At 34.2% G+C, this 50,798-nt stretch carries 46 protein-coding genes, 1 pseudogene and 1 riboswitch; of the genes and pseudogenes, 10 read left to right on the top strand and 37 right to left on the bottom strand.

Annotation, left to right across the window (positions count from 1 at the left end):
• Positions 1-146: 146 nt before the first annotated feature.
• Positions 147-1,382 (bottom strand): ABC transporter permease, encoded by a 1,236-nt coding sequence (locus ACIQ0M_RS08190; RefSeq protein ID WP_396151362.1) that lies wholly within the window; start codon positions 1,380-1,382, stop codon positions 147-149.
• A gap of 83 nt (positions 1,383-1,465) precedes the next feature.
• Between ACIQ0M_RS08190 and ACIQ0M_RS08185 the strand changes: the two genes are divergently transcribed.
• Entirely contained in the window at positions 1,466-2,734 is a 1,269-nt protein-coding gene (locus ACIQ0M_RS08185) for an exo-beta-N-acetylmuramidase NamZ domain-containing protein (protein WP_396151361.1), read from the top strand.
• Here ACIQ0M_RS08185 and ACIQ0M_RS08180 read toward each other — a convergent pair.
• Together ACIQ0M_RS08180 and ACIQ0M_RS08175 are read right to left on the bottom strand one after the other, a co-directional pair.
• A complete protein-coding gene (locus ACIQ0M_RS08180; RefSeq protein ID WP_396151360.1) occupies positions 2,731-3,120 on the bottom strand; it encodes a PH domain-containing protein in 390 nt (129 codons plus the stop codon). The genes ACIQ0M_RS08185 and ACIQ0M_RS08180 overlap by 4 nt on opposite strands.
• Position 3,121: 1 nt before the next feature.
• A complete protein-coding gene (locus ACIQ0M_RS08175) occupies positions 3,122-3,619 on the bottom strand; it encodes a YkgJ family cysteine cluster protein (RefSeq protein ID WP_396151359.1) in 498 nt (165 codons plus the stop codon).
• A gap of 71 nt (positions 3,620-3,690) precedes the next feature.
• Between ACIQ0M_RS08175 and ACIQ0M_RS08170 the strand changes: the two genes are divergently transcribed.
• Positions 3,691-4,392 carry a class I SAM-dependent methyltransferase gene (locus tag ACIQ0M_RS08170; RefSeq protein ID WP_396151358.1) on the top strand — a complete coding sequence of 234 codons (702 nt, stop codon included), beginning with the start codon at positions 3,691-3,693 and terminating at the stop codon, positions 4,390-4,392.
• A gap of 59 nt (positions 4,393-4,451) precedes the next feature.
• On the opposite strand, the gene ACIQ0M_RS08165 is transcribed toward ACIQ0M_RS08170, so the two are convergent.
• Both ACIQ0M_RS08165 and ACIQ0M_RS08160 read right to left on the bottom strand, forming a co-directional pair.
• Complete coding sequence (locus ACIQ0M_RS08165) at positions 4,452-4,850, bottom strand: DUF2059 domain-containing protein (RefSeq protein ID WP_396151357.1); 399 nt, start codon at positions 4,848-4,850, stop codon at positions 4,452-4,454.
• Positions 4,851-4,881: 31 nt separating this feature from the next.
• Entirely contained in the window at positions 4,882-5,514 is a 633-nt protein-coding gene (locus tag ACIQ0M_RS08160) for a 7-carboxy-7-deazaguanine synthase QueE (protein WP_396151356.1), read from the bottom strand.
• A 121-nt stretch (positions 5,515-5,635) separates the two neighbouring features.
• Between ACIQ0M_RS08160 and ACIQ0M_RS08155 the strand changes: the two genes are divergently transcribed.
• The 3 genes and pseudogenes from ACIQ0M_RS08155 (at position 5,636) to ACIQ0M_RS08145 (ending at position 7,981) form a co-directional block, all read left to right on the top strand.
• A complete protein-coding gene (locus tag ACIQ0M_RS08155; RefSeq protein ID WP_396151355.1) occupies positions 5,636-7,177 on the top strand; it encodes a helicase HerA-like domain-containing protein in 1,542 nt (513 codons plus the stop codon).
• Between the two features lie 57 nt (positions 7,178-7,234).
• A pseudogene (locus ACIQ0M_RS08150) lies at positions 7,235-7,603 on the top strand (DMT family protein).
• A gap of 12 nt (positions 7,604-7,615) precedes the next feature.
• Positions 7,616-7,981 carry a cupin domain-containing protein gene (locus ACIQ0M_RS08145; protein ID WP_396151354.1) on the top strand — a complete coding sequence of 122 codons (366 nt, stop codon included), beginning with the start codon at positions 7,616-7,618 and terminating at the stop codon, positions 7,979-7,981.
• Between the two features lies 1 nt (position 7,982).
• Here ACIQ0M_RS08145 and ACIQ0M_RS08140 read toward each other — a convergent pair whose 3' ends face one another.
• Positions 7,983-9,326, bottom strand: coding sequence for an FAD-dependent oxidoreductase (locus ACIQ0M_RS08140; protein WP_396151353.1), 1,344 nt, complete (start codon positions 9,324-9,326; stop codon positions 7,983-7,985).
• Between the two features lie 146 nt (positions 9,327-9,472).
• On the opposite strand from ACIQ0M_RS08140, the gene ACIQ0M_RS08135 reads away from it, so the two are divergent.
• The 4 genes from ACIQ0M_RS08135 (at position 9,473) to ACIQ0M_RS08120 (ending at position 13,177) form a co-directional block, all read left to right on the top strand.
• Positions 9,473-10,108 (top strand): flavin reductase family protein, encoded by a 636-nt coding sequence (locus ACIQ0M_RS08135; protein WP_396151352.1) that lies wholly within the window; start codon positions 9,473-9,475, stop codon positions 10,106-10,108.
• Between the two features lies 1 nt (position 10,109).
• Positions 10,110-10,259, top strand: a complete 150-nt coding sequence (locus tag ACIQ0M_RS08130; protein ID WP_396151351.1) for a DUF2256 domain-containing protein — start codon at positions 10,110-10,112, stop codon at positions 10,257-10,259.
• Between the two features lie 84 nt (positions 10,260-10,343).
• Positions 10,344-11,648 carry a DASH family cryptochrome gene (locus ACIQ0M_RS08125; protein WP_396151350.1) on the top strand — a complete coding sequence of 435 codons (1,305 nt, stop codon included), beginning with the start codon at positions 10,344-10,346 and terminating at the stop codon, positions 11,646-11,648.
• Complete coding sequence (locus tag ACIQ0M_RS08120) at positions 11,645-13,177, top strand: cryptochrome/photolyase family protein (protein ID WP_396151349.1); 1,533 nt, start codon at positions 11,645-11,647, stop codon at positions 13,175-13,177. Before ACIQ0M_RS08125 ends, ACIQ0M_RS08120 begins: the two co-directional genes overlap by 4 nt.
• Before the next feature lie 119 nt (positions 13,178-13,296).
• On the opposite strand, the gene ACIQ0M_RS08115 is transcribed toward ACIQ0M_RS08120, so the two are convergent.
• The 21 genes from ACIQ0M_RS08115 to ACIQ0M_RS08015 form a co-directional block, all read right to left on the bottom strand.
• On the bottom strand, positions 13,297-13,557 hold the full coding sequence (locus ACIQ0M_RS08115; RefSeq protein WP_396151348.1) for a hypothetical protein: 261 nt from the start codon (positions 13,555-13,557) through the stop codon (positions 13,297-13,299).
• 87 nt (positions 13,558-13,644) lie between these two features.
• Positions 13,645-16,035, bottom strand: a complete 2,391-nt coding sequence (locus tag ACIQ0M_RS08110; RefSeq protein ID WP_396151347.1) for a penicillin acylase family protein — start codon at positions 16,033-16,035, stop codon at positions 13,645-13,647.
• Between the two features lie 106 nt (positions 16,036-16,141).
• Entirely contained in the window at positions 16,142-17,230 is a 1,089-nt protein-coding gene (locus ACIQ0M_RS08105) for an agmatinase family protein (protein WP_396151346.1), read from the bottom strand.
• A gap of 41 nt (positions 17,231-17,271) precedes the next feature.
• Positions 17,272-18,549, bottom strand: a complete 1,278-nt coding sequence (gene kynU / locus ACIQ0M_RS08100) for a kynureninase (protein WP_396151345.1) — start codon at positions 18,547-18,549, stop codon at positions 17,272-17,274.
• A gap of 239 nt (positions 18,550-18,788) precedes the next feature.
• Entirely contained in the window at positions 18,789-19,838 is a 1,050-nt protein-coding gene (gene queA, locus ACIQ0M_RS08095) for a tRNA preQ1(34) S-adenosylmethionine ribosyltransferase-isomerase QueA (RefSeq protein WP_396151344.1), read from the bottom strand.
• Positions 19,839-20,015: 177 nt separating this feature from the next.
• Positions 20,016-21,287, bottom strand: a complete 1,272-nt coding sequence (locus tag ACIQ0M_RS08090; RefSeq protein WP_396151343.1) for a 3-phosphoshikimate 1-carboxyvinyltransferase — start codon at positions 21,285-21,287, stop codon at positions 20,016-20,018.
• Positions 21,287-21,613 (bottom strand): DMT family transporter, encoded by a 327-nt coding sequence (locus ACIQ0M_RS08085; protein WP_396151342.1) that lies wholly within the window; start codon positions 21,611-21,613, stop codon positions 21,287-21,289. The genes ACIQ0M_RS08090 and ACIQ0M_RS08085 overlap by 1 nt, the downstream gene beginning before the upstream one ends.
• A complete protein-coding gene (locus ACIQ0M_RS08080; RefSeq protein WP_396151341.1) occupies positions 21,610-21,795 on the bottom strand; it encodes a hypothetical protein in 186 nt (61 codons plus the stop codon). Before ACIQ0M_RS08080 ends, ACIQ0M_RS08085 begins: the two co-directional genes overlap by 4 nt.
• Position 21,796: 1 nt before the next feature.
• Positions 21,797-22,123 carry a nucleotide pyrophosphohydrolase gene (locus ACIQ0M_RS08075; protein ID WP_396151340.1) on the bottom strand — a complete coding sequence of 109 codons (327 nt, stop codon included), beginning with the start codon at positions 22,121-22,123 and terminating at the stop codon, positions 21,797-21,799.
• Positions 22,124-23,194, bottom strand: a complete 1,071-nt coding sequence (locus ACIQ0M_RS08070; protein ID WP_396151339.1) for a Fic family protein — start codon at positions 23,192-23,194, stop codon at positions 22,124-22,126.
• Positions 23,195-23,448: 254 nt separating this feature from the next.
• Complete coding sequence (locus ACIQ0M_RS08065; RefSeq protein ID WP_396151338.1) at positions 23,449-25,881, bottom strand: hypothetical protein; 2,433 nt, start codon at positions 25,879-25,881, stop codon at positions 23,449-23,451.
• 37 nt (positions 25,882-25,918) lie between these two features.
• Positions 25,919-26,371, bottom strand: a complete 453-nt coding sequence (dtd, locus tag ACIQ0M_RS08060) for a D-aminoacyl-tRNA deacylase (protein WP_396151337.1) — start codon at positions 26,369-26,371, stop codon at positions 25,919-25,921.
• A complete protein-coding gene (locus tag ACIQ0M_RS08055; protein WP_396151336.1) occupies positions 26,368-27,048 on the bottom strand; it encodes a DUF4276 family protein in 681 nt (226 codons plus the stop codon). The genes dtd and ACIQ0M_RS08055 overlap by 4 nt, the downstream gene beginning before the upstream one ends.
• Positions 27,041-28,453, bottom strand: coding sequence for an AAA family ATPase (locus ACIQ0M_RS08050; protein WP_396151335.1), 1,413 nt, complete (start codon positions 28,451-28,453; stop codon positions 27,041-27,043). The genes ACIQ0M_RS08055 and ACIQ0M_RS08050 overlap by 8 nt, the downstream gene beginning before the upstream one ends.
• 35 nt (positions 28,454-28,488) lie before the next feature.
• Positions 28,489-29,457 carry a ribosome small subunit-dependent GTPase A gene (gene rsgA / locus ACIQ0M_RS08045; protein ID WP_396151334.1) on the bottom strand — a complete coding sequence of 323 codons (969 nt, stop codon included), beginning with the start codon at positions 29,455-29,457 and terminating at the stop codon, positions 28,489-28,491.
• A 144-nt stretch (positions 29,458-29,601) separates the two neighbouring features.
• A complete protein-coding gene (locus ACIQ0M_RS08040; RefSeq protein WP_396151333.1) occupies positions 29,602-31,134 on the bottom strand; it encodes a DUF6770 family protein in 1,533 nt (510 codons plus the stop codon).
• An 11-nt stretch (positions 31,135-31,145) separates the two neighbouring features.
• Positions 31,146-32,489, bottom strand: coding sequence for a M48 family metalloprotease (locus tag ACIQ0M_RS08035; protein WP_396151332.1), 1,344 nt, complete (start codon positions 32,487-32,489; stop codon positions 31,146-31,148).
• Positions 32,490-32,556: 67 nt separating this feature from the next.
• Positions 32,557-33,639, bottom strand: a complete 1,083-nt coding sequence (locus tag ACIQ0M_RS08030; protein ID WP_396151363.1) for a chorismate mutase — start codon at positions 33,637-33,639, stop codon at positions 32,557-32,559.
• Positions 33,640-33,701: 62 nt separating this feature from the next.
• Positions 33,702-34,541 carry a prephenate dehydrogenase gene (locus tag ACIQ0M_RS08025; RefSeq protein WP_396151331.1) on the bottom strand — a complete coding sequence of 280 codons (840 nt, stop codon included), beginning with the start codon at positions 34,539-34,541 and terminating at the stop codon, positions 33,702-33,704.
• 1 nt (position 34,542) lies between these two features.
• Positions 34,543-35,688: a pyridoxal phosphate-dependent aminotransferase gene (locus ACIQ0M_RS08020; RefSeq protein ID WP_396151330.1), complete on the bottom strand. Its 1,146-nt coding sequence runs from the start codon at positions 35,686-35,688 to the stop codon at positions 34,543-34,545.
• Positions 35,685-36,512: a prephenate dehydratase gene (locus ACIQ0M_RS08015; RefSeq protein ID WP_396151329.1), complete on the bottom strand. Its 828-nt coding sequence runs from the start codon at positions 36,510-36,512 to the stop codon at positions 35,685-35,687. The genes ACIQ0M_RS08020 and ACIQ0M_RS08015 overlap by 4 nt, the downstream gene beginning before the upstream one ends.
• Before the next feature lie 265 nt (positions 36,513-36,777).
• On the opposite strand from ACIQ0M_RS08015, the gene gldA reads away from it, so the two are divergent.
• Complete coding sequence (gene gldA, locus ACIQ0M_RS08010) at positions 36,778-37,677, top strand: gliding motility-associated ABC transporter ATP-binding subunit GldA (RefSeq protein ID WP_396151328.1); 900 nt, start codon at positions 36,778-36,780, stop codon at positions 37,675-37,677.
• On the opposite strand, the gene ACIQ0M_RS08005 is transcribed toward gldA, so the two are convergent.
• The 10 genes from ACIQ0M_RS08005 to ACIQ0M_RS07960 form a co-directional block, all read right to left on the bottom strand.
• Entirely contained in the window at positions 37,678-38,415 is a 738-nt protein-coding gene (locus ACIQ0M_RS08005; RefSeq protein ID WP_396151327.1) for a head GIN domain-containing protein, read from the bottom strand.
• 4 nt (positions 38,416-38,419) lie between these two features.
• Positions 38,420-39,505 carry an acyloxyacyl hydrolase gene (locus tag ACIQ0M_RS08000; RefSeq protein ID WP_396151326.1) on the bottom strand — a complete coding sequence of 362 codons (1,086 nt, stop codon included), beginning with the start codon at positions 39,503-39,505 and terminating at the stop codon, positions 38,420-38,422.
• 67 nt (positions 39,506-39,572) lie between these two features.
• Positions 39,573-40,529, bottom strand: coding sequence for a methylenetetrahydrofolate reductase [NAD(P)H] (gene metF / locus ACIQ0M_RS07995; RefSeq protein WP_396151325.1), 957 nt, complete (start codon positions 40,527-40,529; stop codon positions 39,573-39,575).
• Between the two features lie 58 nt (positions 40,530-40,587).
• Positions 40,588-43,266, bottom strand: a complete 2,679-nt coding sequence (gene metH, locus ACIQ0M_RS07990) for a methionine synthase (protein ID WP_396151324.1) — start codon at positions 43,264-43,266, stop codon at positions 40,588-40,590.
• Positions 43,266-44,255, bottom strand: a complete 990-nt coding sequence (locus ACIQ0M_RS07985) for a homocysteine S-methyltransferase family protein (protein ID WP_396151323.1) — start codon at positions 44,253-44,255, stop codon at positions 43,266-43,268. Before ACIQ0M_RS07985 ends, metH begins: the two co-directional genes overlap by 1 nt.
• A 317-nt stretch (positions 44,256-44,572) precedes the next feature.
• Positions 44,573-44,680, bottom strand: a riboswitch (SAM riboswitch).
• 139 nt (positions 44,681-44,819) lie between these two features.
• A complete protein-coding gene (locus ACIQ0M_RS07980) occupies positions 44,820-45,920 on the bottom strand; it encodes an aspartate kinase (RefSeq protein ID WP_396151322.1) in 1,101 nt (366 codons plus the stop codon).
• The gene (locus ACIQ0M_RS07975) at positions 45,907-46,899 is read right to left on the bottom strand and encodes an alpha/beta fold hydrolase (RefSeq protein WP_396151321.1); all 993 of its coding nucleotides are present in this window, start codon (positions 46,897-46,899) and stop codon (positions 45,907-45,909) included. Before ACIQ0M_RS07975 ends, ACIQ0M_RS07980 begins: the two co-directional genes overlap by 14 nt.
• Positions 46,900-47,002: 103 nt before the next feature.
• Complete coding sequence (locus tag ACIQ0M_RS07970; RefSeq protein ID WP_396151320.1) at positions 47,003-47,461, bottom strand: OsmC family protein; 459 nt, start codon at positions 47,459-47,461, stop codon at positions 47,003-47,005.
• A 2-nt stretch (positions 47,462-47,463) separates the two neighbouring features.
• Positions 47,464-48,756 carry an O-acetylhomoserine aminocarboxypropyltransferase/cysteine synthase family protein gene (locus ACIQ0M_RS07965; RefSeq protein ID WP_396151319.1) on the bottom strand — a complete coding sequence of 431 codons (1,293 nt, stop codon included), beginning with the start codon at positions 48,754-48,756 and terminating at the stop codon, positions 47,464-47,466.
• Between the two features lie 600 nt (positions 48,757-49,356).
• Positions 49,357-50,580 carry a T9SS type A sorting domain-containing protein gene (locus ACIQ0M_RS07960; RefSeq protein ID WP_396151318.1) on the bottom strand — a complete coding sequence of 408 codons (1,224 nt, stop codon included), beginning with the start codon at positions 50,578-50,580 and terminating at the stop codon, positions 49,357-49,359.
• Positions 50,581-50,798 lie beyond the last annotated feature (218 nt).

Raw genomic sequence — 50,798 nt, 5'->3', positions numbered from 1 at the left:
ATTGTAATGGAAAGCCTTGTGAAGGATTGGTGTATTTTTTCTTGGCAAAAAAAAGCGACCAAAGGAAGCTCTTTTTTTGACGTAGAAAAAAACAACAAGACAAACAAGCTTGCAATGGAAAGCGGGAAATAGCTTCTGGAAAGAAATTAATCGAAACGAATTGCTTTTACAGGGGATATTTTAGTAATAATATAGGATGGAATCAGCAAAACAAGAAGACTCACCAAAACTGTTCCTATGTTGAGTAAAATTATATAAAACCAATTGAAATAGACCGGAGCTTCGCTCACATAGTAATTCTCGGGGTTTAATTTTACGATTCCGAATTGTTGTTGGATAAGCATTAAAACAATTGCGATAGCATTTCCCCAAAGCAAGCCCCGTAGAATAATATGAAATGCATTGAATAGAAATATTTTTCTAACAGTCCAATTATTTGCTCCCAAAGCTTTGAGTATTCCAATCATTTGTGTGCGTTCCAGAATGAGAACTAAAAGTGCCACAACCATATTGATGGTAGCCACAGCAATCATAATAACTAAAATAACAATGATATTGAAATCGAATAGTTGTAGCCATTCGAAGATGAAATAGTATTTTTCGATGATGGTTTTACTATCAAGCATGTAGGACGTTTGTTCGTAAACTTCCTCTCCTTTTTGTTCAATTTTATTGAAATCATCGATAAAAATTTCGAAAGCACCTACTTCGTCCGGTTGCCATTTATTGATTCGTTGAACGTGTCGGATGTCTCCGATGATATACGTAGCATCGAATTCTTGAAATCCGGAGTTGTAAATCCCTGCTATCTTGAAAACACGCAAATTTGGCATTTCGTTACTGTCTTCTTTCATGAAGAAAGTATTAAACTTATCTCCAACTTTTAGAAAAAGACGGTTAGCCAAATAGTGAGAAATGAGCACTTCGGGGTTTAATTGTTCCTTTACGTTTGGAATATTTCCTTCGACGATGTATTCATTTATGTTATCCCATTTATAATCGCTGCCTACTCCTTTGAAAATGACTCCTTCGAAGGATTTTTCAGTTCTGATGATACCGGCTTTGCTTGCTACAGCTTGAATATGATTGACTCCTTCAACAGATTTAAACTCCGGATAAAAATCTTGTTTAGTAGAAACCGGCACTTTGCTGACCTCGGATTGGTTGTCATCAAAATTAGAAACAATAATATGTCCGTTGAATGCCGAAACTTTTTGGCGTATTTTTTGTTGTAATCCCAATCCGGTTGCTACGGAAATAATCATCATGATGATTCCGATTGCAATGGCGGTTATTGCAATTTTTATAATTGGTTTGGATATACTACTTTTATGGTGTTTTGACGTAGTTAATCTTTTTGCAATGAAATATTCTAAATTCAATGGAATTGGATTTGATGCAAATATAGTTTTTTTGAGTGGCTGAGAAGCTGAGTGGCTGAGATTTTTAATAAACAATTTTTATTATGAAATATTATTTTTTGTGTTTGAGTTTGTTGTGCTTGTTGATTTGTTGTGGTGGAAAGAAGAAAATAGATGAAAGTGCGAAAAACAAAGAAATTTCAACTATTCAAGAAGTTTCAAGATCTGTTGAATTTAAGACCGGTGCGGAAAATTATATCGCCTATTTACCTATTTTAGCTGGAAAGAACATTGGCTTGGTAACAAATCAGACTGGAATTATAAAAATAGAAACTGAAAATATTAAAGTTGAAGATGGCACCAAAGAATATCAACGCATTTTTAGTAATGTACATTTAGTTGATTTTTTAATTGAAAGAAAAGTACAAGTGCAAAAAATTTATGCCCCCGAACACGGTTTTAGAGGAACTGCTGATGCAGGCGAATTAATTAAAGACGGAAAAGATACTAAAACCGGATTACCGATAATTTCACTTTATGGTGATAATAAAAAACCAAAATCGGAACAATTGAAAGGTATTGATATAATGGTGTTTGACCTACAAGACGTTGGTGCACGCTTTTACACTTATATTTCTTCTTTGCATTACGTCATGGAAGCTTGTGCAGAAAATAATATTCCGCTAATTGTTTTAGATAGACCTAATCCAAATGGAAATATTGTTGACGGTCCGATTTTAGAAAAAGAGTTTACAAGTTTTGTGGGCATGCATCCGATTCCGGTTTTGCATGGGATGACCATTGGTGAATATGCCAAAATGATTAATGGTGAAAAATGGTTGAAGAATGGTGTTCGATGTCAATTGACAGTTATTCCATGTTTAAATTACAATCGAAACATGATATATAGTTTACCTCTAAAACCTTCGCCTAATTTACCAAACGACCAGTCTATCAATTTATATGCAAGTTTGTGTTTTTTTGAAGGAACGAATGTAAGCGTCGGTCGCGGAACGGAAAAGCAATTTCAAATTTATGGATCGCCTTTTTTATCAATAACCAATTACAGCTTCACACCAAAACCTAATTTAGGAGCAAAAGACCCGATGCATAATGGAAAATTGTGTTTTGGTGAAGATTTAAGTACTATCGAAAAAGTGAATCGTTTGGAATTAAAATGGCTCATCAAAGCTTATGAATCAACATCCGATAAAAAAGCATTTTTTAATTCGTTTTTTTTGAAATTGGCAGGCACAAAAAAATTACAAGAGCAAATTGAAAAAGGTATTCCTGATCATGAAATCAGAAAAAGTTGGGAGAAAGGATTAGAGGATTTTAAAAAAATGAGGAAAAACTATTTGATTTATTCTTAAATTTCTACAATTATAGAAGGATTGATTTTCAGTAATTCATCCACAAATTCTTTTTTCAATTTTGGTGAAATTAATACTTCATCATATTTGTTGTAAACAATAGCAATTCTATCTAACGATAAAGCAGGAGAACTCAGTGGATTGTTTGTTTTATAGATTCTTTTAATGGAATGAATGTCGATTTTTATCCACCATACTTTTAGTATAGCTCCATCTATGACATATTTAATTTTAGAAAACATCCAAAATATCAACAATAAAATTGCAAACATCGTCAATGAAAGACTGTATTGATTGCTTAAAACACCATCAATAAATGGGTAACCAAATACAATTAAAATTAAAATAATCAACCACCAATCTATTTTTGAACTATACGTTTTCATACTATAAAGGTAACTTTTTTTTCATTTCTTCTACAATGTTATAAGCGGCAGGACAAATGGCTACATTTTTCAATGTCAAATCCGAAATCTGTTGGAACTTTTTTCGGTCAGTATGCGGAAATTCGCGACAAGCTTTTGGGCGAACATCATAAATAAAACATTTGTTGTCACTCTCTAAAAATTTACACGGAACTGATTTCAACACATAATCATTGTCTTCATCAATTCTCAAGTATTGATTGATGAATTGTTGTGGTTTTTGCTTAAAATGCTTTGAAATTCGTTCAATATCAGCAGTTGTAAAAAGCGGTCCGGTTGTTTTGCAGCAATTGGCACACGCTAAACAATCCGTCTTTTTAAATTCTGCATCATGCAAATCTTGCATCACATAATCCAAATTTTTGGGTGTTTTCTTTTTTAGCTTATCAAAATACTTTTTGTTTTCGATATGCTTATCTTTGGCTAGTTTTACCAATGTGTCGATTTGAAAATGTGCCAATGTGTCAATTTTAGATTACTGCAAAGTTAAATAACTTTTAAACGCATAAACCTTTAAACTTTTAAACTTTTATGAAAGACCTCTTTGGAAAAGCCATTCTAGACTATCAAACCGGAAATAATCCAGAAGATTTGATTACCGAAACTTCCATTTCAGAGGCAGATGAAATGAGTGTGGCTTATTTGTTTCGTAGTTTTAAAGATATGCCAAAACTGGAACAAAAAGCTTTATCACTTTCCAAAGGAAAAGTTTTGGATGTTGGTTGCGGTGTCGGAAGTCATTCGCTACACTTACAACAAAAAGGGTTTGATGTCACTTCGATTGATATTTCGCCAAATGCAATCAAAGCTTGTGAATTGAGAGGTTTGAAAAAGGCAAAATTACAAGATGTGATGGAGATGGAAAACGAAAAATTTGATACCGTTTTGCTTTTGATGAATGGTGCCGGAATGTGCGGAAAATTGAAAAATATAACTAAATTTCTTCAGAAACTAAAAAGCTTACTGACTGAAAACGGTCAAATTTTGGTAGATAGTTCCGACATCATTTATATGTTTGATGACGATGAAGATGGAGGAAAATGGATTCCGGGTGATTCAGAATATTATGGTGAAGTAGAATTTAAAGTGTCTTACAAAGGTGAAACCGAAAAACCTTTTGAATGGATGTATATTGATTATAATACGTTGCAAAATGCAGCAATTAGCAACGGCTTGTCCTGCGAATTGATTACAGAGGGAGAACATTTTGATTATTTGGCGAGGTTATCTTAAAACGAAAAATTCCAATAGAATAAACTTATTGGAATTTTTTTATCATTGGAACAGGGTTATTACATGTATTTCATCATCATCGATTGCAATCCCATTCCCCATTCTTGACCAACAATTTGACCTTTATTGTATAGAACTTCTGTTTTTTCAGTTAACTTTTTCCCTATCGGAGACTCGTAAAATTTAAGCAACGCTTTTATTTCATCATGGGTGAATTCTGTCATATACATATCCGCCATTTTACTCATTAATTCAATAATCGACTTATCTAAATCGCGTTGAAATTCTTCTTTTTTTGCTTCAGGAATATTAGTACTTAAATCTTTCGTAATCATTTTGAATGTGTTTGCCTGACCACTGATATCCAAATATTTTAATACATCATTTTTAAAAGCTTCTTGAGAAAATCCTATTGTGGTAATCAAAAAAAGAGCAAAAGTTAAAACTGTTTTTTTCATAATTTCATTGTTTGTGATTTAATAAATAATTTTAAGGTATATTCAAATACTTGTGTGTTTGTAAAGATACACGCCATTTTGGATTTTTCATTACATAATCTACAATTAATGGTGTCATTTCTTCCTTTTTGCTCCATTCCGGTTGTAAAAAAAGAATAGCATTTGAGTTCACTTGAGCCGCTTGTTCTTCGGCAAAAATAAAATCGTGTTTGTTATAAATAATGACTTTTAATTCATTTACCATATCATAAGCACTTTGAACCGGTAACTTATTTTTCTTTGGCGAAAGACAAAACCAATCCCATTTTCCGGTAACTGAATAGCATCCTGATGTTTCAATGTGAATATTTATTCCAACACTTTTCAATTTTTGTGTTAACGGATTCATGTCCCAAGTAAGTGGTTCACCGCCGGTAATTACAACTGTATCCGAATGTTTTTTAGCATTCGAAACAATGATATCTGTTTCCGTGGGCGGATGAAGTTCAGCATTCCAACTTTCTTTCACATCACACCAATGGCAACCCACATCACAACCTCCAATTCGAATGAAATAAGCTGCAGTTCCTGTATGATAGCCTTCGCCTTGAATGGTATAAAATTCTTCCATCAACGGGAGCATTTCTCCTTTTTCAACGGCCAATTGTATTTCTTTTTGAAGCATTTTTCAGTTAAATAAGGGTGCAAAGATAGTTAATTTGAAAATGAAGCCATTTGAAAATTTGAAAATGATACCTTTTGAAATATAAATGCTTTTACTACATTTGAAATATAAATTTGAAATTATGAGTAAAGCCGAAGAATTCAGTTCACATATCAAAAACGGATACACAACCAAAGGCGATTTTATAACACTCGGAGGTGCCATGCTAGAAGGAGTTCCTGTGGGTGGAGATGCACATGTAAACATTGCTTTAAAAACGTTAAACCGTCACGGATTAATTGCCGGAGCAACCGGAACAGGAAAAACAAAAACCATCCAAGTGCTTTCGGAACAACTTTCTCAAAACGGAATTCCGGTGTTGATGATGGATATCAAAGGTGATTTTTCCGGAATTGCAATGCCCGGAATAGAACAATCCTTTATCACTGAACGTCATGCTAAAATCAATTTAGGTTATGAAAACAAAGGTTTTCCGGTGGAATTAATGACGATTTCCAAACAAAATGGTGTTCGGTTACGAGCTACCGTTTCTGAATTTGGACCGGTTTTATTTTCCAGAATTTTAGATTTGAATGATACGCAAGGTGGCGTTGTTGCCGTGATTTTTAAATATTGCGACGATCATCATTTACCGCTTTTGGATTTAAAAGATTTTAAAAAAGTTTTACAATATATTACCGAAGAAGGTAAAGCCGAAATTGAAAAAGAATACGGCCGGATTTCCACTTCTTCAACCGGTTCGATTTTGCGAAAAATCATCGAACTAGAACAACAAGGTGCTGATGTGTTTTTTGGCGAATTATCCTTTGACATCAATGATTTGATGCGAATTGACCAAAATGGAAACGGTTATGTCAACATTATTCGCTTGACCGATATTCAAGATAAACCGAAGTTGTTTTCGACGTTTATGTTGAGTTTGTTAGCCGAAATTTATAGTACCATGCCCGAACAAGGTGATGCAGGACGACCCGAATTGGTCATTTTTATTGATGAAGCTCATTTGATTTTTGACCAAGCCAGTAAAGCCTTGCAAGATCAAATTGAAACCATTGTAAAATTGATTCGTTCTAAAGGAATTGGAATTTATTTTATTACGCAAAATCCACAAGATATTCCGGCGGGTGTGTTGAGTCAGCTAGGTTTAAAAATTCAACATGCGTTGAGAGCTTTCACGGCAAACGACCGAAAAGCGATTAAAATGACGGCTGAAAATTATCCGTTGTCCGATTATTACAAAACCGATGAAGTAATTACGCAACTCGGAATTGGAGAAGCATTTGTAACGGCTTTGAACGAAAAAGGGATTCCGACACCACTAGTCGCCACGATGCTACGTGCACCGATGAGTCGCATGGATGTGTTAACGCAACAAGAAATTGATTCACACATTGCCAGTTCAAAATTGGCAAAAAAATACAATGAAGTGATTGACCGTGAAAGTGCGTACGAATTACTAAATAAAAAAATAGCTTCTGCTGAAGAACAAGCCACAAGACAAGCTGAAGAAGTGGCCAAACAAAAAGAAGCTCAAAAAACAACTGCCACAACCACTCGAAAAGCTCCTGAGAGTCAGACCACAAAAGCAGTAGTAAAAGTGTTAACGAGTGCAACTTTTATTCGAGGTGCTTTGGGAATTTTGAGTAAGATGTTTAAGAAGTAAAATGTGTCAATTTGTGAATGTGTCAATGTGTCAATGTGAGAATTTGAGGATTAACTTATGAAGGGATTTTTAACCATCGGACTACTTATACTTTCCAATATTTTCATGACATTGGCGTGGTATGGGCATTTGAAATTTAAAGAGTTGAAATGGTTTGAAAATGCCTGATTAATAACCATTGTTTTAATCAGTTGGGGTTTGGCTTTGTTTGAATATTTTTTTCAGGTGCCTGCCAATCGGATTGGGTATGAAGGAAATGGCGGACCGTTTTCACTAATGCAACTAAAAGTGATTCAAGAAGTGATTACATTCGTGATTTTCGTCATTTTTTCAATGCTTTTCTTTAAAACCGAAACGTTTAAATGGAATCATTTTGTGGGAATGTGTTGTTTGGTGTTGGCGGTTTATTTTATTTTTAAAAAATAGAGAATAGACGTTATGAAAAAATACTATATCCAAAAATCCCCATTCATTGTACCAACAACTGATGGAAAGATAATTGCTGAACATTTCGGTAAAGCTTCCGATGGTAACAGCAACATTTCCATTGCTCATATGATTGCACCGCCACATTGGAGTGAGCCGTTTCAAACGCCTGAATTTGATGAATATACCTTTATCATCAAAGGCAAAAAACAATTTATTATTGAAGACGAAGTGATTGTTTTAGAAGCCGGTCAATCCATCAAAATTGAGAAAAACACTCGCGTTCAATATTCTAATCCGTTTGAGGAAGTGTGTGAATATATTGCTATTTGCCAACCGGCATTTGATTTTGAGAAGGTAAATCGGGAGGAAGCGTAATTTATTTTGAAAGTAGCGAAATAATCTTTTGTTCTACAACCTCGCTATCCCAAATGGTTTCAATATTTTCCATTTGCATCACTTCTTCCATGATTTTATTTTGGAAATCGCCAATAGCGAGAGCTTCAGAATACGGTTGCAAACTAAAAGTTACGCGACTATACAAAGGCATCCATAAATCAGGATGTTTGTCGGAAAACCATTTTTCTATTTTCTTTTGCAACAAGAATTTTTCATCGGCGGTTTTTGCACTCATTTCCATGAAATTGCGATAGGAAAGTTCGGCAATTGCATCAGCATTGGGCTTCCTGGATTTTTCATAGGCTTTGAAAATGACTTCCCAATCATCGCCGTATTTTGCAATCATTTCATTTAAAACGGTAATGTCTTCAAATCCGGCATTCATTCCGTGACCATAAAAAGGAACAATGGCATGAGCCGAATCGCCAATTAAAGCCACATTATCGGAATGTGTCCAAGGAAAACACTTCATCATCACCAAATAACTTGTTGGATTCTTGAAGAAATCACGCACTAAATCGGGAATTACTTCTTTAGTATCCGGAAAAAATTCGGCAAAGAAATCCACTAACGTTTTTTCATCTTTCAAGCTTTCAAAAGAATTTTCTCCTTCAAACGGCATGAACAGCGTACACGTAAACGAACCATCTAAATTAGCCAAAGCCATCAACATGAAATTGCCACGGGGCCAAATGTGTAGCGAATTTTTATCAATTTTGTGTGAACCATCCGTATTGGCCGGAATGTGTAATTCTTTATAACCAATATTCAAAAATTCCTGCGAATAATTGAACATACTTTGACGTTGCATCCGATGGCGAATTCTGGAAAAAGCACCATCCGCACCAAAAACTTTATCGTATTTTAAATCGGTCCACTCGCCTCTTTCGGTTTCTCCGATGTGTAAGGTTGCATCAGCTAAAGAAACATCCCAAATGCGGTGTTCAAAAAAGAATTCAACTCCGGCTTCTTCAGCCAAGTCAATCATTTTTCGATTCAAAACCCCTCGGGAAAGCGAATAAATGGCTTCCCCTTCTTTTCCGTAATTTTGGTAATTGAGTTTAGAATCTTTTAAATGAATGGCACGCTTATCAACCGGAATTCCGATTTTTTTGATTTCTTCGGTCAAGCCGATATCTTCCAACGCTTTCCAACCTCTGTTCGACATCACCAAATTGATAGAACGACCCGAAAATTCAACCGTGCGAATATCCGGACTTCGGTCTAAAACATGAACTGTATGCCCTAATTTTTTCAGGTAAATTGCCAATAAAGTTCCTACTAAACCGGAACCCACAACAGCAATTTTTTGTGGCGTTTGCATGATAAAAATCAAAAATTGGAATACAAAAGTACGGAATACCAAAAGATAAAACGCCCTATAGAAGGGAATTTTTTCATTATGCGAATAATTTTGTTTAACTTTTTTATTTATTTGTTAAACATTTGTACTTTTGAAAAAAATTGCTTGTGAAAAAGTTTACCAAAGAAGCCATTCAAGAGCTTCCCAAAATTCCACGATTGAATTTAATTAACAGCTGTACCGGCTACAAATCAGCTAATTTAATCGCTACAAAAACAGCTGATGGAGTTTCCAATGTTGCGATTTTCAGCAGTATTACACATCTTGGAAGCGACCCTGCCTTGCTAGGATTTATTTTAAGACCAACTACCGTTCCTCGAAACACGTATAAAAACATCAAAGACCTCGGTTATTTTACAGTGAATCACATTACAGAAACTATGATTGCTGATGCTCATCATTCCTCAGCTAGTTATGATGAACTTATATCCGAATTTGATAAAACCAATTTGAAAGAAACGTATCATGAAGGCATTTCCATTCCGTTTGTAAAAGGAAGCCCGGTTCAAATTTTATGCAAATACCTCAACGAATATGCAATTAAAGAAAACGGTACGATTCACATTATCGCTTCCATCGAAGAATTATTTGTTGAGGAAAAATTGATTCAAAGAGACCATTGGCTTCGATTGGATGAAGAAAACGTAGTAGCTATTAATGGATTAGATGGCTATTGCGTCCCAAAATTAGTGGATCGATTTGATTATGCCCGACCAAATGTTCCAACTAAATCCATTTTATAAAATGGCTAATAAAAAAGTACATCTTCCTCAAAAGAATTGCAAAACATGTGGACTTCCTTTTTCCTGGCGTAAAAAATGGGAAAAGAATTGGGAAGAGGTTTTGTATTGTAGTGAGCGATGCAGGAGGAATAAAGTTGGGAGTAAGGAGTAAGGAGTTTTCAGTCTCAGTCGCAGTCTGAGTTTTCAGTGTCCAATTAACCTTTTACCAATTACCTATAACCCATTACCATAAAAAATGAATAATCTAGTTTGGTTTCGTAATGATTTACGCGTAAATGATAACCATTCACTTTTTCAGGCTTGCCAAAAGAAAGGAAAAGTGATCGGGGTTTATTTTCTGGATCCTAGACAATTTGAAATGACGCGTTACGGATTCAAAAAAACAGAAAAATTCAGAGCTAAATTTCTGTTGGAAACGCTTCGGTATTTGAAAAATAATTTAGCGGCAAAAAATATTTCTTTGCTCATTTTTCATGATTTGCCTGAAAAGGTTCTTCCTAATTTGGTAAGTGACTACCACATTTCAACTGTTTTTCTTCAAAAAGAATGGACGCAGGAAGAGGTCACTGTCAATAACAATGTCAAAAACAATATCAATCGCAATTTCAAAAATCAAATTTCAGGGGTTGAATTTGTAGAAACCTACGACCAATTTTTATTTCATCCTGAGGATATTCCGTATGCTGATTTTCATAAAATACCGGAAGTTTTTACTGAATTTAGAAAGAAGTGTGAAAAAGAATCTAAGATTCGACCTTTAGTTGAAATTTCGATTCAACCCGAAGTAAATTTGGTGGAAACATCCAATATAATTCCGAGTTTGGAAGATTTGGGTTTGGAATCGTTCAAGGTACATAAACATTCTGCTTTTCCTTTTCGGGGAGGAGAAACTTCAGCTTTGAAACGCTTGAATCACTATTTTTTTGATACTGAAAATTTATCCCAATACAAACAAACCCGCAACGGATTGATTGGAACTGATTACAGTTCAAAATTTTCGGCTTGGTTGGCTAATGGAAGTATCTCTGCTAGAACCATTTATTGGGAAGTGCAAAATTACGAACGAGAAATTTGTAAAAATGAAGACACGTATTGGTTGATTTTTGAATTGATTTGGCGGGATTATTTCAAATACATTTCACTGAAACACGGCAATAAAATCTTTCAATTGGATGGCATTTTAGGAAAAAAATACGATTGGAAATTCAACGAAAAAGCCCTTCGTCAATGGATAAACGGCAATACACGTGAGCCTTTTGTAAACGCCAACATGATTGAATTGCAACAAACCGGCTTCATGAGCAATCGCGGTCGGCAAAATGTAGCGAGTTATTGGGCAAAGGAATGGGAACAAGATTGGCGTGTGGCGGCAGCTTATTTTGAAAGCATGTTGATTGATTATGATGTCCATTCCAATTACGGCAATTGGATGTATAATGCCGGTGTGGGAAATGACCCGAGAGATCGAAAATTTAATATCAAACGCCAAGCGGAAATGTATGATGAGAAAGGAGAATATCAAAAACTTTGGCTAAAATGAAAACACTTCGACTCATTCTCGGTGATCAATTGAATCACAACCATTCTTGGTTTCAACAAACCGATGAAAATGTCATTTATCTGATGGCAGAAATGCGTCAGGAAACCGACTATGTGAAACATCACATTCAAAAAGTAGTGGCATTCTTTTTAAGTATGCGGAATTTTGCTTTGTATTTGAAAAAAAACAATCATCAAGTGGTTTATTATGAGATAGATGATGTAAATAATCCGCAAAGTTTGGAGAAATTGATTCAGCAGCATATTGAAAATCATTCCATTGAAAAATTTGAATACCAATTACCGGATGAATATCGGTTGGATAAACAATTAAAGCAAATTTGCCAAAATCTTTCTGTACCAACAGAAGTTTTTGACACGGAACATTTTTATACAACCCGAACCGAATTAGCCGAATTCTTTCAGGGAAAGAAATTGTTGTTGATGGAAAATTTCTATCGAATGATGCGAAAAAAGCACGACATTTTGATGGTTGGGAATAATCCGGTTGGGAATCAATGGAATTTTGATCACGACAATCGGAAAAAATATAAAGGTGAAGTTCCGATTCCAAATGCCAAAGTATTTCCTAAAAATGTAACTGATATCATTCGTCAGTTAGATAAAATTGAGGTCCAAACCTTTGGTTCGATTGATGTGGAAAAATTCAATTGGCCAACTTCGCGTGAGGAATGTTTGGAGCAATTGGAGTATTTCTGTCATCATTTATTAAAACATTTTGGCGATTATGAAGATGCGATGCACACAGATGAAAAATTTCTCTTTCATTCCCGTTTGTCGTTTGCGATGAATTCGAAAATGCTTTCGCCGAAGGAAGTGATTGAGCAAGTTGTACATTATTATCATCATAACAAAACTGAAATCACTCTTTCCCAAGTAGAAGGTTTTGTGCGTCAAATTTTAGGTTGGCGAGAATATGTTCGTGGCATTTATTGGAAAGAAATGCCCAATTATGCGAATATGAATTCGTTAGAAAATCACAATACATTACCCGATTTTTATTGGACCGGAAAAACCAAAATGAATTGCATGCAAAAAGCAATTTCGCAAAGTTTGGAAGAAGCGTATGCTCATCACATTCAGCGGTTGATGATTATTGGCAACTTTTCATTGCTTACACAAATGCATCCCGATGAAGTCGATGCCTGGTATTTAGGTGTATATATCGATGCGATTGAATGGGTGGAAATGCCCAATACACGCGGCATGAGTCAATATGCCGATGGTGGAATTTTGGCCACCAAACCTTATGTTTCCTCTGGAAGTTACATCAACAAAATGAGTAATTATTGCGGAAGTTGTCATTATAATGTAAAAGACAAATTAGGCGAAAAAGCGTGCCCGTTCAACAGCTTGTATTGGAATTTTTTAGATGATAAAAAAGAGCATTTCAAAAACAATCAACGTATGGCGATGATGTTGAATTTGTTGAATAAGATTCCGGCGGAGGAATTGTATCAGATTAAATTGAAGGCGAAGGAGATTATGGAGGATTTGGATATAATCTAATCCTTTATTCTAGTTTTCAAATCCTTTTGTGAATGCAAAATTCTTGTGATTTCAATTTCATTTTGAGCTAATTCTCGATAAAAATTAAATGTTCACCTAATTTAAAACCAAGAATTCTTTTACTTTTCTAACTTTTTTTTCAATTCTCGAATTTCTGCAATCAATTTAGGTATATCTTGTTTTGCATTTGCAATAAAATCATAATCTGCAAATGTAGCTCCTAACAATTCAATGTCTTCACCACGATTTTCTCCAGTTCCAGTCATAATAAAATGTGAGCCAGATGTTTGGTCCCTACCTTCAATGTAGGCTTTCCAAGGTCCATTTTGGGATTGGTTGACTCGCATTTCAATTTCAATTAATTCTTTTTCAGTTAACATTTTCTATTTTTATTTAAATAGGTTTTTAAAATAATCACGTAATGTCCCAAATTTAATTTGTCCCGTAATTATCATTTTAAAAATAATTTACCTCTCTCTCGGCTTAAACACCAACTTTCTTACACTCGCCTCAATCTCCTTTTTATTCATTTTCATCTTTCTAAATTTCCCTTCGTTATACATCACCGCTTGATCGTCATAATGTTCACTCAACGGATTTCCCGATTGTCCGGTTGGAAGAATGCTCACACTGTTTTCAATATCTGAAAAATCGATGATTCTGCGGGTGGAAGGACCGGCTTTCACTTGATGATTTCCGGCTTCGGTAAACGTAAACATTAAATTATTGATGACTTCGTTCGACCCATTAATTTCAAACGGCCCGACATTGAAATAACTTCGAAAAGCAGCGACTTCACCAAGTGGATGTTTGTGTTCCAAAGTATGCACTTTATTCCACGTCCATCCTGAAACTTGATTGCCCAATTTTTTTTTTAAATGTGAAATGGTTTGTTGGAAAGAACGAGTTAAAATTTCACTTCGGGTTTCTTTTTTATCTGACGTTGTCTTATTATCCCACCAGGGCGAAGTTTCATTAGCGATTTGAAACACAATCATTTGTTTCATAATGTGCGTATTCAATAAAATCGTAAAACGGTCTTTTCCTAATTCGTCTTCAAAGGTATTTTGGAGATAATGATATAGAAATTGGTTGTAAATGGTGGGAGCAATTTCATTCAAACCGTTGCTTCCACTCCATTTTTGAAGTTCAGTAATAGCCGCTTTTTCGGTATCGGAAAGACTTTCTTGAGCAATGCCCTTTAAAATACTTTGCACAATTGAGGGCGAAACCGACGATTGATCATCGTTAATCATCTTCATAAAATCTTCTTTCGTCCAATCGTTTTTGGGTTCGAGTAGTTGAACAATTCGTTTCGCACGATCTTCCGGCAAATAATAACCGGGGTACAAATAATCACCCATCGGTTCTACTTGATTATTGGAGGAATACACATAGTTCCAATCCGGATTAATGGCATACGGATTTTCAGAAAAATCATAGTACTCTTTTTGCTCGTCTTTCCCATTTGATCCATCAAGAATAAAATTAGCATTCACATTATCCGGCATTTTATACAATTTTCCGGAAGTTATCCAAGCGATGTTCCCTTTGGCATCGCCATACATGATATTCAATCCCGGAGCGGCAATCAATTCGATACTTTGATGAAAATGAGCCAAATCTTTGGCATGAGAAAGAGCATATACCGCATCTAAAATTTGGTTTTTATGCTGCAAATACGTCCACCACATCGAAATAGGTTTGTCTTCTTTCAATCCGTCGACCAAACCATTCATTAAAGGTCCGTGATGCGATTTTTTAACTTTCAAAACCACCTCAGAACTGTCTTTCACTTTGATGGTTTTTTCAGCAATCTGATAATTTTTATACCCTTCCGGAGTTTGGTATTGGTTTTCATTTTCAGGATTGTTGGTTTCCAAAAACAAGTCCATGTCATCGTTTTCAAACATCGTTAAACCATACGCATAGTCACGATTATGACCCAAAAGCGGGAATGGTGTTCCAGCTAAATAGTAACCATACATTTCATAATCGGGTGTTACGATATGAGCTTCATACCAAGTGGCCGGTTGTGAAAAACCTATGTGAGGATCATTGGCAAACAACACTTTACCGCTTTTTGTTTTTAGAGGACCAACGACCCAACTGTTACTGCCAATAAAGGGGGAAATTGGCGAATTTTCTAATAAAGATGCAACTGATTTTGAAATTTCGGAATAGGCTTCTGATTTTCCTTTGAAGCTTTTGAGTTGCGTATGAGCTAAAGAACCATCGATACCGAAATCTTTGAGGTAATCCATTCCTAATTCATCCCGAATATCGGTCAATAATGGATCTGTTTTTTGAGCCATTGCAAAACTGAAAGCCATGTAACCAAAAATATTATAGACATCTTTGATGGTAAATTTTTCTTTTTGAACACCAACCAATTGAAACTCGATGGGCGTTGGCCCTTCTTCTAAAAATTGATTAATTCCGTTGAGATATGCCAACGTTAATTGATAACTCTCACTGTTTTTGTCTAGTTGAGCAATCGCTTTTTCGGAATCTTCATTTAGCCCTAAACCGGAGAAAAATTTATCGTTTTTGAGCATCACCGAACCGAAAATTTCTGATAATCTTCCTGGAGCAATACGTCGCATGAGTTCCATTTGCCACAAACGGTCTTGAGCATGCACATAACCTAAAGTGGTCATTGCATCTTTTTGAGATTGAGCATAAATGTGTGGAATTCCGTATTCGTCAAAATAAACGGTGGTTTCTTTTTGGATGGAATTTAAGGCAATTTCACCCTCATACTTTGGTTTTAAAAAATAGCCATAACCCACTACTGCAAGGGCTAAAATGACAAAAAGCAGAAGAATAACACCAACAATTTTTTTGAGTTTTTTCATGAAAATGGAATTTGACTTAAAGATATAAAAAACCATTAAGAAATTAAGACTTATTAAGTTTTGAAACTTAAATTCTTAACTGCTTAATGGTTAAAATTAGAAGATATTATTTTCTTGGAAAGTTTATTTTCTCTCCTACATTCATTTTATTGTTTTTGGCCAAAACGCCGCACATGTGAAATAACATACGAGCTCCCACATTTCCGTCCCAATCGTCATTTTCACCGGGAGCGACTTCCACTAAATCAAATCCGATGATTTCTTTGTCTGTTTCTGCTAAACGACTTAACAAATAGGCGGCTTGTTCAAATGAAAATCCGCCCGGAACCGGAGTTCCTGTGTTGGGACAATACCAAGGATACATCCCGTCAATATCAAAACTGATGCAGACTTTTTGCGGTAATGCCGCGATAATGGCATCGCATTGTTGTTGCCATGTTTTCCCTTCAAACGTTTCTTTTTTCAAATCGGAATCGGTGTGAATAACCACTCTACCGTTTTCTTTTTTCGCTACCTCAACTTCTTGTTCGCAAAAATCACGAATGCCTACTTGCACAATTTTTGAAATATGCGGAATTTGCAAGGCGTTATACATAATGGAAGCATGCGAATACGTGAAACCTTCATAGGCAATTCGCAAATCCATATGAGCATCTAAATGAAGAATTCCGAAGTTATCGTATTTTTCAGCTAAGGCTTGGTAATAGCCTAGTGGTGTACTGTGATCGCCTCCTAATAAAACCACTTTTTTACCATGATTTAACCAATGTAATGTTTTTTCACGAACAGCTTCTACCATATCGGAACAAACGTAATTAATTTTATCAAGGTCCTTTTGTAGGCCCGGATGATGGTCTAAAACAGTACCACTTTCAAGAGCTTCAATGATAGGTGCGGCTTTCTTTTTATATTTTTTAGAATTCTTTTTTACGTTTTTAGGAGATTCATCTAAAAAGATACCTAATTTCCACAATTCGGGAAATTCTTGGTGGTTTAAATCTACTTGAAAAGAAGCGTCCAAAATGGCTTCAGGCCCTTTTGAAGCCCCTGAACCGTAGCTGACGGTTACTTCCCACGGTACGGGAATAACAATAATTTCGCTGTCTTCAATAGAAAACGGTAAGCCAAAAATGGTTGCATCGGCTAAGCCGAGTTGGCTAGGGTCGAAGGTTTTGAGGATTTCTTGTTTTGTCATTTTTTGAGGTGCTGAGTTACTGAGTAACTGAGATGCTAAGTTTACTTACTAATTCCTGCTTTTAATATTTGTCCAAATTCATACATGTCTTCAAAAGAGCAGTAGAATGGTGCGGGAGCTAGGCGGATTACGTTGGGTTCTCGCCAATCAGTGATGACACCGTTTTTCATTAAATAGTCAAATAAACTTCTACCTTGTCCGTGAAGATAGACGGATAATTGACAAGCTCGTTCATCTTGATTTTGAGGTGTGATGATTTCAAATTCGCTTCCGTCGATTTCTTTACCAATTTCGTGGAGGATGAATTCTAAATAAGCCGTAAGCAAATTTCTTTTTTGAATTAGTTTTTTCATTCCCACTTCGGCAAACATTTCAACGGATGCTAAGTAAGGAGCTAAAGATAAGATTGGTAAATTACTGATTTGCCAACCATCGGCTCCGTGAACGGGATCAAAATCGGGTTCCATTTTGAAACGACGCTCTTTGTTATGTCCCCACCAACCGGCAAAACGAGGTAATTCCTTATCATTATGATGTTTTTCATGAACAAAACAACCTGATGCATTTCCGGGACCGGAATTCATGTATTTGTAACTACACCAACAGGCAAAATCTACGTTCCAATCGTGGAGTTCGAGTGCTATATTTCCGGCAGCATGAGCTAAATCCCAACCCACGTATGCTCCGGTTTTATGACCGGCTTCGGTGATGGCTTTGATGTCAAAAACTTGTCCGGTATAATAGTTTACACCACCAATTAAAACTAAAGCCAACTCCTCGCCTACTTCTTCGATTTTGGCAATGATATCTTCATGACGAATGTTGTGTTCTCCTTCTCTACGTTTGATTTCAACGATAGCATCGCTTGGATTGAATCCGTGAAATTTTACCTGACTTTGAAACATGTATTGGTCAGAAGGAAACGCTTTTTCTTCGCAAATGATTTTATATTTTTTGGGTGTAGGTCGATAAAAAGAAACCATCATCAAGTGAAGGTTTACAGTTAAGGTATTCATCACTGTGATTTCGGAGGGTTTTGCTCCCATAATTCCACCTAAGGGAACAGCAAAACGTTCGTGATAATCCCACCAAGGTTTGTCAGCATAAAAATGACCTTCTACCGCTAATTTTGCCCAATCATTCATTACTTCATCTACATAAGCTTGAGTGCGTTTGGGTTGTAATCCGAGTGAATTTCCGGTGAAATAAATAACGTTTTTTCCATTTATGCTTGGAAAAAGAAATTCGTCACGGTACTTAAAAAGTTCGTCTTGTGCGTCTAATTGTTGAGCAAATTCGCGTGTATTTTGAAAATTCATGCCTTTGTTTGTTTGTGTGGTAAAGATAGTATTTTTTTGGATTGTTGGGATAGCTGCCAATTCGTTTGATCGTTTGAAATGGAAACTTTGAGTTGCACAGATTGCGTGAGGGATAGAGCCATTGTTTGAGCTCTTTTTGTTTCAGCCCAGCGGGATGGAACAAAAAAGCGAGTGGCGAAAGCCCGACCCTTGTGGTCACGCCAAAAAAAATCCCAACCGTAATGATTGGGATTTATTTTTTATAGAATTAGCATGGCATCGCCATACGAATAGAATCTGTATTTTTCTTTGATTGCTTCTTCATAAGCTTTTTTCATTAAATCATGACCGCAGAATGCTGAAATCATCATTAAAAGGGTCGATTTTGGCGTGTGAAAATTGGTTACCATACAATTGGCAATGCTGAAATCGTAAGGCGGATAGATGAATTTATTGGTCCATCCTTCAAACGGATTCAACGTTCTGGCGGATGAAACGGAAGATTCGATGGCTCGCATAGAGGTTGTTCCGATACAGCAAACGCGTTTTTTATTGACAATAGCGTTATTTACGATATCGCATGCTTTTTGTGTGATAATCAACTCTTCGGAATCCATTTTGTGTTTGGATAAATCTTCTACTTCCACGGGGTTGAAGGTACCAAGACCTACATGCAAGGTTACTTCTGCAAAGTCAACTCCTTTAATTTCAAGGCGTTTCATTAGGTGCTTTGAAAAGTGTAAACCAGCTGTTGGTGCCGCTACGGCTCCTTCTACTTTGGCATAAATGGTTTGGTAACGCTCCTCATCTTCCGGAGTTACTTCTCTATTAATGTATTTTGGGATTGGTGTTTCCCCCAACTCTGTTAATTTATTTCTGAATTCGTCATATGAACCATCATATAAAAAGCGTAGAGTTCTACCACGTGAAGTTGTATTATCAATTACCTCAGCCACTAATGAATCATCATCTCCAAAATACAATTTGTTTCCGATACGGATTTTTCTGGCAGGGTCGACTAAAACATCCCAAAGACGTTGTTCTGCATTGAGTTCACGCAATAAAAACACTTCGATTCTGGCTCCGGTTTTTTCTTTATTCCCATACAAACGGGCAGGAAAAACTTTAGTATTGTTCATAATCATCACATCGCCATCATCAAAATAGTTGATAATGTCTTTGAATAATTTATGTTCTATCGTTTTTTTTGCTCTGTCAATAACCATTAAACGCGATTCGTCACGGTTTTCTGCAGGGTATTCAGCCAATAATTCGGTTGGAAGATTGAATTGAAAATGAGATAATTTCATATAAAGTAATTAGTGATTAGTAATTAGTGAATAGTTTTCACTACTTCTAATTTTCAGGTTGCAAATATACGATTGTGAGATAGGCGTTGTCAAGTGTTTTGGGATTTATTTTTTTTGAAGGGTGCTAAGGTGCTCAGGCACTAAGGTCCTGAGTTAAATCTAACATACAAAATGGTTTTATTCTGAAATATCAAATCCGAATTTTTCAAGATCTTCCCAGAAAGAGGGATATGATTTGGAGACTACTTCTGCTTCTTGAATAATGATAGGAATTTTTATGGCAAGTGGTGCAAAAGCCATGGCCATACGGTGATCTTGGTAGGTGCTAATGGAAACCTCACCCCCAACCCCTCTCCAAAGGAGAGGGGAGCGAGTGTCGAGAGTTAATGAATCCTTTGTGACTGATATATTGGCTCCAAATTTCGAAAGTTCATTTTTCAAGGCTTCTAATCTATCCGTCTCTTTGATTTTCAAGGTATGTAAGCCGGTTAAGTGGCAACTTATTCCTAGACCGAAACATGTTATGGCGATGGTTTGGGCGATGTCGGGCGAAGATTGAAGATTGAATAGTAACGATTTTTGATTTTTGATATTGCAATTGATTTTTGATATTGTCATGGAATTATCATCATTGAAAACTGTTTCTACGCAAAAAATTTTGTAGATTTCAATAAGAGCGGCATCACCTTGCAAACTGTTTTTTTTATAGCTTGAAAGAGTAACTTGAGTTCCTATTTGAGATAATGCGATGATGGAGTACCAGTAGGAAGCGGAACTCCAATCCGACTCGATCGTTAGGAGTAGGGAGTGGGGAGTGGGGAGTGGGTTAACTTTGATTATATTTTCGATAAATGAGGTTTCTACTCCAATTTCATTCAGCAAAGCCAATGTCATTTTGATATATGGAATTGATGTAATTTCTCCTTCTAAAGTTAATTCTAATCCGTTTTCGAGTTTGGGAGCAATTAATAATAAAGCTGAAATATATTGGCTACTCACATTTGCCGAAAGAGCAACTTTGTTTTGGGTAATTTTTTTGCCTTTGATACGAATGGGTGGAAAACCTTCATTTTCTTCGTAACTGATTTCGGCACCTAGTTGTTGAAGAGCTTTAACCAGAATTTTGATGGGTCTTTCTTTCATTCTAGTTGAACCGGTTAAAACGACTTCTTTTCCTTCTTGAATGGCGAAATAAGCGGTGAGGAAACGCATGGCGGTGCCGGCGTGGTGGATGTCGAAAAGATGGAAGATGGAAGATGGAAGATGGAAGTCTTTTAAAACTTTTAGCATCACTTCGCTATCATCGGAATTAGAGGAATTTTCTAGAACTAAATTGGGATATAATGCTTGTAACAACAACAATCGGTTGGTTTCGGATTTGGAACCGGTGATGGAAAGTTGGAAGTTGGGAGTTGGGAGTTGGGAGTTATATTTTAAGTTTACATTCATTATTTAGTGACAACTTTTAGTCCAATGATGGAAATGATTAGGGTGCTGATAAAAAATACTCGCCAAAAAGTGGCAGGTTCTTTGAATACAAAGATACCAAAAAGTACGCTACCTACTGCTCCAATTCCGGTCCAAACGGCATACGCGGTTCCGATGGGTAATTCTTTGGTTACTTTGACCAATAAAAGCATGCTTATGGATAAGCAAAATAAAAATCCGACATACCATGACCACATGGTTATTCCGGTAGTTTCTTTGGCTTTGCCGAGACAAGTTGCAAAGGCTACTTCAAATAATCCGGCGATGATAAGGAGAATCCAGTTCACTTCTTTTTTCTGTTTCTTATTTTTTCAAAGATAAACAATTCGGCTAAAGCCATGGAAACTGCCCAAAAAAGAATAAAAAACCAAGGATTATGATTTTCATCTTCCAAAAAATAGGTCATTAACCAACCAATGAGTCCGTAGATAATCAAAGCGGTTATGAAATGAATGACTTTCTTTTTCAATCTATTTCAATTTCTCGTTATTGTGATGACGGTCGTGGTCGCGTTTGGTTTTCAAGTCCATTTTTTTATCAAAAGCGGCTTGTAAATTAACACCGGTTTGGTTGGCGAGACAAAGTACTACAAAAACCACATCGGCTAATTCTTCGCCAAGGTCTTTGTTTTTATCGCTTTCTTTTTCGGATTGTTCGCCGTAACGACGGGCAATAATTCGGGCTACTTCACCTACTTCTTCGGTAAGTTGAGCCATATTGGTTAATTCGTTAAAATAGCGAACACCGTGGTTTTTGATCCAGTTGTCTACTTCAAGTTGGGCGTTTTTTAGGTTCATTTATCTGTTTTTTAATATTTGAAGCAATCTATCATTAATAAAATAATTGCTCTTACCAATCTTTATTTTCTTTAAAAACTGATTTTCATCATCAACTAATGCATTAAGATAACTTGCGGCTGTATTTCTGTGTACACCGAGCTCTTTTTCAATAAAATCAATTTTTGTATAAGGGTATTTAAAAATAGTATTTATTAAATCATGACTATAAAATTTATGATTAGCTCGTATTTTTTGTTTGTAATCATCCATTAATAATTTTATGTTATTAACCACTTTAATTGTGTCTTTTGATGTTCCCTCAACCCCTTTTAACATCCAAATAATCCATTCTTCCCATTTATTTTCTGTTCTTACTTCTTGCAATAATCTGTAATAATCTGATTTGTTTTTAATGATATAACTACTCAAATACAAAACAGGAATATCTAACAATTGCTGCTGTACTAAATACAACATATTTAAAATTCTACCTGTCCGACCATTTCCATCATAAAACGGATGAATACTTTCAAATTGATAATGAATGATTGGCATTTTAATTAATCCATCTATTTCATGAAATGATGCATCATTGATGTAAACTTCTAAATTTTCTAAAAGTTTTATGATTTCTAAATGATTTTGTGGAGGTGTATAAACAATTTCTTTTGTTTTTGGATTTTTTAAAACCGTTCCGGGAACTTTTCGAACAGGATGATTTGGAGAAACTATTTCTTGTATTTTCTTTATATCATTAATGGTTAAAATACCTTTTTCTTTTATTATTGAAAAACCTGTTTTTAAAGCTTTTGCATAACTCTGAGCTTCTTTTGCTGCTTGTGAAATGTTTTCATCTTCAATTGCTGCTTGATACAACTCATCATCTGTAGTTACAATATTTTCTACCTCGTTACTATCTTTCGCTTCTTGCAAAGCAATAGTATCTATTAGAATTTGAGAATTAGGTATTTTTTTTATTTCACCACGCAGTTCGCCTAATGCTCTAGTTGCTGTTACCAATGCCTTTAATATAGCTATACTTTCTAAATTGATACTTGGCGGCAATGCTGTAACTTCAAAGTTATCCATAATGTTCTATTAGTTATACACAAATTTAGGTGTTTTTTTGTGTTCATTCTTATTTCATGCACAAGAAAATGATGTTTTTTGTGCACGTTATTTATGTCATGTATAAAAAATAAAGAAAATTATACACATTGTTTTTTCATGCACAAGAAAGTCGTGTTTTTTATGCACGTTATTTTTTTATGTACAAGAAAGTGATGTTTTTTGTGTATGTTACTGTTTCATGAATAAGAAAACACTGTTTTTTGTAAACGTTTTTACTCTTTCAAAAATTCGTATTCGTACACTTTAGGTTTTATTTTATCAGCTAAAACAGCTAATTTGTTTCTTAGTTCAGCAATTAATTTAGTGTAAATAGCATCATCACTTTTACTGTTCATTCTACCTTTGTCATTTCTGCCTTGAAAATATTCGCGGATGTCATATAAACTGGCATCCACATTTACATTGGGTTGGGAATGATAATATTTCCAAAGCTCTCGACCGGCATCAAAAACGGAGATGGCTTCTTCTGAAAAAACAAGTGGTTTATTTTCTGTTGTTGTGGATTGTTCAAAAAGTGTATTTGACCCGCTTTCTTTTTTGATTTTACCTTTTATAAAATCAGTCATGAAATTGCTGGCAAACTTGGCTTGTGCATTAACTTCTTGTTCGGTAAACGGAATCCAATGGTTGGTGCCGTATTCACTTTGTATATTATTGCTAAATAATGTAAATGCTAAACAATCATTTTGAAACTCAGTATCGGTTTGCCAATTTTCATTAGGATATAAATATTGGTCCCTATCATTAATCCACGTTTGTTCAATAACTTTTCTTACTGTATAAAATATGCAATTAACAATTAAATTATTTGCAGATATCTGACTAGCATTAGATGCTTTGATTACACTTTCAGAAGGTTTTAAGGTGATAAATACAACATTATTGTTTTGCATATCAGCACTTCCTCTCACTAACCATCCAACAGTATTATTTTTATCACTATATTTTCTCAACCAATCTTTAATATTTCTAACTTCAGGTACAAATAAATATTTAGAATCTACATAATAACCATCTTTGTTATAAACGTCTGCATATATATCTTCAAATAATTTCTTTTCATTACTATTCCATATAAAGAAACCTATCGGAAATTTACCTTTAACATTATCAAATGTATCTGCAGGCACAATAAATAGTTTTTCTAAATTGGCTAAAAATAAATTTCTAAATTCTTTATAATGGTTACCTTGTAAGGTTTTAACCTTTGAAAAATTTGCTATAATACAACATGGTATTTCAATGTAAATTCTATAAAGAAATTGTACATATAATTCCTTCGATGCTTGGTTTAATACTTTTTCGTATTTAAGTTTGGTTTTCGAAGAGCCTACATTTTCTTTGTGCGAAGAAGTATTGTTACTTATTGTTTTTGTTGAAGTTGCCTCCGCATAAGGCGGATTGATATACACCACTAACTTTTTTCGCTTTTCTTCATCATTAATAATATCTTGCAAAGGTTGTGGTAGCTTGGCAAAATCATCATTCAAAAAATCAAACTGAAACACATTATTTTTAAGCAAATTGGCACCATGGTCAATGCGTTCGTGCATTACGTTAACATCTGCTTGGTCGAGTGTGCTGGCATAAATGTTGTATTTGTTGGTTAATCCGGCTAATAAGTTTCCTGTTCCGGCGGCACAATCCCAAATATAATAATCGTCTTGCCAGTTTTCACCTAAATAATCGGTAAGGTATTTTTGAGAAAGTTCAACCCAAATACGTGGTGTAAAAAATGCTCCTTTACGCTCACGAATATCTTGTGGTACCAATAAATCACGGCGTTCTATGATGTAATCTTGAAATTCTTTAAGTGGCGGTCGTTTGTAGCGTTTCCAAAAATGAAGATACGTATCTTTGTTTTTTAATTGAATGACCGCATCAAACATTTGCTTTAGGTTTTCCTTGGCAATTTTATACCCTTCATTTTGAAAAACGACAAATAAACTATCCCGAATAGATAGATCGTCTTCAATGTTTTGTGTGTCTTTATCGTCAACAAACAAATCGGCCAAATAGAAATCGCTGTCTAAAATATTTGCTTTTTTGAGTTCGTCCCAATTCACGTCGATAATCGGTTTTATTGTTTCCAACCAACGTAAATAAATAGGAATAAAATTATTTTTATCGATTTTTAGTTTGTTCGCTGTTGTAGCTTTTGCAACATTATTTTTTATAAAAGCAAGCAGTTCTTTTTCGTCTTTTTCAAAATCATAAACATACGTGTTTTTTTTGAGTGTAGCCTCAATACGCTGTTTAATCAATTGAAATTCTTTGGTTTCATGATTACTCGGTGTAACATTCCAATTGAAATCATTAATATAAAAAATATCTTGCACATTAATATAAGGCACAAACGCTATTTTTTTAAAATCAAAAGCTCCTAAAAAAGCGGGCGGTATAGTTTTGTCAAAGGTTCTTGCTTTTCCAATCGTTAAAATGAGTTGAACAAACATGGTTGCTACATCAAAATTACCTGTTTTGGCTTCTGCCCAAAGTAAAGGAGTGCGTCCGAATAAATTATCTTGATATGGAAAAACAGTAAAATCAATATTTCCAATAATTTCAGTAGTGTCAAATTGTCTAAACCAATCGGCTCCTACTTTATTTTTTAGTTCTTCTTCTCGAATTTTGTTGTACTTCATTTTGCCTTTATAAAGGAATTAGCACAAATATAAGTATTTACTCTTTATTTTTTGTGTCGATTAGAATAGTAACCGGTCCGTCGTTTAAAAGTGAGACTTTCATGTCTGCACCAAACTGCCCGGTTTGTACTTTTTTTGCTAAGTCTTTTTCAATTTGCTGAATAAATTGATTGTAAAGTGGAATCGCAATTTCGGGTTTTGCCGCTTTGATATAAGAAGGGCGATTGCCTTTTTTGGTCGAAGCATGAAGAGTAAATTGACTAACAATTATTGCATCACCATTAACATCTTTTACAGATAAATTCATGACCTCATTTTCATCACTAAAGATGCGAAGGTTTACAATTTTTGAGGAAAGCCATTCGATATCTTCTTTTGTATCTGCTTCTTCAATTCCAACCAAAATCAATAATCCCTTTTGGATGGAGGCGACAATTTCTCCTTCAATGGTTACAGATGATTGCGAAACTCTTTGGATGACGGCTTTCATTTTTTATGGTAGAAGTTCAACTCCATCAGTTTTGAAATTAAAGAATTTTTAAACTTAACATATGATGGAATATTATCTAATTGTGATAATTCAATTTTCTGACCTATGATTTGATATAAATCTGAAATCTCTAAGCCTTTATTTCTTCTTCTCTTAGTTAAATCTTCTTTAGATAATCTAATTATATCTTCAATTAGAAATTTAGGATTCTTAATTGATTCAGGATTAAGATGAATTCCAAGTTCTGCATCTGTTTTGTTTATACCAATTTCATCTTTTAATAATTCTCTATCAGCTATCATCCAAGATTCGGTCATTTGTATTGGAACAATAGCAACTAAATTTTTGCAATACTTATCTTTGTTTTGTTGAGACAACAAATCTAAAGCGGGAGATATCTTTGATTGAAATACTTGAATATCATTTTCATCATCAGAATCTGTGTGAATAAATAAAAGTAAAATACCGTATTTTTCGTGACCTAATTTTGAAGCTTCTAAAACTTGGTCATTAAAACTTAATCCTGTTTTACTAAACTCCAAAATTTCAAGTTTTGTTTCTATATCTCCGGTACAATAATAAGCTATTTCAAAAAGTGTTCTTTCAACCACACTTGACAAAAACCTAACATCTGTATTTCCTTCTGTATATAATCCTGATAAAATAAAATTACTCATGGCTTATAAAAAATTGTTCTTCAAATTGAGCGGTTTTTAAATAATCATTCACTAAAGACAATGTTAATTTTCTATCCTGCTCAGAAAAAATTAAACTTAATTGTTGAATAGAATTATCCTTGATAACGGGACTTATTTTTGTTGAATTAAGCTTAATACGATTACTATGTAAATCAATAATCGAATTTCTCATTTGAGCATACCAAATACTAACATTGGTATCATTCTTCCAAGTATCCATATTCCCTACTAAAACCGGAGAGTGAGTATTAACTATAACTTGTCGTAAAGGAATATCAATTTCATTAAAATCGACTGTTAAATCTTTTAATAGTTCAGCCATGGCTTTTATTCTAAAAGGATGAATACCATTTTCAGGTTCTTCAAAGCAAAGTAATCCTGTATGTTTTTCATCATATTCTAATATGCACAATGCCAAAACTCTTAAAGTTCCTTCTGACAAAACCCTTGAAGAGAATTCTTTTTTATCAACGTCTTTAAGTTTGATTAAATATTGTTTATTTTCATTATCATCAATTACATCTACATCAACAAAATTTGGAAGGAAACTATTTAGTTTTCTTGATATTTCTTTTAAAGAATATTTATCTGTTTGCTTGATTCTAAATAATGCGGCAGCTAGATTTTTCCCACTTACAGAAATTGTATCTTCTCCATTATTTTTACTTGTCGCTTGCCTTAAATCTTCGGGATTTAATTGCAAAAATTTCCAACTCTTCATTTCTTCTTTGGCAGCTAAAACGTGTGGAAAATCTACAGTATCAAAACTACTTAAAACCGTCCTAGTTGCATTGCTTAATGGAAATCTTCTTTTATTACCAGTCGTCCCATCCTGTGGCACTTGAATAATATCTAATCCACTTTCATTAACGCTTTCAATATACGGAATCCCTCTTTTACCAGTCCCTACTTTTGGTCTCCAAAACTCTAAGGATTTTTTTGGAAGAATTGTCGTAACCCATTTATCTTCTTGATGATTTAACTTGAAAAGATTTTCCTTTGAAACTGCTAAATCTTGAATTCCAGATTGATTTGTTATTCTCTTAATTGAAAGTTCATATCTCAATCTTGTATATTTTAACGTAGCTTCATTTCCCCAGGCATCTTTAACATTTTTATTAACTAACATCTCAATTACAAATTGCATTTCAGTGGCATAATTATCATCTCCGTATTGAGTGAACAATTCAATAAATTCTCCTCTTTGCTCACTAAATGCTCTCTTTAAATTATCAGTATCTGCAAGACGTGACAGCAGAGTCAATGCATCAAACAAATTGCTTTTACCTGAAGCATTTGCTCCCGCAATGACTGTAAAAGGAGTGAATTCCATTTCAAAATTGTGAAAGGACTTAAATCCGTTAATTTTGAGATATGTTATCATAGTAAAGAGAATTTAATATCAAATATAATGCTTTATTAATCTAAATCCTGATTTCTTCCATCAGCATAAATATCATTTCGATATTGTTCTTCATCACCTTCTAAAATTTGGAGGTAACTTTTGTAGCGAGACCAAGCAATTTTATCTTCTTCTAATGCATTTTTAATAGCACAATTTGGTTCGTCTTTGTGCAAACAATTATTGAATTTGCATTGATCTTCCAACTCAAAAAACTCCGGAAAATAGCCTTTTATTTCTGATTTTTCCATGTCAACAATACCAAATCCGCGAATGCCGGGTGTATCGATTATTTTAGAGTTGAATGACAAATCAAACATTTCTGCAAATGTGGTTGTGTGCTGTCCTTGTTGATGCAAATCGGAAATTTGTTTTGTTTTTAAATTCAAACTAGGCTCCAAGGCATTGACTAATGTGGATTTTCCAACACCGGAATGGCCAGAAAACATACACACTTTTCCTTCCATCATTTCTTTCAATTCGTCCAAACCTTTTTTTGCGGTGGCCGAAACGCGAAGACATTCGTAACCAATTTGGTTGTATATGTGTTGAAGGAATAATTGCTCGTCTAAAGTAGCTTCGTCATAGGTATCTACTTTATTAAAAATCAAAACTGCTTTAATGTGATAGGCTTCGGCAGTGACCAAAAACCGATCGATAAAACTGGTTGTCGTGATTGGATTATTGATAGTTACCAACAGAAAAACGATGTCGATGTTGGATGCAATAATGTGCGTTTGTTTGGAAAGATTGACCGATTTTCGCACGATATAATTCTTTCTGTCTTGAATATTGTGAATACTTCCTGTAATCGCATCGGATGTTTCATCAATTTCAAAATCAACCACATCGCCCACGGCAATTGGGTTAGTACTTTTAATTCCTTTTATGCGGAATTTCCCTTTAATCCTGCAATCATAAAATTGATTGTCTTCAGTTTTAACGGTATACCAACTCCCGGTAGATTTATAAACGATTCCTGTCATTAGGCAAAGATACTATTTTGTTTAAAGAAAATTTCAGAAAAAAATATATCAACTTGTGTTCATTGATATGACTAACAAAAATAGCTAAAATAAAAAAGGCTGCTTTTATAATTATAAAAACAGCCTTTAAATAAGTTGATTATTTTATTTGATATTTATTTTTTCAAGATGAATATGTATTGATTTTGCTTTTTTATCATATTCCAACAACATTACATTGCCAATTTTAGCAGGCATCAATTTGAATTCTTTTTCATTTTCGGTTAAATAAATTTTATCTTCACTTAATTCACCTTCATCATAGATTATGGCTTTGAATGCTCTTTTATTTTTTGATCCTTTAATTTTTTCATAATCAACAAAACATGTGTAAAATCGATCATTTAGATTATCAATTTGAGTATATTCATAATCAAAATAACCAAATGATTTTAAAGCATGGGCATTTAATTGAGGACTAGCAAAATCAGATATACTCGGGACAGAGGAAACAGTCTTTTTAAAATCTTTAATGCTAATTAATTTAAAGTTGGAATCAAATTTAAAAATAACTGCATCTGAAATTGAAATTTTAGTCGCAGAACCACCACCGCCAGAAACAATTTTTAATGCTGTACCGCCAGCACTCATGGATTTTTTATAGTATTCACCTATGGCGTAAAAGTCTCCTGAATTTGTTTTTACTATATTGTGAAAAAACACATAGCCTTTCTCTTCTATAAAACTTTTTGATGTTTTTGCTATTTTGGAGACATCACCGACCCAAGTTGTATAGCTTTCTTTTACAATTTTTCCGCTCATATCCATTACTTGAGCAAACAATCCTAAACTTTTATCATCAAAAATATTATCCCCCTCTTTAAAATATTCTCCCATTAAAATGATATTGTCATTATCCCCAACAAAAGCGTTACTAATTAGCCTTGGCTTATCATTTTTATTATTTTCTAATTCAAAAATTAATTTTCCAGTTGAAGCATCAATAATCTTTGTTCTTAACGTTACTTTTCTTGATATGGCACTAGGTATTGCAGATTCAACTGCTACAATAAATTTATTATTTACTTCTATAGGATTGATTAACAAGATTTCCTTAGAATCTGCCGGTGAATTATATTCCCACGCTTTACCACCATCTGTTGGAATGTATTTTAATGAATAACCTATTTTTTTATTGTCTTGAACTTTACTAAAAATAAAACCTTTATCTTCAACAGGAAAAAGAAAATTATAATCTCCACCGTTTCTATTGTTTATATGACCTAAATAGTCAACTTCCTTTTGATTTAATGGAATTGAAATTGTTTTATTTTGATTTGCTTGTTTATCAAATAGCAATAAATCAATCTTTTTTTCTTTGTAATTTGCCATGGCAAACATTAAAGCTTGATTATTAAAACTTGATTTCATTAAAAAAGTGTTCTTATTATCAATATAAGTTTTTTTGGCAACCTCATTTAAATTTTTATCTAAAATTTGAATTGCAAACTCATTATCCCCTTTTTTCAACTTATCAATAACATAATAAAAATAATAGCCGTCTACGTCTTTATTTTTATCTAAAATTGCTCCTGAATTTCTTAATAAAAATGTGTTTACTCCATCAATTTTAGATAATTGCGAGTATGAATTAATTGATAATACACAAGTTACAACTAATAATAGTTTTGTTTTCATTTATATTTGTTTTAGTGATTAAGTGATTTAAAATAATTCAATATTTCATTGAATTCTTTATTATTTTTCATTATTTCTTCATTAGAGAGGCAAAAAGATAAACCAATTTTTCTAATATTCTTTAATTCTAAGTTGTTCAAAAACTGTTTTACATCATTTAAATATAATTCATCAGAAAATGGATAGATTGGACTAACATATCTGCCAAAAGTGTGATTTTCTTTTAGTTCATATGTTTTTTTTAATAATTTACTCATGATTTCTGCATACATTTTTGAATCAATTAATTTTTGATTGTACATAACTAAAGATTGATAAAAAGCCATATCTAATTTATTTGTATCAATAAAATTACTTATACTGATAAATGATACTAACTTCTTTATCTCATTTAATTCATTTGTATTTTCTACTATCGAATTCGTTTTTTTATTGATTAAAAAATTTAGTTTTTTTATCCTTAATGGTATCGAAGGATGCGAACTCAAAGAATCTTTATCAAGAATAAAATCATCTGAACTTTTAGTGATATCAAATAAAGTTTCATCTTTCTTTATCCAAGCGTCTTTAAATGGATAATTTTCAAAATTGAAATTTTCCTTGAGTTTAGGATCTTCATTGAATAGTAACTTGTCGGATAATTCTAAATTTTTTAAACTAGTAATACTTGCATTATTATTAAACTTTGTATTTCTATAAATTAAAAAACCTAAAGAATCTGCTTCAATTTCTACTTCTTGACTTCGCATTAAAAAATTATAACTCAAGTCTTCTATCAATTCTGAATAAGCTTTTCTCTTTCCATATTTTTGATTCTTAAGAACTTTTATTTTCTTTTTATTTTCTTTGGAGTTTAATGTTTCAAAGTAGTTTAACAAACTTTTGTCGTTGTGCTCCAAAACGTAATGAGCGATTTCATGACAAAGTATGTAAGCTAGTTCATCATCTGAATTTACAAATTTGAACAGTCCTAAATTTACTGTAAAAATACCGTTACCATAACATGCTGCATTGGGTAATTGAGATTTATCTATTAGAAAGTAAAAGTCATTGTTGTTAATTTCAGGATTTGAAGTATATATTTCCTTTAAAATTGTATTTAGATAAGCCGTTATTCTCTTATTGAAAACAAAGGAACTATCACTAATTTTATTTAAAAACGCAGCTTTTCTTTCTTGAATGTTCTCCCTTATTTTCTTTTGGTAATTATCTCCAAATTTTTTTATTTTTTTGTCATTAACTTCGTTAACATATTTTTCTAGAGAATCTTTGTTTTGAGGCAAATAATCGAATTCAATGTTTTGGGTAAAACATGAAGATACATTAAAAAAAAGAAAAAGAAAAAATATTCTCATAAAAAACAAGAAGTTGTTAAAAACGCAATGATACAAAAAAAATCCAGAAATAAAAGTGTTATTTTAATTAACCATTTATGATTTTCTCTTGGTGTTCAATACTTTCTTGGTGAATGGCTTTAAAAAATTGCACTATAAAATCTTCGCTCAATCCTTTCTGACTTCCTTCAGCAATCATTTTATCTAAAATTTCCTGCCAACGCTTATTTTGTAAAATAGCTACGTTTTTTTCTTTTTTTAATGCTCCTATTTGGTCGGCAATTTTCATTCTTCCTCCTAAAATTTCAAGAATTTTACTGTCAAATTCATCAATTTGAGTACGTAATTTATTCATTCGCATCGTATAATCATCGGCTTCATCAGTTTCTTTTCGAACGCGTAAATCATGAAAAATTTGTTTCAAAACCGTTGGTGTCACTTGTTGAGCTGCATCACTCCAAGCATTATCCGGATCAATATGGGTTTCGATGATTAAGCCGTCATAATTCAAATCCAACGCTTGCTGCGACACTTCTTGAATCATATCACGCCTCCCGGTAATGTGCGAAGGATCACAAATCAATGGCAAATCAGGAAATCTGTTTTGCAAATCAATCGCAATTTGCCACTCCGGATTATTACGGTATTTCGTTTTTTCATACGTTGAAAACCCACGATGAATCACACCTAATTTTTTGATATTGGCATTGTACAATCGTTCCAATCCACCAATCCACAACGATAAATCGGGGTTGACTGGATTTTTTAGTAACACAATTTTATCGGTTCCTTCCAAAGCATCGGCAATTTCTTGAACGGCAAAAGGATTTACGGTGGTTCTGGCACCAATCCACAACACATCAATATCATGTTCTAATGCTAATTTTACGTGAGCCGCATTGGCAACTTCTGTTGCCATAAGCAAACCTGTCTCTGCTTTGGCTTTTTGCAACCATTTTAATCCAATGGCTCCTACTCCCTCAAATCCGCCAGGTCGAGTTCGTGGTTTCCAAATTCCGGCACGAAAAATGCTGACATCGGAATCTTTTAATTCTCGTGCAATTTTTAACACTTGTTCTTCGGTTTCTGCACTGCAAGGTCCTGCAATTACTAACGGATGATCTAATTGAAAATCGGTTAGCCAGTTTTTTAAATTTTTATCGTTTTTCATAGCGGTTGTCGGTTGTCGGTTGTCGGTTGTCAGATAACTGATAACGGACAACAGACAACTTTTCATTTTAAAATTTCTTTAATTCTGTTGGTGTTTTTCATTTCATTAAAAATGGCTTCGTAGTCATCCGATTCTAAAAATGATTTAAAGGAGGATAAATTGGCGATATATTCTTCTAACGATTTGATAATTTGTTTTTTATTTTGTTTAAAAATGGGTGTCCACATAGAGGGTGAACTTTTGGCTAATCGAACGGTACTTTCAAATCCGCTACCGGCCATATCGAAAATGTCTTTTTCATCTTTTTCTTTTTCGATGACAGTTTTCCCTAACATAAATGAACTAATATGCGACAAATGTGAAACATACGCAATGTGTTTGTCGTGTGATTTTGGTTCCATATAACGAATTCGCATCTTCAAATTTCGGAATAATTCTAATGCTTTTTCCTGTTTTTTATATGCTGTTTTTTCAATTTCACAAATGATGTTCACTTTGTCTTCAAATAAATTTTCGATAGCAGCTTTTGGTCCGGAAAACTCTGTCCCTGCTATGGGATGTGAGGCTAAAAAATTACTTCTTTTAGGATGATTTTCAACCGATTCACAAATTGGTTTTTTAGTTGAACCTACATCAATTACAATAGTGTTTTCTGAAATACTATCCAAAATTTTAGGCAAAATTAGTAAAGCAACATCAACCGGAACAGCCAAAATGACAAAATCGCCATCAAAATCATCGTTTAAATTTCCTTTTTGCTGTATTAATCCTAATGTCAATGCTTCGTTAAGATGATTTTCATTTGAATCAATTCCGATAATTACGGCGTTTTCATATAATCTTTGAATATCCAAAGCCATCGAACCGCCAATTAATCCTACACCAATAATTGTTACTTTCATACTAAAATCGTTCTAAAGCTTCTTTAATTTTATCTTCTTCGATACACAACGAAAACCGAATATATCCTTCGCCATTACTGCCGAAAATTGTGCCGGGTGTGATGAAAATATTTTTATCGATTAAAATTGCATCAATAAATTCTTCGGATGAAATTATATTCTTTGGAAGCTTCGCCCAAATGAATAATCCAACACTATTTTTATCATACGAACAACCTAATTTTTCAACCAATTTAAAAAGCAAATTTCTTCTTTTGGTATAGATTTCATTTTGACTTTCAAACCAATTTTTATCTAAGTTTAATGCTTCTATTGCACCTTTTTGAATGCCGTAAAACATTCCGCTATCCATGTTGCTTTTTACTTTTAAAACGGCGGAAATAAATTCGTTTTTGCCCAAAATCATCCCCACTCGCCAACCTGACATATTGAATGACTTGCTCAAGGAATTAAGCTCCATCGCGACATCTTTTGCTCCTTCCACCTGAAAAATAGACATCGGATGATCATTCAACACAAAACTATACGGATTATCATTAACAATTAAAATATGATGTTTTTTTCCGAAAGCAATTAATTTTTCAAAAACTTCAATTGTAGCATTGGCTCCGGTTGGCATATGCGGGTAGCAAACCCACATTATTTTGACTTTGGATAAGTCCAATTTTTCCAGAGCTTCAAAATCGGGAAGCCAATTAGTTGATTCCACTAAATCATAAAAAATAGGCTTTGCTTGAACCAATTCGGTTACGGAAGCATATGTTGGATAACCAGGATTTGGAATTAAAACCTCATCCGATTTATTCAAAAATGCCATTGAAACGTGCATGATTCCCTCTTTGGAACCTATTAAAGGCAAAATTTCGGAAGCAAAATCCATCGAAACATTAAACTGATTTTGATAGAATGTCGCAATCGCTTTTCGCAGTTCAGGTAAGCCTTGATAACTTTGATATTCGTGAGCTTTTTTATCGTTCATAGAATGTTGAATGGCATTGATAACGGAAAAATGAGGCAATAAATCCGGACTTCCAATTCCCATATTAATGATTGGTTTTCCTTCGGAAAGTAGTTGATTCACTTCCCGCAATTTTTTGGAAAAATAATATTCTTGAACCGAATTCAATCGTTCTGCGGTTGTTATCATAATCGTGCATTTTTATATTCGCCTAATACTTTAAAATGTCTTGTCATTCGTTCTAAATTTCGTTTTGCTTCTTCATAAAATTCATATTTATCAAAAACAACATCAATAAAAAATGAATATTGAAAAGGTGTTTCAATGATAGGTAATGATTGAATTTTAGTCATATTCAATTGGCAATCGCTAATCATTTTCAAAACAATAGCTAAATTTCCGGGTTTATCTTCCAATTCAAATTTTAATGACGCTTTGTTGATTTCGCTTTTCGGAAATTCTTTATTCACCGATTTTACGATAACAAAACGCGTAGTGTTGTTTTTTACGGTGTGAATGTCTTTTACCAAAACATTCAAATCATATAATTCTGCTGCCTTTTTGCTTGCAATAGCGGCCACTCCAAGCAACTTTTGTTCTTGAATGCGTTTGGCTGTTTCGGCTGTATCACTGCTTTCAATTAATTTGATATGCGGATAATTGGAAAAGAAAACAGCACATTGCAACAACGCCATCGGGTGCGATTGCACTTCTTTTATATCTTCAATTGTCTGACCTTTTAATGCCAAAAGGTTATGATGAATATCTAAATAATATTCGCCTGTAATTTGCAAATTATAATGGTCGATTAAAGCATAATTTGGAATAATCGAACCGGCGATAGAATTTTCTAACGCCATAATTCCTTTGCTTGAAGCATCCTTGATCACATTTTTAACCAAACTTTCAAATGAATGACATTCTTCCAATTCAATCAGTTCCGAAAAATAATTTTCTGCCACCTGATGATGAAATGAGCCTTTGATACCTTGAATTGCAATTTTTGTTCTCATATAAAATAAAAAAATCCCGACTCAAATTGAATCGGGATTTATATTGTTTTTGAATTAAAAAATTTACCTTACATAACAAAATACCAATCCCGATTTTTTCCAAAAGAAAAGATAAAAGAAATTAGTAAAATAATAAGTGTTATGTGAAATCATCTTTTTGTTGTGATTTTGAATTGCTAATATAGTAAAATATTTAAAGCAAAATACTTTTACTAAAAAAAATGAGTTAAATAAAAAACTTTACTTTTGCTTTAAATCTTTATGTATGTCAATCGAAGTTAAAAATATTTCAAAAATGTATGGTGCTCAAAAGGCATTAGATAACATTTCATTCTCTGTAAAGAAAGGAGAAATTGTTGGTTTTTTAGGTCCAAATGGTGCCGGAAAATCTACATTGATGAAAATTTTGACTACTTATATTACGGCAGATGAAGGAAGTGCTTTGGTGAATAATTTTGATGTTTCTGACGCTAATCAAGAGGTTCAGAAGATTGTTGGTTATTTACCGGAACACAATCCGTTGTATTTGGATTTATATGTTAGGGAATATTTGGCTTTTAATGCGGATGTGTATAAAGTTTCAAAAAACAGAATTCAGGAAGTAATCGAATTAACCGGTTTGACACCTGAAAGTCACAAAAAAATCGGACAATTATCAAAAGGCTATCGTCAACGCGTTGGATTGGCTACAGCTTTATTGCACAATCCTGAAGTTTTAATTTTGGATGAACCAACCACCGGACTAGATCCGAATCAATTAGTTGAAATTAGAGATTTGATAAAAAACATCGGTAAAGATAAAACTGTTTTTCTTTCCACACACATCATGCAAGAGGTGGAAGCAATTTGTGACCGTGTCATCATTATCAACAACGGAAAAATTGTAACCGATAAAAAATTAGACAAATTAATGTCTGATGAGCAAGAACAAGTGATTGAAGTGGAATTTGATAAAGCCGTTTCAGAAGAGTTATTGAATACTTTACCCAACTTCAAATTTGCTAAAAAAATTACTGATTCTGTTTGGGAAATTACATTCGTTTCTTCGGAAGATATGCGTTCAAAACTATTTGATTTTGCGAATGAAAATGAATTGAAAACACTTCAAATTCATTTAAAAAGTAAAAATCTAGAAGCAATTTTTAGAGAAAAAACAAAGAAATAATTAGTTGTAGATTACTCTTCCTTGATAATGTTCAGTTAAATTTATTGAAGGTGGTGTATTTAATAAAATTAAATTACCAGTACTAAACAAATCACCTTCGACACTTTGAATAGGCTTAATAATCATGTCATTTGAACCTCTGTGATAAACTTTTGCCACATTAATATTCAAATTTTGTGCTTCTAGCCGACCATTTCCGTCATAAAAATTTAATAAAGCTTCTTGCGTATTTCCGGAGATATAAAACCTAGAAACATTATTATTTGCTATTACTAATTGTCCGTTATCTATCTCAAAAATAAAATCTCCTGTTCCGGCTCCATCAGTCAAATCCATCGAATTTAATCTAATTATTGGAAAAGTTAAAATGCCATCTGACCTAATTTCTTGCTCTGTTTTTGAATGAATATCAGATAAACTCGGTGCAGTAACATATACTATTGTTTGCCCATAATCCCGAACCCAATTGCAAGTGGTCTTATCTTTTAAAGTAAGTGTATTATTTTCAACTTTTACTTCAATATCATCAATTAAATTTTCTCCGGATTTAACTTCCACTTTATATTCCGGTCCTTGTTTGATTACTAATCCGATACCGGTGTAAACAAAAACAGTTTCAAAAGGTGTTACTTCTATTTCTCTTGTAACCATTTCGCCAGTAGATTTTACACAATCTCCGGGCTTTTCACAATTCAGAAAAAAAGTAGTAATTACGATTATTAAAATTAACTTTTTCATAAATTTAAAATCTTACTCCCATGACAAATTCCATGGCCTCTGCCAAGAATATATGGGTTTTAATGGATAATCCAGTGAATACTTTTTTAGTTATATAGTATTTCATACCTACCCTATCATAAACAGGAATATCTGATTTATAAGGTTGGTAGACATAATATCCTACTTGTGCTTCCAGCGAAATTCTATTTATAAATAGCTCATAACCAATAAAAACTCCTGCTCTTTTATAATCTGTGTCAACTGTAACATTTTCCTCAGGATAAGCAATTGCTTGGTATTTAATAAATTCTCTATATGAATTGGTAAAAAACACCTCCGCTCCCAATTGAAAAGCACTTTTTCTGCTAATCCTTTTATCAACATAAAAAGCAGGATGAAAAAAGGGTTTTTGACCACTGCCAATAATCGGGTTTTCGCTAATTCCCGTTCTTAAAACTAAATTATATTTTAGTGGTTCTGTAAATTTTACTTTTGGTAATGTATCAATTTGTCTATCAAGAAGTTCTTCAAAATTATAGGTAACACCAAGATTTATTCCATATGAATTCACACCACTATTGGGAGCTTTTATTCTTCCGTTAGAAAAGTGTGTAAATAATAATCCGGCTTTTAATTCAAATCGATCAAAAAGAGGAGTAGTATAATTCAGTGCAAAATTAGTATTTGCTACAATTTTAGAACCAAAAGCAAAATTTTTACTATTGGTTTCTTTATCGTGTGGGTCGGTCGTATAAGCAACTCCTTGTGCAATTTTAAACTGAACTTTTCGATTTAAAAAATAAAAATTATAGTGTGCTCCCACTCCATAAACTTCTCCTAAAATATCATTTTTAAAATCTTGAAAAATAAAATATCCTCCATAATCAGGATAGTTAAATGCTCTTTCCCATTCTTGATGACCGTATGTCTTTTTATACAAACTAATCAAAACGCCATCGGGGTGACCTTGCAAAAAGTGCTGTAAATCATCCGTATGAGGTAAAACATTTCCTCGAAAGTATTGAACATCCAAAGCGGTAGTTTCCGTTTTTTCCTGAGCAGAGAGAAATGATGTAAAAAGCAGTAAAAAAAAGTAAAGTTTCCTCATTCTAAAAGTTATTCCGGCAAATATAAAAGAATATAATTAGGAAGAAAACTTTCTAAAAACAAATGCATTAAAATATCTCCTTCGCAATTGCTTTAATATTTTCTGCTTTTCCCATTGAATAATAATGCAAAACGGGTATTCCGGCTGCAACCAATTCTTTACTTTGAGCAATACACCATTCAATTCCTATTTCTTTTACGGCATCGTTATCTTTTGCTTTTACCACAGCCATAATCAAATCATCAGGCAAATCCACTTTGAATCGATGCGGAATCAAATTCAGTTGTTTTTTTGTAGCAATTGGCTTTAATCCCGGAATAATAGGTACTGTAATTCCTGCTGCTCTACATTTTTTTTGAAATTCAAAGAACCGTTGATTATCAAAAAACATTTGGGTTATAATATAATCCGCTCCATTTTTGATTTTTTGTTTTAAAAAATGAATATCACTGTCCATACTAGGTGCTTCCATGTGTTTTTCCGGATAACCGGCCACACCAATGCAAAAATTGGTACACGATGAATTTTGCAAATCTTCATCCAAATAAATTCCTTTGTTCAAATTATCGATTTGAGTTACCAATTCAGAAGCATATTCATTTCCTTCTTTTTCGGGTCTGAAGTAAATTTCATTTTTCAAGGCATCACCACGCAAAGCCACGACATTATCAATTCCCAAAAAATCTAAATCGATTAATAAGTTCTCAGTATCTTCTTTTGTAAATCCGCCACACAAAATATGCGGAATGGCATCCACCTCGTATTTATTTTGAATTCCGGCACAAATGCCAACCGTTCCCGGGCGTTTTTTTACAATTTTCTTTTGTAATAATCCACTTGGTAATTCTTTGAATTCATATTCTTCCCGATGATACGTTACATCAATAAATGGTGGATTAAATTCCATCAACGGATCAATTGAATCAAAAATAGATTGAATATTTTGCCCTTTTAATGGAGGTAAAATTTCAAATGAGAATAAGGGTTTGCCGTTGGCGTTTTCGATATGTTGGGTTACTTTCATTTTTGGTTATCTGTTGTCGGTTGTCGGTTAACTGATAACGGACAACAGACAACGGTTTTTAATCTGCTATATTGGGCGAAAGCCATTTCATCGCCATTTCTAAACTAATGTTTCTTCGTTTTGAGTAATTTTCTACTTGGTCTTTTTTAATTTTTCCTAATCCGAAATATTTACTTTTCGGATGAGCAAAATAATAACCTGAAACCGATGCTGCAGGCCACATAGCCATACTTTCGGTTAACTTTACGCCTATTTTTTCTTCTACCTCTAATAATTTCCAAATCGTAGGTTTTTCCAAATGATCCGGACAAGCGGGATAACCGGGAGCCGGGCGAATTCCTGTGTAATTTTCTTTGATTAAATCATCATTCGATAACTTTTCATCGGAAGCATAACCCCAAATTTCTTTTCTTACTTTTAAGTGTAAATATTCTGCAAAAGCTTCCGCCAATCGATCGCCTAAAGCTTTTACTAAAATGGAATTATAATCGTCTAATTGTTTTTCAAATTCGGATGCTTTTTCATCTACACCAAATCCGGTTGTGACACAAAAACAGCCGATGTAATCTTGAATTCCAGACTCTTTTGGAGCGATGAAATCGGCAAGAGCGATGTTTGGAGCTCCGGCAGTTTTTTGGGATTGTTGCCTTAGAGTTAGAAAAGTTACAGGTTGCGGGTTGCGAGTTACTTCAATGTCATCTTCATTGATTTGATTCGCCGGAAAAATTCCAAGAATTCCTTTGGCAGTTAACCATTTTTCATTGACGATTTGTTCCAACATTTTTTGAGCATCTTCAAATAAATCAGAAGCTTGTTGTCCCACAATTTCATCAGTTAAAATGGCTGGGTATTTTCCAAATAATTCCCATGATTGAAAAAAGGGAGTCCAATCGATAAAATCAACTAACTCGGATAATTCTACTTCTACCGTTTTTGTCCCAATAAAATTAGGTTTAGATGGTTCATAATTTTTCCAATCGAGTTGTAATTTATTTTTTCTGGCTTCGGTTATCGATAAGAAATTCTTCTCTCTACTCCTATTCAAATAGCCTTCCCTTAGTTGATCATACTCTTCTCGAACTGTTTTTGCATAAACTGTTTTAGTTTCAGGTTGTAATAAATTCGTTGCAACTGTTACAGCTCGCGAAGCATCATTCACATGCACAACCGTTTCTTTGTATTCGGGTGCAATTTTTACAGCGGTATGAGCACGAGAAGTTGTTGCACCACCAATCATAATAGGGATTTTAATATTCAACTTATCCATTTCTTTCGCCAAATAAACCATTTCATCTAACGATGGTGTAATTAATCCGCTTAATCCTATAATATCAACATTTTCACGAATAGCTGCTTCGATGATTTTTTCCGGAGGAACCATGACACCTAAATCGATGATTTCAAAATTATTGCAAGCCAAAACGACCGCGACAATATTTTTACCAATGTCGTGTACGTCTCCTTTTACGGTTGCCATCAATACTTTTCCGGCTGAAGATGAAGCGGTTGAATCTTTTTCAGATTCAATAAAAGGAAGAAGATAAGCTACCGCTTTTTTCATCACTCGGGCAGATTTTACGACTTGAGGTAAAAACATTTTCCCGCTTCCAAATAAATCGCCAACGACATTCATTCCTGCCATTAAATTGATTTCAATGACTTCGATGGCTTTTGAAGCGTTTAGTCTGGCTTCTTCTACATCTATTTCGATGAATTCATCGATTCCTTTGACTAATGAATGTGTTAATCGTTCTTGAACAGAGCTATTTCGCCACTCTTGAATGGCTTTTTCATTGATTTTAAAATCTCCTTTGTAACTCTCGGCTAATTCCAAAAGTCGTTCAGTAGCATCTTCTCTCCTATTTAATAAAACATCTTCAACATGTTCTAATAATGTTGCGTCGATTTCATCATAAATTTCCAATATTTCGGGATTCACAATTCCCATTGTCATACCGTTTTGAATCGCATGATATAGGAAAGCAGAATGCATCGCTTCACGTACTTTGTCGTTTCCACGAAAAGAAAAAGAAACATTACTCACACCACCTGAAACATTTGCGTAAGGAAGGTTTTCACGAATCCATTTGGTGGCTCTGAAAAAATCTAGTGCATTTATTTTATGTTCCTCCATTCCGGTAGCAACGGGAAAAATATTTGGGTCGAAAATGATGTCTTCCGCTGGAAAACCTACTTTGTCGACTAAAATATCGTAGCTTCTTTTGCAAATTTCAATACGCCTTTCGTAATTATCAGCTTGACCTTTTTCATCAAAAGCCATCACGATGACGGCCGCACCATATCGTTTGATTAATTTGGCGTGGTGGATGAACGTTTCTTCTCCTTCTTTTAACGAAATGGAATTGACGACTCCTTTTCCTTGAATGACTTTTAATCCGGCTTCGATGATTTCCCATTTGGAACTGTCAATCATCACGGGAACTCTTGCAATATCAGGTTCAGCAGCGATTAAATTTAAGAATTTGGTCATCGCATAAACGCCATCTAACATTCCTTCATCCATGTTCACGTCGATGATTTGAGCTCCTCCTTCCACTTGATTTCTGGCAATATCAAGAGCTTCTTCGTACTTTTCTTCTTTGATTAAACGAAGAAATTTCCGTGAACCGGTAACATTTGTTCGTTCGCCGACGTTTACGAAATTCGTTTCAGGTGTTATGATGAGGGGTTCAAGACCGGATAATCTTAAATTTTTTTTACAATCTGATTCTGGCATTATATCTTTTCTAAAATTTGTCTGGGTTTAAATTCTTTTGCCACTTCGGCGATTAATTTGATGTGTTCCGGTGTTGTACCGCAACAACCACCGATGATATTGACCAAATTATCTTGTAAATATTCACGTATTAATACTTGCATTTCTTCCGGTGTTTGGTCGTAATGTCCAAATGCATTGGGTAGTCCGGCATTAGGATGTGCGGAAATATTGAGTTGTGTGTTCATTGCCAAACGCTTTAAATAAGGCTTTAACTGGTCGGCTCCTAACGCACAATTGAACCCAATGCTTAACAATGGTATATGCGAAATGGAAATTAAAAAAGCTTCAACCGTTTGACCCGAAAGTGTTCGCCCGGAAGCATCGGTAATTGTTCCGGAAACCATCAACGGAATATCGATATTTCTTTCTTCTTTGACTTCTTCGATGGCGAAAAGGGCTGCTTTGGCGTTCAATGTGTCGAAAATGGTTTCTACTAATAATACATCGCTACCACCGTCAATCAACGCTTCGACTTGTTGTTTATAAGCGATGCGAAGATCGTCGAACGTTACGGCACGAAATCCGGGATCGTTTACGTCCGGACTCATGGATGCGGTTCGGTTGGTTGGTCCGATGGAACCGGCGACAAAACGTGGTTTATCGGTGAATTCATCGGCAACTTCGCGGGCGATTTTGGCGGATTGGTAATTGAGTTCGTACACTAAATCTTCCAGATAATAATCGGCCATTCCGATGGTGGTTCCGGAGAAAGTATTGGTTTCTACGATGTCGGCACCAGCCTGAAAATAAGCTCGATGAACGGCTTTTACGGCTTCTGGTTGAGTGATGGAAAGCAAATCGTTGTTTCCTTTGAGCGGATGTGGGAAATCTTTGAAACGTTCGCCTCGGAAATCTTCTTCTGAGAAATTGTTTCGTTGTAGCATCGTTCCCATGGCTCCGTCAAGGACGAGGATTCTTTCTTGAATGGCTTTTTCTATTTTTGACATTTTAATTTTTTATTTAACCACGAAGTTCACTAAGAAATATCACAAGGTTCACTAAGTTCTTCTTTCTTAATCTAAAGCACAAAGTACACTATGTTATTCGCAAAGTTCACTAAACTTCTTTGTTGCACTGAAGCCATAGCCCCGATAGAAGTGGAAAGCCTTTTGCAGGATTGTTGCATTTTTTCTTGGCAAAAAAGAGCGACCAAAGGAAGCTCCTTTTTTGACTTAGAAAAAAGCAACAAGACAAAAAAGCTTGTAACGAAAAGCGGGATTAGCTTCTAACTAAAAAAATTATCAGGAAAATAGAGGAAATAAACGGGTTATCTGTTCTCGTTTTTTGAACGAGATAGAATGTAGCACCTTCTACAGTTGCAGGGTTGCTAAGCTTTCACAGGGTCTAATCCCTCCGGCTTTCGTGATAACGATCAATATGTGTATGAACGGGACAAATATAATGAGTAATTTGGGAATATAGAATATTTTTCTGTTATTTATTACATTTTGTTATTTTACAGAAAAATATTCTATAAATAATGAATTTAACAATTAATTAATTGGATAAAATTAATTAAAAACAGATTCTTTTAACTTGATTTTCTCTGCAATTTTGAGAATATCGTTTAAAACTCCTCTGGCGGTGACTTGTTTTCCGGCACCGGCACCTTGGATTACGATCGGTATTTCACCATAAGATTGGGTATAAATCTCGATGAGATTATCCGCTCCTTTGAGTTGTCCGAGTGCTGAATTTTTTGAGGTTGAAATGAGTTTGACTTCAAGTTTTTGGTTGATTACATTGAGTTCGCCAACGTAACGAAGTACGTGATTTTCAGCTTGGGTGATTTTGGCGATTTCATAAGGTTTATCGAGCAATTGTTTGTTGGAAGCGTACTCGGCTTTGGTGTTTTCTTCGTTCAAATCGGGCAATAAAAGTGATGAAATTTGCACGTCTGAAAACTCCTTATGAATGCCGATTTCTCTGGCTAAGATGAGTAATTTTCGAGCAACATCGTTTCCTGAAAGATCTTCTCTGGAGTCGGGTTCTGTGTAACCGGATTTTTCGGCTTCTTTTAAAATGGATGAAAAAGGTGTGTTTTCGTTTCCAAATCGGTTGAAAATGTAGCTTAACGAACCGGAAAAAACACCTCTGATTTTAGTGATTTTTTCACCGGAAAGATATAATTCATTGATGGTTTGAACGACGGGTAAACCGGCACCGACATTGGTTTCGTATAAAAAAGACTGGTCGAATTTTTGAAGATTTCTACGTAATTCTTTGTAGAAATCATTGTGCAATGTATTCGCTTTTTTGTTGGCTGCTACGATGCTGAATCCGTTTTGAATGAGCGGAATGTAGAATTTAATTAACTCCTCGCTGGCAGTGGCATCGATGGCGATTAGATTTTCGAGGTTGTTGGTTTGCACATATTCGACAATATCTTCGATGGAATAGGGAAAAGCAGTTGATTGAAAATTGCTTTCCCATTGGTTTTTGATGCCGTCTTTTTCGAAAAAAGCGACAGTTGAATTGGTTATGATAGGAAATCGCAAATCTATGTTTCTTTTTTCGAGAAAAAATTGCTGACTTTCCAATACTTGATTGATGAGTGTACTTCCTACGTTTCCGATTCCGAAGAGGATGACATTTATTCTAAGCGTTGACATATTTTTGCGTGTTTTGAGTGTTGAAAATGGGTGATAAAAAAGTGGATAATTGGTTGAATTCGATTAAAAAAGCATCGTGACCGTGAATGGATTTAATTTCGTGGTAGAAAACATTTTCTTTTACTTTTCTAAGATTTTGATAGGTTTCACGATTTTCTTCAGCAATGAAAAAGTAATCGGTATCGACAGAAACGATGTGGATATTGGCTTGAATTTGACTTGCAACGGTTACAAAATCCTTTCTGTTTTTGGTAATATCATTCGTTTTTAGCAGATGATTCATTAATTTATAGGATGATAATCGAAAGCGGTTTTTGAGTTTGGAACCGTGATTGGTTAACCAATTTTCAACTTCAAAAACGTTCTTTTGTTTGCGTTGAAAACGATGATTAATGGATTGCGGCGTTCTATACAACAACATGGCATGCAAACGAGCATCGGCAATTGGATCATCGGAATTATTGAGAATTTTGTCTTGAATGAGCACGTTAGCAACAACCCAATCAGTCGCTTTCCAATCGGTTGTAATGGGAATCAGGTTTTGAATTTTTGTTGGATGTTGAGCTGCCATTTCCCATGCAATGGTACCACCTAAACTTCCGCCAATAACAGTGAAAAGTTCGTAGATATTGAGATAAAATAATCCTTCCCAAAAAATTCTTGCAATATCACGAATGGTGAAATCTTTGTAATCTGAAATTAGATTTCCAAAGACATTGTCGTAACCGTTTCCGGGAATATTGAAAGCGATGATGGTAAATTGATTGGTGTTGATGGTTTTTTCTTCGCCAATTAAATCATTCCACCAACCGTTTTCGCCCGTGATGGTTGAATTTCCGGTTAAGGCGTGATTCACAACAACTACTGGAGCTGAACCAATGGGCTGACCAAACGTTTCAAAATACAGCGGAATATAGGGTCTGACTTTTCCAATTTCTAAATTGAAATTAAATAAATCTATTTTTTTTAAGTTTTTCATAGTTTTCTTTTCTAACTTTTTTTAAAAACTGTCTTTTTTCAAACGTTGAAAAAAGACAGCTTTAAACAAACAAACAAAACCTATACAAACTATTTCAGTTGTATTATGCTGCTTCTGTGGTTGAGAATTCTTTTAGTAAAGTGAGCTCAACCGGAGTGGGATTGATAAGGTTGTCTTGAATGGGACAACGATTTTCGACAGCTTCAATCCACAATTTTAATTCTTCTAAAGTAGCATCAGACGTTGGTTTTACGACCACATTTATCGATTGAAATCCGGCTCTTTCATAGCTAATTTTTCCCTGGTATTTTTCTAAACTTAAGGTTCCGGATACTTCAACTTGAAGTGATTTTAGGGTAATTCCTTGTTCTTTTGCTACTAATTTTCCAACGGCATTGATGCATCCGGCATAACCAGCGAGCAAATACTCGAGTGGACTTGGCCCTTCCAATTCGGGAAAATTTTCATTTTTACTGATTCGAACATCAAAATTTTGTGCTTTTACAACAAATTGATTATTGGCTTTGGCATAGCCTAAAACATTTACTATTTTCTGACTCATGATTAAGTTAATTGAGGGGTTTTTATGGTTTGAAATACTGCTTTTAAATCGGCTTTTAAATCTTCGATGTCTTCTAATCCGATAGAAAGACGAATTAAATCTTTGGTTACACCGGTTGCTTCTTGCTGGGCATCAGATAATTGCTGATGCGTTGTACTTGCCGGATGAATGATTAAAGATTTTGTGTCTCCTATATTCGCTAAAAGCGAGAACAACTTGGTTTCATCGGCTACTTTTTTGGCTGCTTCAAATCCACCTTTAAGTCCGAATGTAACGATACCGCTTTTTCCTTCCGGTAAATATTCATCGGCTAAAGTTTTATATTTTGAAGTTTCCAAACCAGGATAATTTACCCACGCTACTTGTTCTTGACTTTGCAACCATTGGGCTAAAGTCAACGCATTTTCGCTATGCTTTTTAATTCGTATTTCCAGAGTTTCCAGTCCTTGAATTGTTTGAAAGGCGTTGAACGGACTTAAAGCAGCACCAAAATCGCGTAACCCTTCAATTCTAACTTTAGCGATAAACGAGGCTGCTCCTAGAACTTCATAGTATTTTAATCCGTGGTAACCAGCTGAAGGTTCAGTGAATTCAGGAAATTTTCCGTTGCTCCAATCGAAATTTCCTGCATCGATGATAACTCCGCCCAACGATGTTCCGTTTCCGGTGATGTATTTGGTTAGGGAATGAATAACAATATCTGCTCCGTGTTGAATTGGGTTTAATAAATAAGGAGTTGCCACAGTGTTATCAACAATAAAAGGCACTTTGAACGCTTTTGCTTCTTTAGAAATAGCTTTTAAATCGAGAACGTCTAATTTTGGATTTCCAAGGCTTTCAACAAAATAAGCTCTAGTATTCTCTTGTGAAGCTTTGGTGAAATTTTCAGGATTGGATGAATCTACGAATGTAGTTGTGATACCTAATCTTGGCAATGTTACACTCAACAAATTATAGGTTCCGCCATACAAACTGTTGGAAGCAACAATGTGATCACCGGCTTTTAATAAAGTTAAGAATGTTGTTGCGATAGCGGCAGTTCCTGATGCGGTGACTACGGCACCAATTCCTCCTTCGAGAGTTGCTAAGCGTTGTTCTAGAATGTCGTTGGTTGGGTTGTTTAATCGGGTGTAGATAAAACCGGCTTCAGCTAAACCAAAAAGATTGGCTGCGTGTTGCGAATTATTAAATACATACGAAGAGGTTTGATAAATTGGGACGGCTCTTGTTCCTGCGTTTTTGGTTACATCGTGTCCTGCGTGTAATGCATTGGTGGAGAATTTTTGTGTACTCATGATTTTTAGTATTAAGATTAAAGTATTAAGATTTTTGGATTTTTAGATTTTAGGATAAAAAAAAGTCCTTTTGGATAGCTTACCAAAAGGACTTTAAAACAAGTGTATAACTAGATTATGTCTTTCGCTTTTGGCAATGAGGAATCATCATGCAACAACAGATGTGCATCATCATACGGTTCATTGTTATTTTTTTTGTAGTATTCATTTTTTAAAAGTTGCTGAGTTGCTGAGATTCTGAGTTGCTGAGGTTTTGTTTGGATGCTTAAACAAGTTTAGCATAAAAAAACCTCTGCTTTTGGGCAGAGGTTCAATTGTATTTATTTTAAATAATTTAAAATTATGCAATAGTTTTCCTCTGCGGAGATTTCCACATCATACGACAACACATATTGCAAATTGTAAATTTCACTTTTAGATTTTGATTTAGCAAATGTAGAAATATTTTCTACATAAAAAAATATTTTAGATTATTTTTCTAATTTTTATTGTTAAAAAATACTTTAGTAGATTTTTATTCTACATATTTAAAATTATACTGAAAATATATAATAAAAAAATCCGGAACTAAGTCCGGATTAATTTATTATGTAAAATCAATTAGTTTTTAACAATTTTGGTAGTTCCTTTTCCAAGTTCAGTTTGAACGGAAACAAAATACATACCTGATTGTAAACTTGAAACATTCAATTCAGTTTGTGAAATACCATTTAAATTAAATGACTTCACAACTCTTCCATTTAAATCAGTTACCTCTACAGAATTGATTAAAGTTGTAGATGAAGAAAGATTAAGGATATCTTTTGTTGGATTAGGATAGATTTTTAGGTTACTAGCAAAGAAATCTTGAGTACTTAAATTCACTGTCATATTAACATTGAACAACATAAAAATTCCACCAGGACCAGGCGTGTTACAATGAACTCCAATATGGTAATTTCCTGAAGAAGCTGGTGTAAAAGTGTATGTTGAAGCATACGCTTCTGGCAAGAGATTAGCCACTCCAGCACCAACCTGAACAATTCCAGATGCTGCACCAATTTCCTGATTAAAAGTAGCTGTTGGTGACTTGCTATCAAGCATTACCACTCTAAAACTCTCGTTCGCATTTGCTGGATTATTAAAACCGTTATAAACAAGTTCAACATCATATGTTGTTCCTCCTGTTAAAGCGATTCCATTAGAAATTAACCAATCATTTTTTGCTACATTGGTTGCTGCTGTAGGAAATATAAGTGCTATAGGATCATTGACAGCATCCCCATTTACATCATTCCCATTATTAAAGGACCATGACAAACCATTTGCATTTGAATCAAATGGTCTCCAACATGTAAATTGATTGGCCCAAGCTTCATTGAATGGAACTTCAGAATCACATGGTGAAACAACAGTTGAAACCTCAAATGTAAGATTTTGTGCATCAGCACCCCAACGATTATCAAATTGAATGTAGTAAGTTACATTGGCTTCAGCTAGAAAAGATAAATCGGTAAGGTAGTTAGTATCACTAACATCATCTGATGCAATTACACAAACTAAAGAAGCACACGAACCGTCAAAAATAGATATTCTGGAATCTCCGGCTGTTGGATTTGCTGCAATATTAGTATTAATCCTTACAATAGTTTCAGAAGGAGAATTAAAAGAGTACCATAAACCTGATGTAACATTCGCCGTGGTAAAACAACCAGCTTGGTAAGTACCATTGATTGTTCCGTAAGTATAACTTCCGGCCGTTACCGGAAGTGCAGTTGCACAAGAACCTTGAGCAAAACTCACGACTTGAACAAAAGCAAAAACAAAAAGTAATAGTTTTTTCATAAATATGTTTTTAAATTAAGTTATAAAATTAATATTTTTTTTTTAAAATCAAACATTTGAACAAAAAATATAACAAAATAACTTTTAAAAATACCCGTTGGGTGTAATTATTTTAAGAAAATAAAAGGATTAGATATTGTCCAAGATACTGAAATTCAGTATCTTGGTGTCGCCAAACAAAACAATATCTATGACAAATATAGTTAAAAATTATTTTA

Source organism: Flavobacterium sp. (assembly GCF_044339515.1).
GTDB lineage: Bacteria > Bacteroidota > Bacteroidia > Flavobacteriales > Flavobacteriaceae > Flavobacterium.
The sequence above is the reverse complement of the archived record's forward strand: the minus strand, read 5'-3'. Positions and strand labels throughout refer to the sequence as shown.

What these genes read in the sequence shown, in the direction of transcription:
- ACIQ0M_RS08185 (WP_396151361.1), top strand. Translation starts at nt 1,466, where the DNA reads ATGAAATATTATTTTTTGTGTTTGAGTTTGTTGTGCTTGTTGATTTGT.
- ACIQ0M_RS08180 (WP_396151360.1), bottom strand. Translation starts at nt 3,120, where the DNA reads ATGAAAACGTATAGTTCAAAAATAGATTGGTGGTTGATTATTTTAATT.
- ACIQ0M_RS08170 (WP_396151358.1), top strand. Translation starts at nt 3,691, where the DNA reads ATGAAAGACCTCTTTGGAAAAGCCATTCTAGACTATCAAACCGGAAAT.
- ACIQ0M_RS08165 (WP_396151357.1), bottom strand. Translation starts at nt 4,850, where the DNA reads ATGAAAAAAACAGTTTTAACTTTTGCTCTTTTTTTGATTACCACAATA.
- ACIQ0M_RS08160 (WP_396151356.1), bottom strand. Translation starts at nt 5,514, where the DNA reads ATGCTTCAAAAAGAAATACAATTGGCCGTTGAAAAAGGAGAAATGCTC.
- ACIQ0M_RS08155 (WP_396151355.1), top strand. Translation starts at nt 5,636, where the DNA reads ATGAGTAAAGCCGAAGAATTCAGTTCACATATCAAAAACGGATACACA.
- ACIQ0M_RS08145 (WP_396151354.1), top strand. Translation starts at nt 7,616, where the DNA reads ATGAAAAAATACTATATCCAAAAATCCCCATTCATTGTACCAACAACT.
- ACIQ0M_RS08140 (WP_396151353.1), bottom strand. Translation starts at nt 9,326, where the DNA reads ATGCAAACGCCACAAAAAATTGCTGTTGTGGGTTCCGGTTTAGTAGGA.
- ACIQ0M_RS08130 (WP_396151351.1), top strand. Translation starts at nt 10,110, where the DNA reads ATGGCTAATAAAAAAGTACATCTTCCTCAAAAGAATTGCAAAACATGT.
- ACIQ0M_RS08125 (WP_396151350.1), top strand. Translation starts at nt 10,344, where the DNA reads ATGAATAATCTAGTTTGGTTTCGTAATGATTTACGCGTAAATGATAAC.
- ACIQ0M_RS08120 (WP_396151349.1), top strand. Translation starts at nt 11,645, where the DNA reads ATGAAAACACTTCGACTCATTCTCGGTGATCAATTGAATCACAACCAT.
- ACIQ0M_RS08115 (WP_396151348.1), bottom strand. Translation starts at nt 13,557, where the DNA reads ATGTTAACTGAAAAAGAATTAATTGAAATTGAAATGCGAGTCAACCAA.
- ACIQ0M_RS08110 (WP_396151347.1), bottom strand. Translation starts at nt 16,035, where the DNA reads ATGAAAAAACTCAAAAAAATTGTTGGTGTTATTCTTCTGCTTTTTGTC.
- ACIQ0M_RS08105 (WP_396151346.1), bottom strand. Translation starts at nt 17,230, where the DNA reads ATGACAAAACAAGAAATCCTCAAAACCTTCGACCCTAGCCAACTCGGC.
- kynU (WP_396151345.1), bottom strand. Translation starts at nt 18,549, where the DNA reads ATGAATTTTCAAAATACACGCGAATTTGCTCAACAATTAGACGCACAA.
- queA (WP_396151344.1), bottom strand. Translation starts at nt 19,838, where the DNA reads ATGAAATTATCTCATTTTCAATTCAATCTTCCAACCGAATTATTGGCT.
- ACIQ0M_RS08090 (WP_396151343.1), bottom strand. Translation starts at nt 21,287, where the DNA reads ATGAATGTAAACTTAAAATATAACTCCCAACTCCCAACTCCCAACTTC.
- ACIQ0M_RS08075 (WP_396151340.1), bottom strand. Translation starts at nt 22,123, where the DNA reads ATGAACCTAAAAAACGCCCAACTTGAAGTAGACAACTGGATCAAAAAC.
- ACIQ0M_RS08070 (WP_396151339.1), bottom strand. Translation starts at nt 23,194, where the DNA reads ATGGATAACTTTGAAGTTACAGCATTGCCGCCAAGTATCAATTTAGAA.
- ACIQ0M_RS08065 (WP_396151338.1), bottom strand. Translation starts at nt 25,881, where the DNA reads ATGAAGTACAACAAAATTCGAGAAGAAGAACTAAAAAATAAAGTAGGA.
- dtd (WP_396151337.1), bottom strand. Translation starts at nt 26,371, where the DNA reads ATGAAAGCCGTCATCCAAAGAGTTTCGCAATCATCTGTAACCATTGAA.
- ACIQ0M_RS08055 (WP_396151336.1), bottom strand. Translation starts at nt 27,048, where the DNA reads ATGAGTAATTTTATTTTATCAGGATTATATACAGAAGGAAATACAGAT.
- ACIQ0M_RS08050 (WP_396151335.1), bottom strand. Translation starts at nt 28,453, where the DNA reads ATGATAACATATCTCAAAATTAACGGATTTAAGTCCTTTCACAATTTT.
- rsgA (WP_396151334.1), bottom strand. Translation starts at nt 29,457, where the DNA reads ATGACAGGAATCGTTTATAAATCTACCGGGAGTTGGTATACCGTTAAA.
- ACIQ0M_RS08040 (WP_396151333.1), bottom strand. Translation starts at nt 31,134, where the DNA reads ATGAAAACAAAACTATTATTAGTTGTAACTTGTGTATTATCAATTAAT.
- ACIQ0M_RS08035 (WP_396151332.1), bottom strand. Translation starts at nt 32,489, where the DNA reads ATGAGAATATTTTTTCTTTTTCTTTTTTTTAATGTATCTTCATGTTTT.
- ACIQ0M_RS08030 (WP_396151363.1), bottom strand. Translation starts at nt 33,639, where the DNA reads ATGAAAAACGATAAAAATTTAAAAAACTGGCTAACCGATTTTCAATTA.
- ACIQ0M_RS08025 (WP_396151331.1), bottom strand. Translation starts at nt 34,541, where the DNA reads ATGAAAGTAACAATTATTGGTGTAGGATTAATTGGCGGTTCGATGGCT.
- ACIQ0M_RS08020 (WP_396151330.1), bottom strand. Translation starts at nt 35,688, where the DNA reads ATGATAACAACCGCAGAACGATTGAATTCGGTTCAAGAATATTATTTT.
- ACIQ0M_RS08015 (WP_396151329.1), bottom strand. Translation starts at nt 36,512, where the DNA reads ATGAGAACAAAAATTGCAATTCAAGGTATCAAAGGCTCATTTCATCAT.
- gldA (WP_396151328.1), top strand. Translation starts at nt 36,778, where the DNA reads ATGTCAATCGAAGTTAAAAATATTTCAAAAATGTATGGTGCTCAAAAG.
- ACIQ0M_RS08005 (WP_396151327.1), bottom strand. Translation starts at nt 38,415, where the DNA reads ATGAAAAAGTTAATTTTAATAATCGTAATTACTACTTTTTTTCTGAAT.
- ACIQ0M_RS08000 (WP_396151326.1), bottom strand. Translation starts at nt 39,505, where the DNA reads ATGAGGAAACTTTACTTTTTTTTACTGCTTTTTACATCATTTCTCTCT.
- metF (WP_396151325.1), bottom strand. Translation starts at nt 40,529, where the DNA reads ATGAAAGTAACCCAACATATCGAAAACGCCAACGGCAAACCCTTATTC.
- metH (WP_396151324.1), bottom strand. Translation starts at nt 43,266, where the DNA reads ATGCCAGAATCAGATTGTAAAAAAAATTTAAGATTATCCGGTCTTGAA.
- ACIQ0M_RS07985 (WP_396151323.1), bottom strand. Translation starts at nt 44,255, where the DNA reads ATGTCAAAAATAGAAAAAGCCATTCAAGAAAGAATCCTCGTCCTTGAC.
- ACIQ0M_RS07980 (WP_396151322.1), bottom strand. Translation starts at nt 45,920, where the DNA reads ATGTCAACGCTTAGAATAAATGTCATCCTCTTCGGAATCGGAAACGTA.
- ACIQ0M_RS07975 (WP_396151321.1), bottom strand. Translation starts at nt 46,899, where the DNA reads ATGAAAAACTTAAAAAAAATAGATTTATTTAATTTCAATTTAGAAATT.
- ACIQ0M_RS07970 (WP_396151320.1), bottom strand. Translation starts at nt 47,461, where the DNA reads ATGAGTCAGAAAATAGTAAATGTTTTAGGCTATGCCAAAGCCAATAAT.
- ACIQ0M_RS07965 (WP_396151319.1), bottom strand. Translation starts at nt 48,756, where the DNA reads ATGAGTACACAAAAATTCTCCACCAATGCATTACACGCAGGACACGAT.
- ACIQ0M_RS07960 (WP_396151318.1), bottom strand. Translation starts at nt 50,580, where the DNA reads ATGAAAAAACTATTACTTTTTGTTTTTGCTTTTGTTCAAGTCGTGAGT.